51 protein-coding genes, 1 pseudogene and 1 riboswitch (1 of these 53 only partly in view) are annotated in these 57,276 nt (G+C 69.1%); of the genes and pseudogenes, 35 read left to right on the top strand and 17 right to left on the bottom strand.

Features of this window, described 5'->3' with window-relative positions:
* Window positions 1-325 precede the first annotated feature (325 nt).
* On the top strand, window positions 326-1,105 hold the full coding sequence (locus AC0Z36_RS17565; protein WP_485463855.1) for an enoyl-CoA hydratase/isomerase family protein: 780 nt from the start codon (window positions 326-328) through the stop codon (window positions 1,103-1,105).
* Between the two features lie 20 nt (window positions 1,106-1,125).
* Here the strand turns inward: AC0Z36_RS17565 and AC0Z36_RS17570 are convergent, their stop codons facing one another.
* From AC0Z36_RS17570 to gcvT, 6 genes are all read right to left on the bottom strand, one after another.
* Entirely contained in the window at window positions 1,126-1,590 is a 465-nt protein-coding gene (locus AC0Z36_RS17570) for a type II toxin-antitoxin system Phd/YefM family antitoxin (RefSeq protein ID WP_485463856.1), read from the bottom strand.
* A 122-nt stretch (window positions 1,591-1,712) separates the two neighbouring features.
* The gene (locus AC0Z36_RS17575; protein ID WP_485463857.1) at window positions 1,713-2,111 is read right to left on the bottom strand and encodes a type II toxin-antitoxin system death-on-curing family toxin; all 399 of its coding nucleotides are present in this window, start codon (window positions 2,109-2,111) and stop codon (window positions 1,713-1,715) included.
* On the bottom strand, window positions 2,093-2,293 hold the full coding sequence (locus tag AC0Z36_RS17580) for a ribbon-helix-helix protein, CopG family (RefSeq protein ID WP_485463858.1): 201 nt from the start codon (window positions 2,291-2,293) through the stop codon (window positions 2,093-2,095). Before AC0Z36_RS17580 ends, AC0Z36_RS17575 begins: the two co-directional genes overlap by 19 nt.
* 111 nt (window positions 2,294-2,404) lie before the next feature.
* A complete protein-coding gene (gene glyA, locus AC0Z36_RS17585; RefSeq protein WP_485463859.1) occupies window positions 2,405-3,673 on the bottom strand; it encodes a serine hydroxymethyltransferase in 1,269 nt (422 codons plus the stop codon).
* A gap of 116 nt (window positions 3,674-3,789) precedes the next feature.
* Entirely contained in the window at window positions 3,790-4,167 is a 378-nt protein-coding gene (gene gcvH, locus AC0Z36_RS17590) for a glycine cleavage system protein GcvH (protein WP_485463860.1), read from the bottom strand.
* A 68-nt stretch (window positions 4,168-4,235) separates the two neighbouring features.
* A complete protein-coding gene (gene gcvT / locus AC0Z36_RS17595) occupies window positions 4,236-5,348 on the bottom strand; it encodes a glycine cleavage system aminomethyltransferase GcvT (protein WP_485463861.1) in 1,113 nt (370 codons plus the stop codon).
* Between the two features lie 209 nt (window positions 5,349-5,557).
* Window positions 5,558-5,660: riboswitch (glycine riboswitch) on the bottom strand.
* 481 nt (window positions 5,661-6,141) lie between these two features.
* On the opposite strand from gcvT, the gene AC0Z36_RS17600 reads away from it, so the two are divergent.
* Complete coding sequence (locus tag AC0Z36_RS17600; protein ID WP_485463862.1) at window positions 6,142-6,759, top strand: AAA family ATPase; 618 nt, start codon at window positions 6,142-6,144, stop codon at window positions 6,757-6,759.
* 39 nt (window positions 6,760-6,798) lie between these two features.
* Entirely contained in the window at window positions 6,799-7,515 is a 717-nt protein-coding gene (locus AC0Z36_RS17605) for an enhanced serine sensitivity protein SseB (protein ID WP_485463863.1), read from the top strand.
* 47 nt (window positions 7,516-7,562) lie between these two features.
* Here AC0Z36_RS17605 and AC0Z36_RS17610 read toward each other — a convergent pair whose 3' ends face one another.
* The 5 genes from AC0Z36_RS17610 to AC0Z36_RS17630 form a co-directional block, all read right to left on the bottom strand.
* Window positions 7,563-9,638, bottom strand: a complete 2,076-nt coding sequence (locus tag AC0Z36_RS17610) for a flavin monoamine oxidase family protein (RefSeq protein ID WP_485463864.1) — start codon at window positions 9,636-9,638, stop codon at window positions 7,563-7,565.
* Between the two features lie 97 nt (window positions 9,639-9,735).
* Window positions 9,736-10,533: a bestrophin-like domain gene (locus AC0Z36_RS17615; protein WP_485463865.1), complete on the bottom strand. Its 798-nt coding sequence runs from the start codon at window positions 10,531-10,533 to the stop codon at window positions 9,736-9,738.
* Between the two features lie 82 nt (window positions 10,534-10,615).
* Window positions 10,616-11,443, bottom strand: a complete 828-nt coding sequence (locus AC0Z36_RS17620) for a hypothetical protein (protein WP_485463866.1) — start codon at window positions 11,441-11,443, stop codon at window positions 10,616-10,618.
* A gap of 177 nt (window positions 11,444-11,620) precedes the next feature.
* Complete coding sequence (locus AC0Z36_RS17625) at window positions 11,621-12,607, bottom strand: hypothetical protein (protein ID WP_485463867.1); 987 nt, start codon at window positions 12,605-12,607, stop codon at window positions 11,621-11,623.
* 220 nt (window positions 12,608-12,827) lie between these two features.
* Window positions 12,828-14,354 carry a DUF885 family protein gene (locus AC0Z36_RS17630; RefSeq protein WP_485463868.1) on the bottom strand — a complete coding sequence of 509 codons (1,527 nt, stop codon included), beginning with the start codon at window positions 14,352-14,354 and terminating at the stop codon, window positions 12,828-12,830.
* Window positions 14,355-14,604: 250 nt separating this feature from the next.
* Between AC0Z36_RS17630 and AC0Z36_RS17635 the strand changes: the two genes are divergently transcribed.
* The 11 genes from AC0Z36_RS17635 (at window position 14,605) to AC0Z36_RS17685 (ending at window position 26,578) form a co-directional block, all read left to right on the top strand.
* Window positions 14,605-15,600, top strand: a complete 996-nt coding sequence (locus tag AC0Z36_RS17635) for an ABC transporter permease (RefSeq protein WP_485463869.1) — start codon at window positions 14,605-14,607, stop codon at window positions 15,598-15,600.
* A gap of 58 nt (window positions 15,601-15,658) precedes the next feature.
* Window positions 15,659-17,425, top strand: a complete 1,767-nt coding sequence (locus tag AC0Z36_RS17640) for an ABC transporter substrate-binding protein (RefSeq protein ID WP_485463870.1) — start codon at window positions 15,659-15,661, stop codon at window positions 17,423-17,425.
* Between the two features lie 72 nt (window positions 17,426-17,497).
* Window positions 17,498-18,508 (top strand): ABC transporter permease, encoded by a 1,011-nt coding sequence (locus AC0Z36_RS17645; RefSeq protein ID WP_485463871.1) that lies wholly within the window; start codon window positions 17,498-17,500, stop codon window positions 18,506-18,508.
* The gene (locus AC0Z36_RS17650) at window positions 18,505-19,698 is read left to right on the top strand and encodes an ABC transporter ATP-binding protein (RefSeq protein WP_485463872.1); all 1,194 of its coding nucleotides are present in this window, start codon (window positions 18,505-18,507) and stop codon (window positions 19,696-19,698) included. The genes AC0Z36_RS17645 and AC0Z36_RS17650 overlap by 4 nt, the downstream gene beginning before the upstream one ends.
* A gap of 40 nt (window positions 19,699-19,738) precedes the next feature.
* A complete protein-coding gene (locus tag AC0Z36_RS17655) occupies window positions 19,739-20,860 on the top strand; it encodes an ABC transporter ATP-binding protein (RefSeq protein WP_485463873.1) in 1,122 nt (373 codons plus the stop codon).
* A 36-nt stretch (window positions 20,861-20,896) separates the two neighbouring features.
* Window positions 20,897-21,610: a trimeric intracellular cation channel family protein gene (locus AC0Z36_RS17660; RefSeq protein WP_485463874.1), complete on the top strand. Its 714-nt coding sequence runs from the start codon at window positions 20,897-20,899 to the stop codon at window positions 21,608-21,610.
* A gap of 40 nt (window positions 21,611-21,650) precedes the next feature.
* Window positions 21,651-21,863: a hypothetical protein gene (locus AC0Z36_RS17665; protein ID WP_485463875.1), complete on the top strand. Its 213-nt coding sequence runs from the start codon at window positions 21,651-21,653 to the stop codon at window positions 21,861-21,863.
* A 14-nt stretch (window positions 21,864-21,877) separates the two neighbouring features.
* Window positions 21,878-23,065, top strand: a complete 1,188-nt coding sequence (locus AC0Z36_RS17670) for a cysteine desulfurase family protein (protein WP_485463876.1) — start codon at window positions 21,878-21,880, stop codon at window positions 23,063-23,065.
* Window positions 23,066-23,233: 168 nt separating this feature from the next.
* A complete protein-coding gene (mnmA, locus tag AC0Z36_RS17675) occupies window positions 23,234-24,334 on the top strand; it encodes a tRNA 2-thiouridine(34) synthase MnmA (RefSeq protein WP_485463877.1) in 1,101 nt (366 codons plus the stop codon).
* Window positions 24,335-24,694: 360 nt separating this feature from the next.
* A complete protein-coding gene (locus AC0Z36_RS17680; RefSeq protein WP_485463878.1) occupies window positions 24,695-25,615 on the top strand; it encodes a hypothetical protein in 921 nt (306 codons plus the stop codon).
* Between the two features lie 216 nt (window positions 25,616-25,831).
* Window positions 25,832-26,578, top strand: coding sequence for a hypothetical protein (locus tag AC0Z36_RS17685; protein WP_485463879.1), 747 nt, complete (start codon window positions 25,832-25,834; stop codon window positions 26,576-26,578).
* 65 nt (window positions 26,579-26,643) lie between these two features.
* On the opposite strand, the gene AC0Z36_RS17690 is transcribed toward AC0Z36_RS17685, so the two are convergent.
* Window positions 26,644-26,850, bottom strand: a complete 207-nt coding sequence (locus AC0Z36_RS17690) for a PspC domain-containing protein (RefSeq protein ID WP_485463880.1) — start codon at window positions 26,848-26,850, stop codon at window positions 26,644-26,646.
* 273 nt (window positions 26,851-27,123) lie between these two features.
* Between AC0Z36_RS17690 and AC0Z36_RS17695 the strand changes: the two genes are divergently transcribed.
* From AC0Z36_RS17695 to gatB, 9 genes are all read left to right on the top strand, one after another.
* Window positions 27,124-28,257 carry a methionine synthase gene (locus tag AC0Z36_RS17695; protein WP_485463881.1) on the top strand — a complete coding sequence of 378 codons (1,134 nt, stop codon included), beginning with the start codon at window positions 27,124-27,126 and terminating at the stop codon, window positions 28,255-28,257.
* A gap of 104 nt (window positions 28,258-28,361) precedes the next feature.
* On the top strand, window positions 28,362-30,656 hold the full coding sequence (gene ligA / locus AC0Z36_RS17700) for an NAD-dependent DNA ligase LigA (RefSeq protein ID WP_485463882.1): 2,295 nt from the start codon (window positions 28,362-28,364) through the stop codon (window positions 30,654-30,656).
* Window positions 30,657-30,991: 335 nt separating this feature from the next.
* Complete coding sequence (locus AC0Z36_RS17705) at window positions 30,992-33,154, top strand: putative bifunctional diguanylate cyclase/phosphodiesterase (RefSeq protein WP_485463883.1); 2,163 nt, start codon at window positions 30,992-30,994, stop codon at window positions 33,152-33,154.
* Window positions 33,155-33,296: 142 nt separating this feature from the next.
* Window positions 33,297-33,593, top strand: a complete 297-nt coding sequence (gatC, locus tag AC0Z36_RS17710) for an Asp-tRNA(Asn)/Glu-tRNA(Gln) amidotransferase subunit GatC (protein WP_485463884.1) — start codon at window positions 33,297-33,299, stop codon at window positions 33,591-33,593.
* A 5-nt stretch (window positions 33,594-33,598) separates the two neighbouring features.
* A complete protein-coding gene (gene gatA / locus AC0Z36_RS17715; RefSeq protein WP_485463885.1) occupies window positions 33,599-35,110 on the top strand; it encodes an Asp-tRNA(Asn)/Glu-tRNA(Gln) amidotransferase subunit GatA in 1,512 nt (503 codons plus the stop codon).
* A 32-nt stretch (window positions 35,111-35,142) separates the two neighbouring features.
* Window positions 35,143-35,379 (top strand): hypothetical protein, encoded by a 237-nt coding sequence (locus tag AC0Z36_RS17720; protein ID WP_485463886.1) that lies wholly within the window; start codon window positions 35,143-35,145, stop codon window positions 35,377-35,379.
* Between the two features lie 75 nt (window positions 35,380-35,454).
* Window positions 35,455-36,792 carry an AAA family ATPase gene (locus AC0Z36_RS17725; protein WP_485463887.1) on the top strand — a complete coding sequence of 446 codons (1,338 nt, stop codon included), beginning with the start codon at window positions 35,455-35,457 and terminating at the stop codon, window positions 36,790-36,792.
* Window positions 36,792-37,241 (top strand): hypothetical protein, encoded by a 450-nt coding sequence (locus AC0Z36_RS17730; RefSeq protein ID WP_485463888.1) that lies wholly within the window; start codon window positions 36,792-36,794, stop codon window positions 37,239-37,241. Before AC0Z36_RS17725 ends, AC0Z36_RS17730 begins: the two co-directional genes overlap by 1 nt.
* Window positions 37,238-38,734: an Asp-tRNA(Asn)/Glu-tRNA(Gln) amidotransferase subunit GatB gene (gatB, locus tag AC0Z36_RS17735; protein ID WP_485463889.1), complete on the top strand. Its 1,497-nt coding sequence runs from the start codon at window positions 37,238-37,240 to the stop codon at window positions 38,732-38,734. Before AC0Z36_RS17730 ends, gatB begins: the two co-directional genes overlap by 4 nt.
* A 135-nt stretch (window positions 38,735-38,869) precedes the next feature.
* On the opposite strand, the pseudogene AC0Z36_RS17740 reads toward gatB, so the two are convergent.
* Window positions 38,870-39,088: pseudogene (locus tag AC0Z36_RS17740) on the bottom strand (ATP-binding protein); the annotation flags it as partial.
* Between the two features lie 914 nt (window positions 39,089-40,002).
* On the opposite strand from AC0Z36_RS17740, the gene AC0Z36_RS17745 reads away from it, so the two are divergent.
* From AC0Z36_RS17745 to AC0Z36_RS17780, 8 genes are all read left to right on the top strand, one after another.
* Window positions 40,003-40,404: a hypothetical protein gene (locus tag AC0Z36_RS17745; protein ID WP_485463890.1), complete on the top strand. Its 402-nt coding sequence runs from the start codon at window positions 40,003-40,005 to the stop codon at window positions 40,402-40,404.
* Between the two features lie 203 nt (window positions 40,405-40,607).
* Window positions 40,608-41,174 carry an agmatine deiminase family protein gene (locus tag AC0Z36_RS17750; protein WP_485463891.1) on the top strand — a complete coding sequence of 189 codons (567 nt, stop codon included), beginning with the start codon at window positions 40,608-40,610 and terminating at the stop codon, window positions 41,172-41,174.
* Between the two features lie 173 nt (window positions 41,175-41,347).
* Complete coding sequence (locus tag AC0Z36_RS17755) at window positions 41,348-42,361, top strand: agmatine deiminase family protein (protein ID WP_485463892.1); 1,014 nt, start codon at window positions 41,348-41,350, stop codon at window positions 42,359-42,361.
* 137 nt (window positions 42,362-42,498) lie between these two features.
* Window positions 42,499-44,160 carry an ABC transporter substrate-binding protein gene (locus AC0Z36_RS17760; protein ID WP_485463893.1) on the top strand — a complete coding sequence of 554 codons (1,662 nt, stop codon included), beginning with the start codon at window positions 42,499-42,501 and terminating at the stop codon, window positions 44,158-44,160.
* A complete protein-coding gene (locus AC0Z36_RS17765; protein ID WP_485463894.1) occupies window positions 44,157-45,119 on the top strand; it encodes an ABC transporter permease in 963 nt (320 codons plus the stop codon). The genes AC0Z36_RS17760 and AC0Z36_RS17765 overlap by 4 nt, the downstream gene beginning before the upstream one ends.
* Entirely contained in the window at window positions 45,116-45,970 is an 855-nt protein-coding gene (locus AC0Z36_RS17770) for an ABC transporter permease (protein ID WP_485463895.1), read from the top strand. The genes AC0Z36_RS17765 and AC0Z36_RS17770 overlap by 4 nt, the downstream gene beginning before the upstream one ends.
* Complete coding sequence (locus AC0Z36_RS17775; protein WP_485463896.1) at window positions 45,967-46,944, top strand: ABC transporter ATP-binding protein; 978 nt, start codon at window positions 45,967-45,969, stop codon at window positions 46,942-46,944. Before AC0Z36_RS17770 ends, AC0Z36_RS17775 begins: the two co-directional genes overlap by 4 nt.
* Window positions 46,937-47,782: an ABC transporter ATP-binding protein gene (locus tag AC0Z36_RS17780; protein ID WP_485463897.1), complete on the top strand. Its 846-nt coding sequence runs from the start codon at window positions 46,937-46,939 to the stop codon at window positions 47,780-47,782. The genes AC0Z36_RS17775 and AC0Z36_RS17780 overlap by 8 nt, the downstream gene beginning before the upstream one ends.
* 194 nt (window positions 47,783-47,976) lie before the next feature.
* Here the strand turns inward: AC0Z36_RS17780 and AC0Z36_RS17785 are convergent, their stop codons facing one another.
* Window positions 47,977-49,005 (bottom strand): nitrilase-related carbon-nitrogen hydrolase, encoded by a 1,029-nt coding sequence (locus AC0Z36_RS17785; RefSeq protein ID WP_485463898.1) that lies wholly within the window; start codon window positions 49,003-49,005, stop codon window positions 47,977-47,979.
* Window positions 49,006-49,547: 542 nt separating this feature from the next.
* Between AC0Z36_RS17785 and AC0Z36_RS17790 the strand changes: the two genes are divergently transcribed.
* A complete protein-coding gene (locus AC0Z36_RS17790; protein WP_485463899.1) occupies window positions 49,548-50,162 on the top strand; it encodes a TetR/AcrR family transcriptional regulator in 615 nt (204 codons plus the stop codon).
* Window positions 50,163-50,327: 165 nt separating this feature from the next.
* Here AC0Z36_RS17790 and AC0Z36_RS17795 read toward each other — a convergent pair whose 3' ends face one another.
* From AC0Z36_RS17795 to AC0Z36_RS17805, 3 genes are read right to left on the bottom strand one after another with little or no spacing between them, the layout of a single operon-like run.
* Window positions 50,328-51,242 carry a hypothetical protein gene (locus AC0Z36_RS17795; RefSeq protein ID WP_485463900.1) on the bottom strand — a complete coding sequence of 305 codons (915 nt, stop codon included), beginning with the start codon at window positions 51,240-51,242 and terminating at the stop codon, window positions 50,328-50,330.
* On the bottom strand, window positions 51,239-52,078 hold the full coding sequence (locus AC0Z36_RS17800; protein WP_485463901.1) for a hypothetical protein: 840 nt from the start codon (window positions 52,076-52,078) through the stop codon (window positions 51,239-51,241). Before AC0Z36_RS17800 ends, AC0Z36_RS17795 begins: the two co-directional genes overlap by 4 nt.
* Entirely contained in the window at window positions 52,075-52,944 is an 870-nt protein-coding gene (locus AC0Z36_RS17805; RefSeq protein WP_485463902.1) for a hypothetical protein, read from the bottom strand. The genes AC0Z36_RS17800 and AC0Z36_RS17805 overlap by 4 nt, the downstream gene beginning before the upstream one ends.
* A gap of 319 nt (window positions 52,945-53,263) precedes the next feature.
* On the opposite strand from AC0Z36_RS17805, the gene AC0Z36_RS17810 reads away from it, so the two are divergent.
* From AC0Z36_RS17810 to AC0Z36_RS17820, 3 genes are all read left to right on the top strand, one after another.
* Window positions 53,264-53,455: a hypothetical protein gene (locus AC0Z36_RS17810; RefSeq protein ID WP_485463903.1), complete on the top strand. Its 192-nt coding sequence runs from the start codon at window positions 53,264-53,266 to the stop codon at window positions 53,453-53,455.
* Between the two features lie 333 nt (window positions 53,456-53,788).
* Window positions 53,789-56,728 carry a helix-turn-helix transcriptional regulator gene (locus AC0Z36_RS17815; RefSeq protein WP_485463904.1) on the top strand — a complete coding sequence of 980 codons (2,940 nt, stop codon included), beginning with the start codon at window positions 53,789-53,791 and terminating at the stop codon, window positions 56,726-56,728.
* A gap of 167 nt (window positions 56,729-56,895) precedes the next feature.
* A protein-coding gene (locus AC0Z36_RS17820) for a L,D-transpeptidase family protein (RefSeq protein ID WP_485463905.1) crosses the window boundary here: on the top strand, window positions 56,896-57,276 show its 5' portion. The gene runs 540 nt beyond the window's last position; the window shows 381 of its 921 coding nt (coding positions 1-381); it begins with the start codon at window positions 56,896-56,898; its stop codon lies beyond the right edge, outside the window.

The following is a 57,276-nucleotide window of genomic DNA, read 5'->3' on the forward strand; positions in this document are numbered from 1 at the left end:
CTCACATCCCCGTCGCTTCGCTCCGGGGCTGTTCGGCGCCCGCGCGTCGCCCGGTCAGGCCGCGCCCTCCGGGCGCGCTCGGGACGCTGCGCGCCCTCGCCTCGCGGGGGTGGGGCTCGGGACGCTGCGGGCCTTCGCCTTGCGGGGGTGGGGCTCGGGACGCTGCGGGCCTTCGCCTTGCGGGGGTGGGGCTCGGGGCGCTGCGCGCCCGTTGCTTCGTTAGGGGGTGTCCCACGCCACGGCGGTGGGGCACCCTCCTTCTGTCTTCCGTACGCCGGAACATAAGGTCGGCTTCAGGTCTGTCGCTGAACTGAAGGAGCTGGTCATGGGCGAGTTCGTAAACCTTGAAGTAACCGACGGCATCGGCACCATCCGGCTGGAACGGCCGCCGGTGAACGCGCTGAACGCGCAGGTCCAGGAGGAGATCCGGGCCGCCGCGCACGAGGCCGCAGCCCGCACGGACGTCCGGGCGGTCGTCTTCTACGGCGGCGAGAAGTTCTTCGCGGCCGGTGCGGACATCAAGGAGATGGCCGACATGTCGTACACCGACATGGCCAGCCGGAGCGCGGACCTGCAGTCCTCGCTCACCGCCGTCGCGAGCATCCCCAAGCCGGTCATCGCGGCGATCACCGGCGCGGCGCTGGGCGGCGGCTGTGAGCTGGCGCTGTGCGCCGACTTCCGCGTCGCGGCGGAGAACGCGAAGCTCGGCCAGCCGGAGATCCTGCTCGGTATCATCCCCGGCGCGGGCGGCACCCAGCGGCTGCCCCGGCTGATCGGCCCGGCCAAGGCCAAAGACCTCATCTACTCGGGGCGCATCGTGCGCGCCGACGAGGCGCTGGCCATCGGCCTGGTCGACAAGGTCGCCCCGGCGGGCGACGTGTACAAGGTCGCGCTGGAGTGGGCGGCGACCTTCGTGAACGGCCCCGCGTACGCGTACCGCGCCGCGAAGGAGGCCGTCGACCGGGGACTGGAGACCGACCTGGCCACCGGCCTGGAGATCGAACGCCTGCAGTTCACCGCGCTGTTCGCGACGGAAGACCGTACGGTCGGCATGAAGTCGTTCATCGAGAGCGGCCCTGGCAAGGCCGAGTTCACCGGGCGCTGAGAGCCTCGCGTACGGGGTAGTCAGCTGAAGGGCGGGAAGGCCGACGCCCCGTACGCGATCTGAGGGGTCGCCGGCCCGCTTCCAGTGCGTAGGTCAGGCCGGAGCTGAGGTTTTGATCCCGACTGCTTCGGCTGCCCGGCCAGCCAGGCGCGGAGCGCGGCGGTCCCGGCTTCGGTGTGGGCCAGCTTCACGACCGCGCAACTGTCGAGGTAGATCACATCCGCTCCCCGCGCTGTTCGTTGAGGATGTCGGTGGCGTCGTAGACGCCGGTGTACGGCGCCGGTTCGGGAAGTGGGCCAGTCCTCAGCCGGCACCGCGGCACCTTCCGCCAGCAGACGGGCGAGTATGCCGGTCGGCGGCTGCTCCGGGACCAGCCGGAGGACCGGCCCGCCGTGGTCGGTGACGATGATGGTCTCGCCGGCGCGCGCCCGGGCGACGATGCGTGACGTGTGGTGGGAGAGCTCCCACAGTCCGATGGTCTCCATGGCGCGGTGTTGCCACTTTTTGTCACCACGGAGACGGGTGGATTCACGGTTGCGCGCTGAGGCCGACGCGCATGGAACAGCCCCACACCGGAAACGCGGTGCGGGGCTGTTTTCGTCCGGAGTCAGGACGAATTCGACCACGACTCCAGGACTGCGGCGATCTCAGGGATCTCCAGTTCGCCGATTGCGACACTGAGGACGAACTTACCGACCGTCTCGGTGTCGGGCAGGCCCAGCGGGACTTTGTTCATCCGGTACATGGTGAAGGTCGCGCCCCAGGCGGTGCGCTTGTCGCCGTCGATGAACCCGCGGTTGCGGGCGATCGAACGGAGCAGGGCGGCGGCCTTCTGATGGAAGCTGGGGTAAGCGTCCTGGCCGAACACGGAGATCTGCGGCGAACCGAGTGCGGATTCGAGCATGCCGTAGTCGCGGACCAGTGCTTCGGTCGTACCGACGATCTTCTTGTGGAGATGGAGGAGTTCAGGCAGGTTGAGGTAGTAGATCACTTGTCCTCGAGCCACTTGAAGATGTCCTCGTTCTCCTTGAGGGTCTGCGCTACGGCATCCTCGAAGATCCGTGTGCGTTCGGTGAGGTACACGTGGACGGCCTCCTTGACGATCTCCTGCTTGGAGCGGTTTTCCGCTTTCGCTCGCTCGCTGAGCAGTTTGTCGTCGGTCTCATCGAGTCGCAGAGTCATCGCCATAGATAGACGGTATCGCGTGATACCGATAGATACCAGCTGGTTTCGGCGGGCGATGCGAACGCGGAACGGCCCCGCCGCGATCACTCGCGACGGGGCCGTTCCGGTCAGGTCTTAGAGACCCGGGTACAGCGGGTACTTCTCGGCGAGCTTGACCACACGCGCCTGGAGGGCGGTGCGGACCGTGTCGTCGTAGGACGGCTTCAGGGCCTCGACGAGGATGTCGGCGACCTCCGTGAAGTCCGCCGCCTGGAAGCCGCGGGTGGCCAGCGCGGGGGTGCCGATGCGCAGGCCCGAGGTCTTCATCGGGGGCAGCGGGTCGTTCGGGACCGCGTTGCGGTTGACCGTGATGCCGACCTCGTGCAGGCGGTCCTCGGCCTCGCGGCCGTTGAGGTGGTTCGCCACCAGGTCCACGAGGACCAGGTGCACGTCCGTACCGCCGGACAGGACCTTGATCCCGGCGGTGGTCGCGTCGTCGGCGAGCAGGCGCTCGGCGAGGATCTTCGCGCCTTCGAGCGTACGGACCTGGCGGTCCTTGAACTCGTCGGTCGCGGCGGCCTTGAAGGACACCGCCTTCGCGGCGATCACGTGCTCCAGCGGGCCGCCCTGGAGACCGGGGAAGACCGCCGAGTTGATCTTCTTCATCAGCGCGGGGTCGTTCGACAGGACCGCACCGCCGCGCGGACCGCCGAGGGTCTTGTGCGTGGTGGTGGTCACGACGTGCGCGTGCGGCACCGGCGACGGGTGCAGACCGGCGGCCACCAGGCCGGCGAAGTGCGCCATGTCGACCCACAGGTATGCGCCGATGGAGTCGGCGATCCGGCGGAACTCGGCGAAGTCCAGGTGCCGCGGGTAGGCGGACCAGCCCGCGACGATCATCTTCGGCTGGTGCTCCTTGGCCAGGCGCTCGACCTCGGCCATGTCGACCAGGCCGGACTCGTCGACCTTGTACGACACGAAGTTGTACTCACGGCCGGAGAAGTTCAGCTTCATGCCGTGCGTCAGGTGGCCGCCGTTGGCCAGGTCGAGACCGAGGATGGTGTCCCCGTGCTCCACCAGCGCGAAGTAGACCGCGGCGTTGGCCTGCGCGCCCGAGTGCGGCTGCACGTTGGCGGCTGCGGCGCCGAACAGCTCCTTGAGCCGGTCGATCGCCAGCGTCTCGACGACGTCGACGAACTCGCAGCCGCCGTAGTAGCGGCGGCCCGGGTAGCCCTCCGCGTACTTGTTGGTCAGCACCGAACCCTGTGCCTCAAGAACCGCCACGGGGGCGAAGTTCTCGGAGGCGATCATCTCCAGGGTGTTCTGCTGGCGGCGCAGTTCCTGGTTGACGGCGGCGTTGACCTCAGGGTCGAACTCGGCCAGTGACTGGTCCAGGATCGTCACGGAGCAGCTCCTCTACGGTGTCTACCCGGGGGATAACCCCCGGACCCCCAGCCGAAAACCCGGTGGCCCGGCTGGAAATGGCGGTCTTCACGCGTTGAAACGCAGCAAAGGGTGGGTCAGGCGCCGGCGAAAGCGGCGTACTCATCGGCGGTGAGGAGGTCCGCGGGCTCGCCGTCGACCTTCACTTTGAACAGCCAGCCGCCCTCGAAGGCCGCCGAGTTGACCAGGGCCGGGTCCTCCACGACGGCGTCGTTGACCGCGACGACCTCACCGGTGACCGGGGAGTAGATGTCGCTGACCGACTTCGTCGACTCCAGTTCACCGCAGGTCTCGCCCGCGGTGACGGCCTGGCCGACCTCGGGGAGCTGCACGAAGACCACGTCACCGAGCGCCTCGGCGGCGTGGGCGGTGATGCCGACAGTGGACACACCGTCCTGTGCCGCGGAGAGCCACTCGTGCTCCTTGGTGTAGCTCAGCTGCTGGGGGTTGCTCATGACTGGGATTCTCCCGGATCGAAAGGGGTGCTTGTGTACGGGGTTCAGATGCCGGACGCGGGTGTGCGTCAGGCGCGCTTGTAGAACGGCAGCGCCACAACCTCGGCCGGCTCGGCCTTGCCGCGGATGTCGATCGCCAGCCGCGTGCCGGGTTCGGCCCGGTCCAGCGGCACGTACGCCATCGCGATGGGGTGGCCCAGCGTCGGCGACGGAGCACCGGAGGTGACCTCGCCGATCTTCTCGCCGGTGCCGGGGTCGACCACCGGGAAGCCGTGCCGCGGGATGCGCCGACCGGCCGGCTTCAGCCCGACCAGGGTGCTGCGGGGGCCCTCTTCAGCGCGGGCGGCCAGCGCCGCGCGGCCGATGAAGTCCTCCTCCTTGTCGAGGCGGACGACCCGGCCCAGGTTGGCCTCGTACGGCGTCAGGCCGGTGGACAGTTCGTTCCCGTACAGCGGCATCCCCGCCTCCAGGCGCAGGGTGTCGCGGCAGGACAGGCCGCACGGGATCAGGCCGAGCCCGGCACCCGCCTCCTCCAGGGAGGTCCACAGCGAGACCGCGGCGTCCGGCGTGACGAACAACTCGAAGCCGTCCTCGCCGGTGTAGCCGGTGCGGGCCAGGAACACCTCGTGGCCGGCGACCTTCGCCCGGTCGATCGCGTAGTACTTCACCGCGTCGAGGTCCAGGTCGGTGAGCCCGCGCAGGATCTTCACCGCGTTCGGGCCCTGGACAGCGAGTAGCGCGTACGACTCGGACTCGTCGGTGACGGTCACGTCGAAGCCCGCGGCCCGGGTGATCAGCTCACGGGCGACGACCGCCGCGTTGGACGCGTTCGCGACCACCAGGAACTCGGTCTCGGCGAGCCGGTAGACGATCAGGTCGTCCAGGATTCCGCCGTTGACGTCACAGATCATCGAGTAGCGGGCGCGGTCCACGCCGATCTTCGAGATGAAGCCGACCAGCGCGTGGTCGAGGGCGCGGGCGGCTTCCGGACCGCGCAGGGTGATCTCACCCATATGGGTGAGGTCGAACAGACCGGCGGCTTCGCGTACGGCGTTGTGCTCGGCGCTCTCGCTGCCGTACCGCAGCGGCATCCTCCAGCCCGCGAAGTCGGTCATGGTGGCGCCGCGCGCGTCATGGACGGCGTCCAGCGGCGTGCGGCGTTCAACGGGGACGGTGCTCATGGGCGTGGATCTCCTCACGGAGCAGCGGAGCAGGTGCGGACACAAGGCAGGCCCGGCCGCACCAACACGGTCGATGCCCTCCCCCTCTGTCATGGACCTGAGAGCTTCACCAACGCTGCCATGGGCAGACGCGGCTTGCACCGTGGGTGAGACCGGACTCCTGCGCACAGCGGCGCACGGAAGGGCTCCGGCCTGCTTTCCAGAGATGCCTCACCCGGGCGGTACAGGGGGCCTGAGAGTTTCCGGGGAGGATTTGCTCCTTCGGCGACCACCTCGGAAACATCTCCGAAGGGTCTCTCCCGCGCGGGGTCGACGGCCAATATGCGGTTGTTGGGCGAATGCTACTCAGATCCGCGGCGGTGTCCGGCATCAGCCCGAAGTGGAGCTTGCGGAGCGTAGGGCAGATGTAAGAGGACACCGCTTGGGACAGCACAGATCCGCGGCGGTGTCCGGCATCAGCCCGAAGTGGAGCTTGCGGAGCGTAGGGCAGATGTAAGAGGACACTGCTTGGCACAGCACAGATCTGCTGCGGTGTCCGGCATCAGCCCGAAGTGGAGCTTGCGGAGCGTAGGGCAGATGTAAGAGGACACTGCTTGGCACAGCACAGTATCGGTCCACCACCGTTGTCGTACGGGGAGTGGGTATTCGAGGGAAGACCGGCAGTTGTGGGGGCCCCGCACGGTGCAGGATGGCCGCAATGAAGGAGAGGGCCATGTCGAGTCCGGTGGGGGACTGCGCTGTTGGGGACCGGGTCGCACCGGTGGTTCCATCCGGGGAGCCCCAGGTGGTGCGCGTGCCCGCGCCGCGTAGGCACCGGAAGTCGGTGTTGCGCCCGTCCGGCGTCCACGACCTGCGGCGGCGTACCTGTCGCGCACTCGTCTATCCGCGGGGTTCGGTCGTCCTGGTCACCGGGCTGCCCGGGGCCGGCAAGAGCACGCTGCTCGACCGCGCGGTGCGCCCCGGGCCCGCACTGCTCGACGCGGAACGGCTGAGCTTCGTCTGGCGGACCCGCCTCGGCCCGCTGCCGTACGGCCTGTACCGGCCGCTGGTCCGGGTCCAGCACTACGTCAGGGTGGTCGCCGCGGTGTGCGGCGACGGGCCGGTGGTGCTGCACGACAGTGGGCGCAACGCGTGGCTGCGCCTGGTTGTCGCGTGGGCCGCCCGGGCCCGTGGCAAAAGCTTTCACCTCCTTCTCCTTGAGGTCACCGGGGAGCAGGCGCTGGACGGTCAGCGGAAGCGGCGGCGGGGGGTCACGGCCCCGGTGTTCGACCGGCACGTGCAGACCTGGAACCGACTGCGGGCGGACATCGGTGGAGGCGTCACCGGGGCCGCGTCGTGTGTGCTCCTGGACCGGGGCGCGGCGTCCAGGATCGGGCGGATCTCATTCGCTGAAACCCACGGTTTAGAGTGACCCGGACCCGCCGGCCCGTACTTCCGAGGAGCTCCGCCCATGGTCTTCCCGACCAACACCGTCGAGTACGCACTCCTCGCGGCGGCGCGGGACCCCGGCCGCACCGGTGAGTTGATCGAGGCACTGGGTGACGGGCAGGTGTGGGTGCCGCTGCCGGCCGGGGGCGGTCCGGACAGCCGGGACCTGACCCTGCCGACCACCGAGATCGACGGGGGCGTGTACGTCCCGGTCTTCACCTCGGAGGAACAGCTGTTCATGATCGCCGGGCAGATGTCCTACACGGTCGCCCCGGTGCGGGAGTTCGCCCGGGGCCTGCCGCCTGAGGTCGGGATCGCGGTCAATCCGGGCGGTGAGATCGGCATCCCGATCCCCGCCGCGGGGGTCCTGGAACTCGCGAAGATTCCCAACGCCGGGGCGATGGGCGCCCGCGTACGGCTGCGCGAACCCGAGCCGCACGAGGAGTCTGTGGCGCTGCTGCGGGCGGCCGTCGAGGAGTTCGCCGCGACCCCTGTGGTGCTCAGCGCGCGCCGCGCGCTCGGCACGGTCGAGACCGACACCCCCGCGCTGTTCCTGGGCATCGAACTGGACCGCTGGGAGGAGCAGGACCGGGCCGCCGCGATGCACGCCCTGGAGCGGGCGCTCAGCCGCGGCGGCTGCCAGTGGCCGGTGACGATGGTGCTGCTCGACGTGGCCCAGGACCCGGTGGGGGACTGGATGCTGGGCTACGTCGCGCCGTTCTACACGCGGAATTTCTGAACCGGGTCCGGAATCAGGTTCCGGACAGGAGTTGAGGCAGCCGGGCCCTACTTCGCGGTGTGCACCTCAAGGGCCGCGCGCACCGCTGACTCCAGCGCGCCCTCGATCCACGCGGACTTCAGCGACGTGTGGTCCCCGGCGAAGTGCAGCGGGCCCTCCGGGGTGGCCATCGCCGGGAACAACCGGACCACCTGACCCGGCGTGAACACCGCGGCCTCCCCGCACGCGTAGCGGTTGCGCACCCAGCTCTGGGTCGCGCCGTGGCCGGTGTAGAACGCCTCGACGCGCTCCCCGTAGACCTCCTGAAGGCCGTTCATGGCGTACGCGTACCGGTCGTCGTCGTCCAGACTGTCCCAGCGCACGGCGTCGTCCGCCCAGGTGTAGGCGGCCAGTACGATGCCGCCCTTGCTGCCAGGGACCGGGTGCGACGGGTTGTACATGAACCGGTTGGCGTGGTCGGTGACCGAGCCGCCGCCGAAGGTGTGGTTCGCCTCCTGCTTGCCGTACTTCGCGTACAGGCCCGGCTTGACCGCGTTCAGCTCGCGCTTCCAGTCCTCCTCGGTGAACTCCCACCAGCGGCGCGAGAATTCGAGCAGCACCTTGGTCGCCGCGTCGTAGTGGACCTCGATGACCGCGCGGCGCTTGCGGTAGGACATCGCAGGCTGTGTCTGCACGTGCCGCAGCGCGGAGATCGGCACGGTGACGATGGCGATGTCGGCGGTGAACTCCTCGCCGGGCGGCGTCGGCCGGCCCGCGTGGGAGTCGTTGCCGCCCTCCTCGCTGACCGCGTACGCCCATACCCGCGCGCCACCACCCTTGAGGTGCGCGGTGTCGCCGAGCTTCGGATCGTGGAACTCGAGCCGGGTGACCCGGCGGTTCTGCCGGATCTCCCCCTTCATGTTCTCGTAGAGCGCGTACGGGAGTTCAGCCGTGCCGCCGGCCAGCTCCCAGTAGGTCGCCTTCGGGTTGATGTCCGTGTGGCTGAGGAAGCTGTGCAGGAACGCGAGCGGCAGCCGGCTGGTGAGGTTCTCGACGGTCCCCATCGCCTCGATCAGCGCCGGTTCCAGGCCGACGTGGTCGGCCAGGTAGGTGAACAGGGACATGTCGTCGTACTCGTCGATCAGGTGCGCCCAGCCCTCGATGAGCTGCGGCAGCGGGAGCGGCACCCGGCTGCCGTCGGGCAGCTTCCGGGTGATCTTGTCGTAGGCGGGCGTGAGGGCGTCGGCGTACGCCTGAGCCATCGTCATGCCCAGGTGCTTCGCCGGGACGCCGAAGGAGGCGTTGACCGCCGCCGGGTTCTTCGCGTAGTCGGCGCGCCGGACGCGCATTCCGTTGACCGAGATCCAGGTGTGGGCTGCCCTGTCCGGTGCGATGTAACCGCTGTTCTCCGGGCCGCGCTTCCAGACTTCGCCGCCGTACGAGCGGTAGACCACAGCGGGTGCCTGGGCATCCGGCTTGCCGGTGCCGGGGACTGTGTCGACCAGGTAGAACGGCTGGCGCTTGATCTTGAGCTTGTCGGCCAGGGCGAGGACCAGCGGGTGGAAGTCCGGCAGCCGCATCGCGCCGGCTTCGGCGTACTGCTTCGGGTCCTGGAACGGGCTTGCGGAGTCCTGGCCGCCGGGCTTGGCGCGGAAGGTCTTGACCCGGCCGCCGATCCGGTTGGCGTTGGCCTCCAGGATGGTGACCTTGTGTCCGGCCTGCTTGAGCAGTTGGCCGGCGACCAGGCCAGCCATCCCGGCGCCGATGATCAGGACCTTCTTCGGCTTGGCCGCCGTACGGGGAAGACCGCTGTCGATCAGGATCTTGAGGTAGTCGAGCTTGAGGTCGCGCCCGTCCTTGTCGACCAGGAGGAGACTGCGGGCCACGTCCAGGCAGGTCTGCCAGCGGTCGGGGTCGACGCTAGGGGCAACCGGGCCCGTCGGGGCTTGTGGGAGTGCCTGGCCGGGGCTCGACAGCCCGGCGGCGTACGCGCCGTCGACGGCCAGCAGGGGCGCGGCGGCGGCCACGGCGCCGGTGGCCGCCGCGGTGGTGAGGAAGGCCCGCCGGGAGGCACCGGGGACGTCGTCCCGGAGATCGTCGGAGGGCAGGTGCTCGCTGGGGGAATCAGCGCGGTTGATCGACATGTGATCACGATCAATCGGGGCGGCCAGATGGCCGGACCACCACAGCGGACGGTCCTGCACGTTCACCCAGCCGGGCGTACGGACGACACCCCCATCGTCAAGTTGTCCCGGAAAGGTTCAGCTGGCTGTACCGCTGCAGCACCGCGCGGAAGGCGTCCGGGTCCACGGTCAGCGGCGGGGTGAACGGGTCGCGCATCATCAGCACGAGGTACATGCCCATGGCGATGATCGCCCCGGCGCAGCCGAGGACGGCGATGTTGCGCGCGTTCGCGGTCATCCCGACCAGTGGCGGATACGCCAGCACCAGGAGCCCGGCGGTCACCATGATCTTGGTCAGCAACGGCGGCGGTGTGGAGTCCAGGTCTGCGATCCGGGCGTAGCGCTTGAGGTAGACCTCGTCCAGCGCTCTGCGGGTGTCGTCGAGGGCGGCGCGCACCGGCGCGGGCATGTGGGTGGGGTCGGTCAGCGCCCGGTTGTTGACCTGCACGAGGTCCTCGCGGATCTGGTCGAGCCGCTCCCACGCCAGGGCGGACGCGCGGTGCCTGGCCATGTCGTCCCACTCGGCGTCGATCACGGTGTGGGTGTACTTGACCAGGCCGGTACGGATCGCGTCCCGGTCGGCGGTCTCCAGACCGCCGGACCGCTGGTAGGCCTTGGCCAACTCCCTTGACTCGTCGTGCGAATGCGCGCGCAGTGTCGCCTGCATCTGCCAGGAGCCGACGATCAGGAAGCCCGTCACGAGCATGAACGCGGACAGCAGCACGCTGCCGGCGAAGCCGAGCGCCTGGCCGTTGAAGTCGCCGGAACGACTGCGTGCGGTACGGCCGATGAAGGCCGCCAGGGTTGCCGCGGTGGCGGCGCCGGCGGCAGCGCAGAGCAGCCAGGGGATCAGCAAGATGGGCTCCGTAAGTGCGGGTGGATCCGTCGTGCGGTGATGGTTTTCAACTGGCCGCCGGCTGGCCGGGGCGCAGTACGGGTCAGGACCGTTTACTCGGGGACGACTGGTGGGTGGTGGCGACCAGGACGGCGGGCAGCATGATCACGATCAGCGCCATCGTCAGGTAGTCCCACGGACTGGGCCCCAGGTCGCGGGGCAGCGGATCATCGTCGGGGCCGGTGGGTGCGGCGAGTCCGGCGACCTGTGCGGGGACAGGCGCCGGGGGCTGGACGGTGGTGGGAGGCGCGGCCTCGGCAGGGCTGACGGCGGGTGTCTGGAACGCGCCGCCGGGCCGGGTGGCGAACTTGTCGGCCGGGGCCGGGGCAGGCGCCCGGGCCGGCGCGGGGGCCGGGACGGCGGTCAGCGGTCGCACGGCGGCCCGGGGCCGGGGCAGCGGTGCCGCGGCCACCGGCTTGGGTTTCTCCACCTCGGGCAGCCCGTCGTAGCCGATCCACACCACCGTCTTCGCGTCCATCCCGTACGGCCGCGCCTGCGCGGTGACGGTGACCAGGTCGTGGTGCCGGCCCGGGCTGGGAGGGAAGGTGGCGACGCAGACGGAGGTGCCCTGCCCGGGGACCCCCGCCGGACAGTCGACCGCACCTGCCGGGGTCTGCGGGTCGTTGACGGACAGTCGCGCGACGGGGTATTCAGCCGGGTTCGTGATGCGGTACGTACGCTTGACCGTTTCCTCGGCGGGGATTTGGACAGCCGGATCACTGCTGCCGTTTGTGGTCACCTCGACCTTGAGAATGTCCTGCCCGCCGCCGTCCCGGGGTGCGGCGGAGGCGGCGACCGGCGCGCTGCCGGTGACGACCAGAAGGCAGGCGGCGGCGCGCAGCAGGATCGGAGTCAGGCGCCGCGGAAGCATGAACTCAATACTTGGGGAGAACGGCGGGATATCGTCTGATTTGGCTCCGGCGGGCCGCCGGGTTCACCCGTTCGGCTGGTCGACCGACGGGGGGCTCAAATCCGTACGCCTTGATTTCCCTCCGTGGTGGCACCGTCGGGCGCACCCGTCCGGATTATCGGGCCCGCCTTGATGCGATTAATTCGTCCGGCCCCGCCAGGAGCGGCCGCTGACAGCCAGGGCCACGGGCACCGCGAGTGCCAGGAGACCGAACAGCAGGTAGTCGTGGACCGGCAGTCCGTTGTCGTCCGCGACGTCGCCGCGCAGCGCGCTCTTACGCACCGGACCGGAGCCTTGGTAGTCGGCCGTGATGTCGGCGGTCACCTGCCGGGGCGGCAGTTGTGCGCCGTGCGCGTCCACCGCGTGGTCGTCGACCGTTCCGTACGCTCTGGACACTCCGTGCTGGACCCCGGCCCTGGCTGGGAACCGGACGCTCAGGTCGAGGGACTGGCCGGGTTCCAGGACCACCGGCAACGGACGGGCGGACGTGGGCGCGATCCCCCTGCTCGCGGGATCCGCCGGGTCGGCGGCCAGCAGGGTGTCGGTGACCCCGGTGACCGACACGGGCGCACTGCCGGTCACGGTCACCCGGTAGGTGGCGGTGAGCGGTGTGCCCGGCGGTACGGACTCCGGGGCCGCGTCCGTCGTCCAGGTCCGCTTGATCATCAGACCGCCGGACATCCCCTCGTAGCCGGTGCCGACCGCCGTCACCGGATCGGCCCCGCGCCGTCCGGCACTGCCCGTGACGGTCACCGTGCCCGGCTGCGGGCCGGCGTCGGCCGGGAAGTCCACCAGGCAGCTGACACTGCCGAGGCCGGGGACCTTGTCGGGGCACTGCACCGGACGGCCCGCGGTCTGCGGGTCCTGGACGGTCAGTGCGCTGACGGGGTATTCCGCCCGGTTGGTGACCCGGTACGTCCGCCGGATCTGTTCGCCGGTCCTGACCCGGACTTTCGAGCCGTCGTGGCCGTCCGTGCCGACGGTCACCTGGAGGGCGTCCCGGCCGCTGTCGCCGCGGGGCGGGGCGGCCGCGCCGTCCGCGAGCGCCGGGGCCAGGACGGCGGGAAGGGCCAGCAGGAGCGCGGTGCCGACGCGGGGTGCCCATGACCGAGACCGAAGGAACATAACTGCAGTATTGGTATTAATTACGGTAAACAGCCGAACCGGGCGCCGGGGCGCGGGAGCGTCACCCGTGCGGCGCAGGAAAGGGGCCCCGGGCTGCGGAGCGCGGAGCTTTCCGGGGCCCCGGGCTGCGGAGCGCGGAGCTTTCCGGGGCCCCGGGCCGCGGAGCACGGAGCTGTCGGAAGGGGCCCCGGGCCGCGGAGCACGGAGCCCCGTCCCTGGCTCAGCCGCGCTCGACCGCCGTGCCCACCAAGCCCAGCGGCGGGCAGCCCAGGTCCATCAGCGCGGCGTGGAACCGCTGCGTCGACCAGCTGGAACCCCACTCCCGTTTGGCCTGCTCCCGCAGGTCACGCAGGGCGAGCTTGCCCCAGGTGTACCGCCCGTACGTCGGGTCGAACGTGCCGCGCCGCGCCTCTGAGGCCGCGCCCGCCCGTTCCATCAGCGCGTCGGCCATGAACCGCCGGGTCGCCTCCGCGACGTCCATCGCCCCGGTGTGCAGCCCGATCGCACAGGCGAGCCGGGTCACCCTGATCAGCGCCTCCAGGCACACGCCGACCGCGAACCGCGGGTCGGCGGCCCGGAAACCCTCCTCCACGCAGACCTCCTCGACGTGGTGCGCCCAGCCTTCGGCGAACGTCATCGAATGGAGGATCCGGCGTACGGGGGTGGGGGCCCGGCGCAGCGAGCGGCTGTGCGCGAAGTGTCCGGGGGCGACCTCGTGCACGGTGATCGCCGGGAGCGTGGTGCGGCTGAAAACCGTCAGCCACTCCTCGGCCTCCGCGGGCGTCAGGTCGGGTCCGGGCGGGGTGACCCAGTACCAGGACGGGGCGTCCGGCTCCTGCGGGGCGGACCAGGCCATCATCGCGGCGGACCAGGCCATCGACCCGGGGGCCGGGCCCACGAGGCATTCGCCGTCGAGGTGCGGGGAGAGTTTCTTCGTACGGGAGAACTCGATGGCTTCGGCGGTCTGCCGGCGGGCTTCCGCCAGGACCCCGTCCGCGTCCGGGTGGTCGGCGAGGAGCTCGGGCACCAGTTCGGCGGGGGAGCGCGACGGGTCCACCGCGCGGCAGGAGTCGGCCAGCAGGTCGCGGAGGCGGTCCCGTTCGGCGTCGGTGGCCAGGGCGAGCTTCCCGAGGTCGACCTCCAGGGCCTCCGGCACGCCCATCAGCCGGGCCAGCCCGGTGGCGCCCAGGGACGCGTCGGGGTCGCCGTGCTCCGCGGCGTGTTCGAGGTGGGACACCAGCCGGGCTAGGGCGGCCAGGGCGCGGTTCCCGGTCTCCCCGTCTGCGGCGAGCACTGCGGCGGCCTGCCCGCGGGCCGCTTCCAGGAGGGCCTGCGCGGTCGGGGCGTTGACCCGGTCCAGGGTGGAGACCGCGATGTCCACGGCCTCGGGCCACTGCTCAAGCTGCCGGTGCCGGGCTTTCATCCGGTCGGCCTCGGGCGCGTACTCCCGTATGTAGGGCGACAGTTCGAGGTTTCCCAGGTGGCGCAGCGGGTCGCTCCGGTGCAGTTCGAGTTCTCCGTACTCGACAGTCAGGGAATCCTCGAAGGCCGTGAGGTGCCGCTCGTCGTGCGGGTCCGCAAGGGGTTCCGTTGATTCCCGGGCGGCACGCAACCGGGCCAGGCCGGAGCGCACGCCTCCAGCGGACAGGTCCTGGATCCGGCCGTCGTACTCGTGGAGTCCGGCGCTCTCCCGGACCTGTGCCACGGACAGATCGCACACGGCGCGCAGCCGGTTGTTGAGAGTCATGCCCACGAAGCTAACCGACCGGCCAACCGGACGCACGGGAAAAACCGGCCCGCGCGGGGGCGTTGCGCATCGCTGCCATGACATCCCAATCACAGTTCCGCAAAGACATGTCTGGACCTCTGGTGGTGGCGCCTATGAGCCATGAACAGTCACCTGTGCGGAATCAGGGGCATCACCCGTCGATTCCGCGCTCTCGTACGTTCACGGCGCTACCTGTCCATGCCCGACCGGCAAGCAGGAGGTCCCCGGAATGACGACTCCGATCGAGACGACCGGTGCGCAGCTGAAGGCTGAACCAGAGGCCGTCGCTGAGGTGTCGGGCGCCCGGATCGAAGGCCGGTCACTCGGCCGGATCGCCTGGACTCGCCTCAAGCGCGACAAAGTCGCCCTGGGCGGTGGGGTGTTCATCGTCCTGATGGTGCTTGTCGCGGTGTTCGCACCGCTGATCACCTCAGTCGTCGGCGGTCCGCCGAACGACTACCACCAGGAGCTCATCGACCCGATCCTGACGTCTCCGGCCAAGGCGTACGGCGGGGTCAGCCTCGACCACCCGTTCGGCGTCGAGCCGGTCAACGGCCGGGACATCTTCTCCCGCATCTGTTACGGCGCGCGGATCTCCCTGCTGATCGCGTTCGCCGCCACGATCCTGTCGGTGACCATCGGCACCACGCTCGGCATGGCCGCCGGCTACTTCGGCGGCTGGGTGGACTCCGTCATCTCCCGGCTCATGGACATGTTTCTGGCGTTCCCGCTGCTGCTCTTCGCGATCGCCCTGGGCAGCGTGCTCCAGGGCGAGGCGTTCGGGATGCGCGGGGACACGCTCAAAGTCGTTCTGTTGATCTTCATCATCGGATTCTTCAACTGGCCCTACATCGCCCGGATCGTCCGCGGCCAGACGCTGTCGCTGCGCGAACGGGAATTCGTCGACGCGGCCCGCAGCCTGGGCGCCCCCAGCTCGCACATCATCTTCCGCGAGCTGCTGCCCAACCTGGTCGCGCCGATCCTCGTCTACTCCACCCTGCTGATCCCCACCAACATCCTGTTCGAGGCCGCGCTGTCGTTCCTCGGGGTGGGTGTCCAGCCGCCGACCGCGACGTGGGGCGGCATGCTGTCGCAGGCCATCGCCCGGTACCGGGACGACCCGATGTTCCTCATCGTCCCCGGCACCGTGATCTTCCTGACCGTACTGGCGTTCAACCTCCTCGGTGACGGGCTGAGGGACGCGCTCGATCCACGCACTCGCTGACGTTCACGCACTCGTTGACATCCGTTCTCCCGTTGACATCGGTTTTGAGGAGCGTTCGATGCGAATTCGGATCCGAATACTGGCACGAAGGCGGACACAGGCGCTGGTCGCGCTCGGTGCCGCCGCGGCGCTGGGCATGACCGCGTGCGGGGGTGACAGCGGGAAGAAGACGTACAAGCCCGACGACCGCGGGCTGACCCAGGTGGTCAACCCGTCCGACCAGCGGGGCGGGACGCTCAAGCTGGTCAACTCCGACAAGACCGACTCGCTCGACCCCGGCGACACTTACTACGGCTACTCGTGGAACTACGACCGGCTCCTGTTCCGGGCGCTCACCACGTTCAAGCCGGTCCCGGGCACCGCCTCCAACGAAGTCGTGGCCGACCTCGCGGAGGACATCGGCAAGAGCGACGACGGCGGCCGGACCTGGAAGTTCAAACTCCGCCCCGGCATCAAGTTCGAGGACGGCTCGCCCGTCACCTCCAAGGACGTGAAGTACGCGGTCGAGCGGACCTTCGACCAGAGTGTGCTGTCCCAGGGACCGGCCTACTTCAAGACCCTCCTCGACCCGAAGTACCCCGGCCCGTACAAGGACCCGGCGCCCGACAAGCTGGGCCTCACCGCGATCGAGACGCCGGACGACCTGTCGATCATCTTCAAACTCAACCAGCCGTTCGCCGACTTCAACCACCTGGCGACGCTGCCGCAGACCGCACCGGTCCCGCAGAAGAAGGACACCGGCAAGGAGTACATCAAGCACCCGGTCGCCACCGGCCCGTACATGGTCGAAGGCAACTACGAGCCCGGTAAGCAGATGAACCTGGTCCGCAACCCCGCGTGGGACCCGAAGAGCGACCCGATCCGCAAGGCACTGCCCGACCGGATCGAACTCCTGGAGAAGCAGGAACCGAACGACATCGACAACCGGATCCTCGCCGGCACAGCCGACTTCGACATCGAAGGCCTCGGCCTCCAGGCACAGGCGCAGTCCCGGGTCCTGCAGGACAAGAAGCTCGCCGCCAACACCGACAACCCGGTCGCCGGCTCGCTGGCGTACATCGCGATCGCCACCACGGTCCCGCCGTTCGACAACGTGCACTGCCGGCGCGCCGTGCAGTACGCGATCGACAAGTCCGCGATGCAGCTCGCCTGGGGCGGCCCGACCGGCGGCGCCATCGCCACCAACGCGATGCCGCCGATCTTCCCGTCCTCCAAGGCCTCAGACCCCTACCCGCAGGCCAAGGGGAACAAGGGCGACGTCGCAAAGGCCAAGGACGAACTGAAGCAGTGCGGGCAGGAGAAGGGCTTCTCCACCAAGCTGACGGCCCGGAACAACCGGCCCAAGGAGGTCGCCGCCGCGACCGCCCTGCAGCAGGCGCTGAAGAAGATCAACGTCAACGTCGAGATCCAGCAGTTCCCCTCCGGTGACTACTTCGGCCAGTTCGCCGGCGTGCCGGACTGGGTCCACCAGAACAAGGTCGGCCTGATGATGATGCGCTGGGGCCCGGACTTCCCGACCCAGTACGGATTCTTCCAGCAGATCGTCGACGGCCGCGCGATCAAGCCGTCCGGCGGCACGAACCTGCCGGAGCTGAACGACCCCGAGATCAACAAGCTGATCGACACCGCGAGTTCGACGCTCGACCCGGTGCAGCAGGCGCAGTACTGGGTGCAGATCGACCAGAAGGTCATGGACAGCGCCGTCATGGTGCCGTTCATCTGGGAGAAGCAACTGCTCTACCGCGGGCCCCAGTTGACCAACGTGTTCACCACACCCGCCTACACGGGCCAGTTCGACTACTCCCAGATCGGCGTCAAACGCTGATTCCGTACGCAACGAAGAGCTGAGGTTCGGGAGGGGCCGCGAAACGACCCCTCCCGCACTGGGAGGGCCGTTGTGCTCTGGTACCTGCTCCGCCGCCTCGCCGCCGCGGTCGCGCTCATGCTGGTCGTCACACTGACGGTCTTCGCCATCTTCTTCCTGGTTCCGAGACTGGCCGGGGCCGACACCGACAAGCTCGCCATCCGCTACGTCGGCAAGGCCCCCACGCCCGAGGCCGTCGCCGAGGTCAAGAAGGGGCTCGGCCTCGACAAGCCCCTGGTCGTCCAGTACGGACGGTTCGTCAAGGGTGTGGTGGCCGGCGCCGACTACGACACCGGCGTGCGGACCGTGCACTGCGACCGGCCGTGCATGGGTTATTCGTTCCGCAACCACCTGGAGGTGTGGCCCCGGGTGAAGGACCGTATCCCGGTGACCTTCTCCCTCGCGGTCGGCGCGTCGGTGATCTGGCTGGTCTCCGGAGTCGGCATCGGGGTGCTGTCCGCGCTGCGCCGCGGCAGCGTACTGGACCGAATGTCGATGAGCGTCGCGCTCGCCGGAGTCTCCCTGCCGATCTTCTTCACCGGCTCGCTGGCGCTCCTGCTGTTCAGCTACAAGATCCCCATATTCGAGAACGTGCACTACGTGGCGTTCACCGACAATCCGGCGTCGTGGGCGTGGAACCTCGTGCTGCCCTGGCTGAGCCTGGCGTTCCTCTACGCGGCGCTGTACGCCCGGCTGACCCGTGCCGGGATGCTCGAAACCATGAACGAGGACTACATCCGTACGGCCAGGGCCAAAGGCCTGCGCGAACGCGACGTCGTGGTCAAACACGGGCTGCGGGCCGCCCTCACCCCGATCCTCACCATCTTCGGGATGGACTTCGGCCTGCTCATCGGCGGCGCGGTGCTGACCGAGAAGACCTTCTCGCTGCCGGGGCTCGGCAAGTTCGCCGTCGACGCCATCGAGCAGCAGGACCTGCCGGAGATCCTCGGTGTCACGCTTGTGGTGGCGCTGTTCGTGGTCGTCGCCAACCTAGTCGTGGACCTGTTGTACGCCGTCGTCGACCCCAGGGTGAAGATCAGATGACGACTGAAGACCGGAAGACTGAAGACCGGAAGACTGATGACCAGACGGCTGGCGGCCGGCTGACGGCCGGCGACCGGAAGACCGCCGACGCCGGGACCTCCCGGACGCGGTTCTCCCGCCGGACCCGCAAGGGCCGGCCGGTCGAACTCCCGCCCGCCGGACCGCCGTCCGGCCACTTCCTCGAAGTACGGGACCTCGCCGTGCACTTCCCGACCGACGACGGTCTCGTCCGCAGCGTCGACGGGGTCTCCTTCGCACTCGAACGCGGACGCACCCTCGGCATCGTCGGTGAATCCGGCTCCGGGAAGTCCGTCACCTCACTTGCGGTCATGGGCCTGCACGCCGGGACCAACGCGCGCATCAGCGGCGAGATATGGCTCGACGGCACCGAACTGGTGCGCGCCCCGAAGGAGTCCGTACGGAAGATGCGCGGGCGGACGATGGCCATGATCTTCCAGGACCCGCTGTCCTCGATGCACCCGTATTACACCGTCGGCCACCAGATCATCGAGGCCTACCGCATCCACAACGAAGTGACGAAGAAGCAGGCCCACACACACGCCGTGGACCTGCTCGGCCGCGTCGGCATCCCCAAACCGGCCGAACGTGTCAACGACTTCCCGCACCAGTTCAGCGGCGGCATGCGGCAGCGCGCGATGATCGCCATGGCACTGTCGTGCGACCCGCAGCTGCTCATCGCCGACGAACCCACCACGGCCCTGGACGTCACCGTGCAGGCGCAGATCCTCGACCTGATCCGCGACCTGCAACAGGAGTTCGGCTCCGCGGTCATCATGATCACCCACGACCTCGGGGTGGTCGCCGAACTCGCCGACGACGTCCTGGTCATGTACGCCGGGAAACCCATCGAACACGGCACCGCGGACACCGTTTTCACCGAACCGCGGCACCCGTACACCTGGGGTCTGCTCGGTTCCCTCACCCGCCTCGACCGCGAACGCACCGACCGGCTGCTGCCCATCACCGGCAGCCCGCCCAGCCTCATCCAGGTGCCCGGCGGGTGCGCGTTCCACCCGCGCTGCCCGTACGCCGACCTGAACGGCGGACGCGAACGCACCGAAGTCCCGCCGCTGGCCGAGATCGCCGACGGCCACCGCACCGCCTGCCACCTCGACCCGGCCGACCGGGCCCGGATCTGGAACGAAGACGTGCGACCGCGTATCGCGTAAGCGACTCAGCAGCGACTCAGTAGCAGCTCAGAGGAGCGACGTGACCACAGTTGACCTGTCCAAAGGGGACGCGCCCGGGGCTGATCCGGCCGGGGCGGACGCGTTCGAAAACGAAGCACCCCTGCTGCGCGTACGCGGCCTGCGCAAACACTTCCCGATCCGGACGGGCTTCGGGCGGTCCGGCTCGGTCAAGGCCGTGGACGGCCTCGACTTCGACATCCGGCCCGGCGAGACACTCGGCCTGGTCGGCGAGTCCGGCTGCGGGAAGTCCACCACGGGCCGCCTGGTCACCCGGCTCCTCGACCCGACGTCGGGCAGCGTCGAATTCGACGGTACGGACATCTCGACACTGAGCCAGCGCCGACTGCGACCGCTGCGCCGTGACTTCCAGATGATCTTCCAGGACCCGTACTCGTCACTGAACCCGAGGCACACCGTCGGCACCATCGTCGGCCAGCCCTTCCGGCTCCAGAAGGTCACCCCCGACGCCGGGGTCAAGCAGACCGTCCAGGACCTGCTCGAACTGGTCGGGCTCAGCCCCGAGCACTACAACCGCTACCCGCACGAGTTCTCCGGCGGCCAGCGACAGCGCATCGGCATCGCCAGGGCCCTGGCGCTGCGCCCGCGCCTGATCGTCGCCGACGAGCCCGTCTCGGCGCTCGACGTGTCGATCCAGGCGCAGGTGGTCAACCTGCTCGACGACCTGCAGGACGATTTCGGGCTGACCTACCTGGTGATCGCCCACGACCTGTCCGTCGTCCGGCACATCAGCGACCGGGTCGCGGTGATGTACCTGGGGAAGATCGTCGAACTGGCCGACCGGGAGGCGCTGTACAAGGCGCCGATGCACCCGTACACGGTCGCCCTGATGTCGGCGGTGCCCGTCCCCGACCCGAAGCGGCGCACCGAGCGCACCGGGCGGATCCTGCTCACCGGCGACGTCCCCTCACCACTCGACCCGCCGCCGGCCTGCCGGTTCCATACCCGCTGCTGGAAGGCGCAGGAGGTGTGCCGGACGATGGAGCCGCCGTTGGAGAAGCTGGCCCCCGGACACCAGGTGGCCTGCCATTTTCCGGAGAACGTCGCCGTCGCACCCGGGAAATCCGTACACTCTTCGACCGCTCCGGAAGGTGATGGCAGCGCAATCTCACCCGACCAGTGACCGAGCCTCCAACAGGTGTGGTGTAAAACACGCCTTATGTCACAGGCTGTCCAAACCGTCCAGTCCGTCCTCGCGGCCGCACCCGCAGCCCCGCCGGAGGTCTTCCACCACAACCTCCAGCAGATCCTCGACCTGACGGGCGTCTTCGTCTTCGGCGTCTCCGGCGCGCTCCTGGCCGTACGGAAGAACTTCGACCTCGTCGGCATCGTGCTGCTCGCCGAAGTCACCGCACTGGGCGGCGGAGTGATCCGCGACCTGATCATCGGTGCGTCGCCGCCGGCGGCGTTCACCGACCTCGGGCTGTTCCTGACTCCGATCATCGCGGCGGTCCTGGTGTTCTTCCTGCACCCCCAGGTGGAACGGATCGCTATGACCATCGACGTCCTGGACGCGGTGGGACTCGGCCTGTTCTCCGTCACCGGCACGGCCAAGGCCCTCGCGTGGGGCCTGGAACCGGTTCCGGCCACATTCCTGGGCATCACCACGGCGGTCGGCGGCGGCGTCCTGCGCGACGTCCTGGCCCGTGAAGTGCCCGTGGTGCTGCGCTGGGACAAGGAGATCTACACCTTCCCGGCGCTGCTCGGGGCGTCGCTCACCGCAGTCCTGATCAGGACCGACCACTTCACGCCGGTCACCGGGACGCTGTCCGTGACCCTGGCGTTCGGGCTGCGTGTCGTCGCACTCCGCCGCGGCTGGCGCGCGCCCCGCGCCTGGCGCCGTGACTCGACCGCCTCCGGAGGCGAGTACTGAAAGCGTGCCCTTCGGGCCGTCTCGCGCGTTGGTCAGAGGCGTGTGGGAGATCCAGCAACCTCTGACGTACAAACGCCGCCCGGACGCACCGGAGGCGGACGTTCTGTCCGCCCGCCTGGCCAGGAACATGTGGTGGCCGACCGTCCTGGCCGTACGGCTGACCGCCGAGCGGCTGCTGCCCGGCGGCCCGCGCTACGGCCGGATCAACCGCAAAGCACTACGGGTGCCCAGGGCCCGGACCCCGGCGGATTAGACTCGTGTCTCGCCATGGCTTACTTCGATCACGCTGCCACCACCCCGATGCGGCCCGAGGCGATCTCGGTCATGACCGGGCACCTCGCCGACATCGGCAATCCGTCATCCCTGCACGCCCCCGGGCGGCGGGCCAGACGCGTCGTCGAGGAGTCCCGTGAGGCACTCGCGGACGCGCTCGGCGCCCGGCCCAGCGAGATCGTCTTCACCGGCGGCGGCACCGAGGCCGACAACCTCGCCGTCAAGGGGATCTTCTGGGCCCGGCGCGACGCCGACCCGGCCCGCCGACGCGTGCTGTGCGGCCGGGTCGAGCACCACGCCGTGCTCGACCCCGTCGAGTGGCTGGGCCGCCACGAGGGCGCGGTCGTGGAGTGGCTCGACGTGGACGGCCACGGCCGCGTCACGCCGGAGTCCCTCCGTACGGCCATCGAACGCGACCCCGGCTCCGTCGCCCTGGTGACGGTCATGTGGGCCAACAACGAGGTCGGCACGGTCCAGGACGTCCGTGAGCTGGTCGACATCGCGCACGAGTACGACATCCCGTTCCACTCCGACGCGGTGCAGGCCGTCGGCCAGGTTCCCGTGGACTTCACCGCGTCCGGCCTGGACGCGATGACCGTGACCGCGCACAAGTGCGGCGGCCCGGTCGGTGTCGGCGCGCTGCTGCTCAGCCGGTCCATCACCCCCGTGCCGATCCTGCACGGCGGCGGCCAGGAGCGCGATGTGCGCTCCGGGACCCTCGACGTGCCGGCGATCGCTTCCTTCGCCGCCGCGATTGAGATCGCCGTACGGGAACAGCCGCAGTTCGCCGCATATGTCGGAGGGCTCCGGGACAACCTGGTCGAACGGATGCGACTGGCCGTGCCCGAGGCCCGCCTCAACGGCGACCCGTGCCTGGACGCGACCCACCGGCTGCCCGGCAACGCGCACTTCTCGTTCCCCGGCTGCGAGGGCGACTCGCTGCTGCTCCTGCTGGACGCCAAGGGCATCGCGTGCTCGACCGGGTCGGCGTGCTCCGCCGGCGTAGCCCAGCCGTCGCATGTGCTCCTCGCACTGGGCGCCGACGAGGACCACGCCCGCGGGTCGCTGCGGTTCAGCCTGGGGCACACCAGCACCGCCGCTGAGGTGGACGAGCTGATCGACGTGATCGTGCCGGTGGTGGACCGGGCGCGCAGCGCGGGCCTGGCGGCGCAGCGGCGCTGAAACGGTGCTGGAGTGCTGGGGTGCTGGGGTACCGCTGGAGTCCCGGCGTTCTTGATCCGGTGACGCGGTATCGCGGATCGCGCGACACCGCGTCACCGGATCAAGAAAAGGCGGGTGTGCGGGCTGCCGGGAAAACCGCTCGCGGGCACCACGTACCCTGGACACATCATGACTGAGCAGACCCCGATCAAGCCCCTGCGCGTACTCGCCGCCATGTCCGGCGGTGTCGACTCCGCCGTCGCCGCCGCCCGCGCGCACGCCGCCGGGCACGAGGTCACCGGTGTTCACCTGGCCCTGTCGGCGAACCCGAAGTCCTTCCGGACCGGGGCCCGGGGCTGCTGCACCCTGGAGGACTCCCGCGACGCCCGCCGGGCCGCCGACGTCATCGGCATCCCGTTCTACGTGTGGGACATGGCCGAGCGGTTCCGCGAGGACGTCGTCGAGGACTTCTTCAACGAGTACGAAGCGGGGCGTACCCCCAACCCGTGCCTGCGCTGCAACGAGAAGATCAAGTTCGCCGCGCTGCTTGACAAGGCGCTCGCGCTGGGCTTCGACGCGGTGTGCACCGGCCACTACGCGCAGATCGTGGAGCGGCCGGACGGCACCCGCGAGATGCACCGCTCGGTGGACCCCGCCAAAGACCAGTCGTACGTCCTGGGTGTGCTCGACGAGGACCAGCTCGCGCACGCGCTGTTCCCCCTCGGCGGCGACACCAAGGGTGACGTCCGCGTCGAGGCCGCGGAGCGCGGCCTCGCCGTCGCCAAGAAGCCCGACAGCCACGACATCTGCTTCATCGCCGACGGCGACACCCAGGGCTTTCTCGCGACGCGACTGGGCAGCCGGCCCGGTGACATCGTCGACCGCGAGGGGACCAAGCTCGGCGAGCACGACGGCGCGTACGGATACACCGTCGGTCAGCGCAAGGGCCTGCGCATCGGGATCCCGGCCGACGACGGCAAGCCGCGCTACGTCCTGGACATCTCCCCGGTGGACAACAGGGTCGTGGTCGGGCCCGCGGAAGCGCTGGACGTGCACGCGCTGACCGGCATCAAGCCGCGCTGGTGCGGCCCCGCGCCGACCGGTGTCCTCGAGTGCACCGTGCAGTTGCGGGCCCACGGGGAGGAGCACCCCGCCGTCGCCGAGATCGTCGGCGACGAGGTGCTCGTCAAGCTCGGCGTCCCGGCCCGGGGCATCGCGCCCGGACAGGCCGTGGTGCTGTACGACGGGCCGCGGGTCATCGGCTCGGCGACCATCAACGCGACTTCCTGACCCCCGGCGGTTCCCGGTCGGGCGAACCCGGGCGATTCGGGCTGCCAGTGCTTCGTCATCGCCGTGTCAACGCTTCAGCGAAACCTTTTTCCACAGTCGCTCCACCGTGATCGACACCCCTTGAGCGCCTGCTGACACCCCTTCAGGCCCCCCGTCGCGCCCCAAGCGCCGTTGTGCCCACGAACGTTGATGCTCACATAAATGTCAACACTCGTTACTGGCTGGGTAGGAGAACTCTGCGCATCGACTTTCTGGCCAGCGTTCCCCGCGCCGGCCCGGTCGAACGCGGCACGCCCCGGGCCATTGCACCCCGTCGACCCGGGACGATCGAAACCGCTCGGGGGTACGGGAGGGGACACGATGGCCGCCATCGTGCTGGTGCACGGGATCGCGCAGGAGTACAAGACCGCCGGACTGCTCGAAGAGGACTGGCTGCGCCCGCTGGCCCGCGGAGTGCAGGCCGCAGGCTATCCGGAGATCGCCGACCGGATCTGGAAGTACCGCCACACCCGTCGTGGGGTCGACGCCAAGATGGCCTTCTACGGTGATCTGCTGCGCCGTCACCCCGCCCACGGGGGTGGAGAAGAGGGCGACGCCCAACACGAGGTCGCCGACCGGCTCGGCCGCGAGTGGCTCGAGCGCGCCGCCCACCGCAGCTCCGCACCGCCGGAGCGACAGCGGGCGACCCGGGAGATCGCCCGCCTGGAGGGCGGCCCGGACGCCACCGGGCGCACCGTCGTACTCTCACCCACCTGCGGCCTTTCGGGGTTGCGCTGGTTCGCCGCCGACGGCCCCGGCTCCGCGGGCACTTTTGTCAACAAGGCACTGTCACAGATCACCCGCTATCTGACGGACGAGGGGACGCGGGAGTCGGTCCTGGAGCGGGTCGGCAGTGAGATCGGCTTCGACACCAGAGTGGTCATCGGCCACTCGCTCGGCGCCCTGGTCGCGTACGAACTCGCGCACCGGCTGCGCAGGCCGCTGCCGCTGCTGATCACCGTCGGCTCTCCGCTCGGCCCGGACACCGTCGTCGACTCGTGGCTGCGGCCGCAGCCACCGCAGGCGCCGATGTACGTCGAACGCTGGGTCAACCTCGCCGACCGCGACGACCTGGTCGCGGCGGAGCCCACCTTGGGGCGGATGTTCCCGCTGCCCCGCAACGGCGGGCCCGAACTGCGGACGGGCTACACCATGGAGCACGGGGCCGAACCGCACAGCGCGGCGTTCTACCTGATGCGCCGTGAGCTGGGGCGCGCGGTGGGGCAGGCGTACACGAACTGACCGGCCGCAGTGGGCGGTGCGCTGTCAACGTGAGATCTCGGAGGGCGTGTCGGGTGTGACGCAGCCGACACGCCCCTTTGGGTGTCTGCTTTCCCTGTTGTGGTGATTTGTTCATCCCTGCTCTTCTAAATGACTGGTGTTTCTGTCCTCAAGGTTGGGTAAAGTTGCCGATCTGTCTGATTGTCAGCAGAACTTTCCTGTGGGGGAAAATCCATAGTGCGTGCATTCCGTGGTCGCCTGCTCGGCGCCGCTGTCATCGTTCCTGTCCTGCTGTCCGCTGCCGCTTGTGGTGGAGACGACAAGAAGAAGGACACGGCTTCTGCCGTTCCTTCCGCGCCGGCGGCTTCGGCACCGCAGGCTGCGGCGGGTGGGGCGTCGACCGCGCCTACGACGGCCGCCGCCGCTCCGGTCGCGGCCAAGGCGCTCACCGCCGCTCAGCTGAAGGCGGCGCTGCTGACAGCCGATGAGGCCGGCGTGCCGCTGGCGGCGACGGCAGCGAAGTCCGCGCCGACTCCGAAGGCCGATCCCGCTTCCTGCCAGCCGATCGCCACGCTGCTCGCCGTTGCCACCGACCCGGTGAACACCGGCATGGTCGTCCAGGCCGCGACGAGCGACCTGTCGAACATCCTGGCCGTCAGCCTGATCGCACCGAAGGGCGGCGATGCCGCCGCGGCGCTTTCCACCTCCGCTGAAGCCGTGAAGTCCTGCACGGAGTTCAAGGGTGCGACCGCGGATGGCGAAGTGACCTTCAAAGTCGCCAAGGCGGACTTCCCGGAGCTTGGGGACGGCACCCTCGCGCTGAAGTACACCACCACGATGGACGGCGAAAGCTACCCGGGCGTCTACGTGACCGTCCGCGTCGGTGGCACACTTGCGCAGTTCGGGACGCTCAGTGACAAGGCGCCCGACACCGAGCTCGTCAAGAAGCAGGTCGAGAAGCTCAAGGCCGCCGCCAAGGGCTGAAAACCGGAAAGGCGTGTCGCGTACGGATTTACCGTACGCGACACGCCTTTTCCTGGTGCCCGTGATTACTTTTCCTGCGGCAGCACCAACCACAGGCCGAGGTAGATCAGGAACTGCGGGCCCGGGAGCAGACAGGAGACCAGGAAAGCGATCCGGACCGTACGCGCCGACCAGCCGTAGCGGCGGCCGATGCCCGCGCACACACCGGCGATCAGGCGACCGTGCCGGGGGCGAGTGAGGGTGCTGGTGCGGGACGGGGCGTAGGCGCTCATGGCAGTGGCTCCCTTTGTCTGATGGATCTGCGTCTGGACCTGTGTCGTCGAGCTGCGATTGGACCTGTGTCGTCGAGCTGCGATATCGATCTGTGTGACCAGTCGGCCGCTCCGGGTAATTCCACGGTAGGCAGGCGGATCGGACATTACGTCCGCCTGGAGGGTGGTCCGCCGCTCATGCCCCGGGAGTAGGGGACACCCCCTGGTCCCAGGGTGGGGCTGCCGCCAGGAGACAAGGTGGGCCCTGGTCCACCGGTCAGTACGCTCGACACTGTGACCAGCAGCGCAGAGCCCCAGAAGACCGTCTATCCGTGGCCCGTCGGCAGTGCGACGGGTGTCGGTTCCATGCCGGGTGAGGACGTACGGGAAGCAGTCAAGGCCGTGAAGGACCTGGTTCCCGTGCCGTTCCTGCCGGAGCTGCCGCAGCGCGGTGTGGGCGCGGACATGATCGGGCGGACGGCGGGACTGCTCGTCGACCTGTACGCCGAGGTGCAGCCCTCCGGCTGGCGGTTCGTCGACCGGCCGGGGCGGGACACCCGCCGGGCCGTCTCGTGGCTGGCGCAGGACCTGGACGTCCTGGAGGAGTTCACCCAGGGCTACGAGGGCCCGTTGAAGATCCAGGCGACCGGACCGTGGACCCTCGCGGCGACGATCGAGCTGCTGTACGGGGACAAGGCCCTCGCCGACCCGGGGGCCAGCCGGGACCTCGCGGACTCGCTGGCCGAAGGACTGAAGCACCACGTCGCGGAGGTCCGGCGGCGCATCCCGGGCGCGCAGCTCCTGCTGCAGCTCGACGAACCCGCGCTGCCCGCCGTGCTGGCCGGCGCGGTGCCGACCGCGAGCGGCTTCAGCCGGCTCCGGGTGATCGACATCGCGGTGGCACGGGAGCGGCTGCGCACGGTCATCGACGCCGTGGGAGTACCTGTGGCCGTCCATTGCTGCGCACCCGATGTTCCGGTGCAGCTTCTGCGCGAAGCTGGTGCCTCGGCGGTCTCCCTGGACGCGACCTTCCTGATAGGACGCGCTGAGGAGGCCTTCGCCGAAGCAGTCGAATCCGGCACGGGCTTCATGTTCGGCATCGTCCCCTCGACGGGAGCCGCCGCGGCAGGGAGTTCCGGGGCAGGGGGTTCCGGAGCAGGGGGCCCCTCGGCCGGGGGTCCCTCGTTGGGCGCAAGGGCGGGCGGCGGAAGTGGAACAGTGTCGGAGCCGACCGGTAGCGTCAAGAACCTGGTGGACGGCGTGCTGGCGCTGGGGCACCGCCTCGGCTTCCGTCCACAGCGGCTGACGGAGGCGATCGCGGTGACACCGACCTGCGGACTGGCCGGGGCCTCCCCGGCGTACGCCCGCAGCGCGCTCAAGCAGAGCGCCGCCGTCGCCCAGGCGCTGAACGAGGAAGCAAACAGTTGAGCGCATTCACAGTCGTGTTCAACGCCGTGTTCAAAGTCGTGTTCAAAGTCGTGTTCGAAGACGTGGCCTGACCCCCGGGCCGGTTGACGCTGGAGGTTCACAACGTGGCTGGTCCGACGAGTGGTGCAGGTCTGACGGGTGTCGGGGATATCCCCGCCGAAGTGCGCGAGAAGTGGCGCGTGCTGGCACAGGACATCGAGGACCACCGGTTCCGGTACTACGTCAAGGACCTGCCGAGCATCAGCGACGGCGAGTTCGACAAGCTCATGCGCGAGCTTGAGGCGGTCGAGGAGGAGTACGGGGCCCTGCGCACGCCGGACTCCCCGACGCAGAAGGTCGGCGGCTCGTACGACACCACGTTCGAGAAGGTCGAGCACGTCGAGCGCATGCTCAGCCTCGACAAAGCCTTCGACCCGGACGAACTGCGCGAGTGGGACGAGCGGGTGCGCCGGGAGATCGGCGAGGAGTTCCACTACCTGTGCGAGCTGAAGGTCGACGGCCTCGCGGTCAACCTGCTGTACGAGGACGGGCGGCTCGTCCGGGCCGCCACCCGTGGCGACGACGGGCGGGTCGGCGAGGACATCACCGCGAACGTCCGGACCATCGCCGAGATCCCCGACGAGCTGCGCGACGACGGCGGGCACGACATCCCGTCGCTTGTGGAGGTCCGCGGCGAGGTGTTCTTCCCGATGGAGAAGTTCGCCGAGCTCAACGCCGGCCTGGTCGCCGCGCGCGCCGCGACCGAAGAGGAGAACGTCGGGCTCAAGGCCAAGGACCTGCGCACGCGGGCCCTGCCCCAGCAGCCGTTCGCCAACCCGCGCAACGCCGCCGCGGGCAGCCTGCGGCAGAAGGACCCGCGGATCACCGCGACCCGGCCGCTGCACATGGTCGTGCACGGCATCGGCGCGCGCCGCGGCTTCGACATCGACTGCCAGTCGCACGCCTACGACAAACTGCGGGCCTGGGGCCTGCCGACCGCCAAGCACAACAAGACGGTCAAGACGCTCGCCGAAGTCGAGGAGTTCATCGCGGAGTTCGGCGCGAACCGGCACTCGGTCGAACACGAGATCGACGGCATCGTAGTCAAGGTCGACGAGATCCCCCTCCAGGGGCGGCTCGGTTCGACTTCCCGCGCGCCCCGCTGGGCGATCGCCTGGAAGTACCCCCCGGAGGAGGTCAACACCAAGCTCCTGGACATCGTCGTCGGCGTCGGCCGGACCGGGCGGGTGACCCCGTACGCGGTGATGGAACCGGTGACCGTAGCCGGCTCGGTGGTCGAACGGGCGACCCTGCACAACCAGGACGTGGTCAAGGCCAAGGGTGTGCTCATCGGCGACACGGTGGTGCTGCGCAAGGCCGGTGACGTGATCCCGGAGATCCTCGGCCCGGTGGTCGACCTGCGGGACGGCTCCGAACGCGAGTTCGTCATGCCGGCGAACTGCCCGGACTGCGGCACGGAACTGCGGGCGATGAAGGAGGCCGACGTCGACCTGCGCTGCCCCAACGCCCGCTACTGCCCCGCACAGCTGCGCGAGCGGCTGTTCTTCCTGGCCGGACGCAAGGCCTTCGACATCGAAGGGATCGGCTACGTCGGGGCCACCGCGCTGACCCAGCCGCTGGAACCGGCCACCCCGCCGATGGCCGACGAGGGCGGCCTGTTCACTCTGACGGCCGAACAGCTCCTCCCCATCAAGGTGATCGTCCGGGAGCAGGATTCCGGTCTTCCTAAGATCGACCCGAAGACCGGCGAAGAGAAAATCGTCACTTTCTTCGCAAACAAGGATGGGAAGCCGAAGAAGCTCGTTGAGACACTTCTCGCCAATCTCGAAAAGGCGAAACGACAGCCGCTTTTCCGGGTGATCACAGCACTCTCGATCAGGCACGTGAGCGACAGCACGGCCCGCGAGATCGCCCGGCACTTCCGGGACCTCGACCGACTGTTCGCCGCCACCGAGGAGGAGATCGCCGCGGTCGACGGTGTCGGCCCGATCGTCGCGAAGTCCATCGTCGAGTGGTACGCCGAAGACTGGCACCGGGTGATCGTCGAGAAGTGGCGGGTCGCCGGGGTGCGGTTCGTCGACGAGGGGGCGGAAGACGGCCCCGGGCCGCTCACCGGGCTGACCGTGGTGGTCACCGGCACCCTGGCGAACCACACCAGGGACGGTTCCAAGGAAGCGCTCCTCCAACTCGGCGCGAAGGTCACCGGATCGGTGTCGAAGAAGACCGACTTCGTCGTGGTGGGCGGGAACCCCGGCTCCAAGGCGGACAAGGCGCTCTCCCTCGGGCTGCCCGTCCTCGACGACGAAGGGTTCTCCGTACTCCTCGAAAAGGGGCCGGAAGCGGCCCGCGAATGGGTCGCCGAACAGGCTGCGCGGGAGGCCGCACAAATCGCCGAATAGGACTGATTTGCCCGAGGTGGACGGGACTCCCGAATGTCGCTGACTATCCGTCAGCGTGTTGTCGCCCTCAGCCCTAACGGAATGGCCCGTTCCGTTTCAAAGTGGCCGGGATGATTCCCCGGCCCGTCCACCGGGCCTTACCCTGGCGGGACCCGTCGTGTTCACGTGTCCGAACGACACCGGACCGCGGCGGGTCCGGCCCGTCCCGTGCGCGTCCGGGCACCCCTGCCCGCCACCGGACGATTTCCACTGTTCGGGGAAGCGCCGCCCCCGGACAGCGACAGCTGCCAGGGGGTAAACGGATGCGCCGTATCGGCAGGACGGACCTGTCGCGTGTGGCACGTCCACAGGCTTTCGTCTGGCACACCGTCGGTGTTGCTGTCGTCGGCGGGCTGCTCCTCGTGTGCACCCTCGTCCGCACGTTCGTCACCGAAGGAATGCCGAAGGCCGACGAGACCGGCCCCTGGCTGATCCTCGGCATGTGCGTCGTCGAAGGGCTGCACATCGGCCTGACCAAACGTGGCATTTACGTCCCGGGTGCCACCCCCACCGTGGCCCTGTGCTTTGCGCTCACCCTCGTGCACGGCTGGCCGGTGGGGGCCCTGTGGCAGGCGCTCGCGGTCACCATCACCGGCGTGCTGCGCCGCGAGGCGTGGTGGCGGATCTGCTTCATAGTCGGCAACTACGCCCTGGCGTACTTCGCCGCCGGGACGGCCCTGCTCGCCTTCGGCATCGCCCCGGGCCCGCACACCTCCCGCGCGCTGGGCGTGGCCGACCTGCCGGCCGTCGTCGTCGCGGGGGTCGTCCTGGTCGCCGTCACCCAGAGTTCAGGATGGATGGTCCGGGCCAGCTGGCGGGGCGTGCGGATGCGGACGATCGTCCGCCGCGAGATGCGCTCCCGCCTGGTGTCGCAAGGGGCGTTCCTCGCCTTCGCCCCACTGATCGCCGTCGTCTGCCACGACCACCCCTGGATGCTGCCGCTGTTCGTGGTCCCCCTGCACGCGGCGCACCGCAGCATCCTGTCGGTCATCGACCAGGAGCAGCAGTCCAGGCACGACCCGCTGACCAAACTGCCCAACCGTCGGCTGCTCACCGAGCGGGCCGAGCAGGCGCTGGGCGAGGCGTCCGCACAGGGCGGCCAGGTCGCCCTGGTCGTCCTGGACCTGCACCGGTTCCACCAGGTCAACGACACCCTCGGCCATCTCGCCGGGGACCGGCTGCTGAAACAGGTGGGCGCGCGGCTGTGCAGGCTGGCCCCGCCCGGGGCGACGGTCGCCCGGCTCGGCGCGGACGAGTTCGCCGTACTCCTGACCGGCCCTTCGCCCGAGGAACGGTCCGGAGTCGAATGGCTGGGTGTCTTCCGCAACGCCACGGGGGGCCGGGCCAACGTCGACGCCGACACCGCGTGCGTCCAGGACGCGGCGGTGCGGGTGGCCCAGACGATGGTGGACGCCCTCGCGGAGCCCTTCGAACTCGACGAACTGGTGCTGGACACCGAAGCCTGCGCGGGCCTGGCGGTGTTCCCCGACCACGCCCACGATGTGCCGTCCCTGCTCCAGCACGCCGATGTGGCGATGTACCTCGCCAAACGCTCCGCGCGGGGCGTCGAGGTGTACGAGACCGCCAGGGACGACAACACGAAGGAACGGCTGCTGCTGCTCGGCGACCTGCGCCGGGCGCTGGACGCCGGGCAGGTCGAACTGCACTACCAGCCGAAGGTGGCCTTCACCGACGGCCGGGTGGACGGCTGCGAGGCGCTCGTGCGTTGGCGGCACCCCGAACGCGGCTACGTCTCACCTGAGGAGTTCGTCCAGCTCGCCGAACAGACCGGACTGATGCCCCGGCTGACCGGCTACGTCATCGACCTGGCGCTGGCCCAGATGGGCCGCTGGCGCCAGGAGGGCCTGGACGTGCCCGTCGCGGTCAACATCTCCGCCCGGGACATCCACGCCCCCGCGTTCGCCACCACCATCGCCGCCCGCCTCGCCAGGCACGGCGTGCCGGCCCAGTCGCTGTCCCTGGAGATCACCGAACGGGTCCTGCTCGAGGAACCGAACAGGGCGGCGGAGGTCCTCGCCGCGCTGCGCGTCCTGGGCGTGCGGCTGTCCCTGGACGACTTCGGGACCGGCTACTCGTCGCTGGTGCACCTGCGGCACATCCCGGTGAGCGAGATCAAGATCGACCGGTCCTTCGTGGCCCGTCTGGTGCACGACACCGAAGACGAGGCGATCGTACGGTCGACAATCGACCTGGCCCATTCGCTGGGCCTGCGGGTGGTCGCCGAAGGTGTCGAGGACCGCGTCACGTACGAACGCCTGCGCGACATGGGGTGCGACACCGCCCAGGGCTGGCTGGTGTCAAAGGCGCTGCCGGGCGACGAGGCCACGGCCTGGCTGCTGCGCCACCGGGTGGGCGAGGTGCGCGGCCCGGCGGCCCGCTGCGCCGCCCGCGGGCCCCACCCCGAAAGCCACGCGAGTGCTCCGCAGACCAGCCCATAGGATGGGGACAACCACCTACTCCCCGCAAGGGGGCCGGACGGAGTCCGGCCGCGTAGCGAAGGCGACGGTCGAAGCGGTTCGTGCGGAACGGACGAATCGCGTAGGACGGGCTTCGCGAAGCAATTGAGCAAAGGAACGCTGCATGCCTGGCATCACGCGCGAGGAGGTCGCCCACCTCGCCCGGCTGTCGCGGCTGGAGCTGGCCCCCGAGGAACTCGACCACCTCGCCGGACAGCTCGACGCCATCATCAACGCGGTCGCCCGCGTGAGTGAGGTCGCCGAAGCCGATGTACCGCCGACGTCGCACCCCCTGCCGCTGACCAACGTGATGCGGCCGGACGTGATCCGCCCGGGGCTGACCCCGGAGCAGGCCCTGTCCGGTGCGCCGGCTGTCGAGGACCAGCGTTTCCGCGTACCGCGGATCCTGGGGGAGGACTAACACCCATGACTTCTGCTTCGAATGAAACACAGATCATCCGGATGACCGCAGCGGACACCGCTGCGAAGATCGCCTCAGGTGACGTCTCCGCGGTCGAGGTCGCCCAGGCGCACCTGGACCGCATCGACGCGGTGGACAAGAAGGTCAACGCCTTCCTGCACGTCGACACCGAGGGTGCGCTCGCCACCGCGAAGCGCGTCGACGCCAAGCGCGCTAAGGGGGAGGCGCTCGGCCCGCTGGCCGGTGTCCCGCTCGCGCTCAAGGACGTCTTCACGATGAAGGGCGTCCCCACCACCTGCGGATCGAAGATCCTCGAGGGGTGGAAGCCGCCGTACGACGCGACGCTGACCGCCCGCCTCAAGCAGGCCGACCTCGTCATCCTCGGCAAGACCAACATGGACGAGTTCGCCATGGGGTCGTCCACCGAGAACAGCGCGTACGGCCCGACGGGCAACCCGTGGGACCTCACCCGCATCCCCGGCGGCTCCGGCGGCGGTTCGGCCGCCGCGCTCGCCGCCTACGAGGCGCCCCTGGCGATCGGCACCGACACCGGCGGCTCCATCCGCCAGCCGGCGTCCGTCACCGGCACCGTCGGCGTCAAGCCGACGTACGGCGCGGTCTCCCGCTACGGCCTGATCGCCTTCTCGTCCTCCCTCGACCAGGGCGGCCCCTGCGCCCGTACGGTCCTGGACGCGGCCCTGCTGCACGAGGCCATCGCCGGCTACGACCCGATGGACTCCACGTCCATCAACGCGCCGGTCCCGGCGGTCGTCGAGGCGGCCCGCAACGGCAACGTCCGCGGCCTGCGCATCGGCATCGTCAAGGAGTTCGGCGGCGAGGGCTACCAGGCCGGAGTCATGGAGCGGTTCAACGACTCCGTGGAACTGCTGCGTGGACTCGGCGCGGAGATCGTCGAGGTCTCCTGCCCGAACTTCACGTACGCCCTGCCCGCGTACTACCTCATCGCCCCGTCCGAGGCCTCGTCCAACCTGGCCCGCTTCGACGCGATGCGCTTCGGCCTGCGTGTCGGCGACGACGGCGAGAACTCGGCCGAGCAGGTCATGTCGCTCACCCGCGAGGCCGGTTTCGGCCCCGAGGTCAAGCGCCGCATCATGCTCGGCACGTACGCCCTCTCCTCGGGCTACTACGACGCCTACTACGGCTCTGCGCAGAAGGTCCGCACGCTCATCACGCGCGACTTCGACGCAGCCTTCGGCCAGGTGGACGTGCTCATCTCGCCCACCACACCCACCACGGCGTTCCCGATCGGCGAGCGCGCCGACGACCCGATGGCGATGTACCTCGCGGACCTGTGCACCATCCCGTCGAACCTGTCGGGCAACGCGGCCATGTCGCTGCCCTGCGGTCTCGCACCGGAGGACGGCCTGCCCGTGGGCCTGCAGATCATCGCCCCGGCGATGGCCGACGACCGGCTGTACAAGGTCGGCGCGGCCGTCGAGGCCGGCTTCCTCGACCGGTGGGGCGCACCGCTGCTCGACCAGGCACCGGCCCTCTGACGTTCGTAGAATTCGTTAAAGGAGACAGCGCGATGGCCAAGAAGAAGAAGAAGACGCCCAAGAGCACGGCCGGCAAGTTCCTCGGCCTGGGCATGCAGTTGTTCGGCGCGTACGGCGCGATGAAGCAGATCAAGGAGGCCCGCGGCAAGGGCGACCACCTTGAGCTGGTCGACGCGGTGATCTCCGGCGTCGCGGTGGTCACCGGCTTCGCGCTGCTGATCAGGTCGCTCAAGGAAGAGCAGAACGAGCTGCTGGAGATCGACGCGTAGTGGCTGCGGCCGGGCCGTCCCTGTCTTGTCGACGGGGACGGCCTGCGGGTATCCGTTTCGGAAGGAGGTGCGGTTGTGATCACACGGATTGAGATCGACGGGTACAAGTCGTTCGATGACTTCGCGTTGGACCTGCGTCCGTTTACTGCGGTGATCGGGGCGAACGCGGGCGGTAAATCCAATCTTGTAGACGCAATCCGCTTCTTGGCCGAATTGGGAAACGGAAACCTCTTTGCGGCTGCTGCGTCGGGACGTGGACGGATCAGCTGGCTTTTCCGGCAACACGGTGACGGAAGTCAAGTTGAGCAGATGCGGTTCGCTGCCGAATATCTCGCAGACGCACGTGGATCCGGCGATGTGAACAGCCTGGATCCAGGTCATCCGAGCCGGTGGCGGTACGAGATCGTGGTGGGTCGCAGTGCACGAGGACTGACCATTCTTGAGGAATCGCTGATCCCGATTCCTTCATCCCGAGATTCGTGGTTTGACCTCGTTCAGGCGGACTCTAAGTGGCGTGCGGCCGTTGTCGCTCCATGGACGGGCGAAGAACAGAACGAGGAGGATGCCGGGACGGGCACGCCGGAGCAGCGTTCGGAACCGGTCGTCAAGCACTTCCGCCACGGCGGCTTTCGGCGGATCTCAGAATCTGACGAGCCGTTGCTGGGTGTGGGTTCCTCTGCGAATCAACTTCCTTTCTGCATGACGAAGGTCCTGCAGCTCAACGAAGACGCGCTCCGCCGTCCCTCGGACATCAACAGCTTTGGAATTCTGGGGTCCGACGGTTCGGATCTTCCCGGCTTCCTGGCCTACCTGGCGGACACGGGACGCCGGGTAGGTGACGGGCGTCAGGTCGGTGCAGCCGTGTTCGCCGGAATCCGTGCGGACTTGATACGCCTGGTGGACGGCCTGACTTCGGTCGAGGTGGTCAACGACGAGGAACGTGGTGACCGGTGGATCAGATTCACAGCGCGGGATGAACCACCGTTTCCCGCGGACGTGGCTTCAGGTGGCACTTTGCGGGCGCTCGCCCTTGTAGCGGCACTCCGGGAACCCAAACAGCTCGGATCGCTCATCATCGAAGAACCCGAGAACGGCCTCTACCCGGAGCGCCTGCGGGATCTCCTCGCCATGATGCGTGCCGCCGCAACCGATCCGGCCGAAGACGGGCCGGAAGAACCGCTCCGGCAGATTCTGATCACCAGTCACTCCCCAGTGGTGCTCGATTCCGTACCGCCGCAGGAGATCGTCTTCCTGGACGCCGTATCCCGGGTCAAGGGAAAACACGCTGACCGGGTGACCCGGGCACGCCGAATCCTCGCTCCTGGCGAGCGTCCGGCACCGGGTGAAAGCGGACGCGTGGTGTCGCCGTCCGAGCTGGAACGGTTCCGGGTCGGCCGAAGGTATTCGGACTGATGCGCTCCCTGGTGGGTGCCTTCGTTTGCGAAGGTCCGTCCGACGAGTGGTTCCTCGCTCCGCTCCTGGAACGGGCGGTCCAGGCACTGTGTCTCGACTCATTCGACTCATTCGACTCATTCGACACTGAGTTCGAGGTGACACTTGTCTGCTGGGCCGTGGATTGTCAGCGGCCTAAGGAGACCGAAGCGTGGATGCTTTGTGATCCGAAGGCCTTCGCCCGTCTGAAAACCTGTGATCCCGATTTATTACCGCCTCATGTGAAGCAGGTCGAGCGCCTCCCCGATGCAAAGAAGTCTTTGTCATTGGTCACGGGATGCAACGCTTCGCAAGCATTGTTTGAACGTATCGGCGCCGATATCGACCTGAAGTGTTTGGGCCAGGTTCCTGAATATCAGAACTGGCTTGTCGCCCTGACCCGAGTATTGAAGGAGTTGCACTTCCTGTGAGCATCGATGGTCTGGTGTCCTACGAGGACGCCCTGGAGAAGTACGCCCCCGTCATGGGCCTTGAGGTCCACGTCGAACTGGGCACCAACACCAAGATGTTCTGCGGCTGCGCCACCGAGTTCGGTGCCGCGCCCAACAGTCAGGTCTGCCCGGTCTGTCTGGGCATGCCCGGCGCGCTGCCGGTGGTCAACGAGATCGGCGTCGAGTCGGCCATCCGCATCGGCCTCGCACTGAACTGCGAGATCGCCGAGTGGTGCCGCTTCGCCCGGAAGAACTACTTCTACCCGGACATGCCGAAGAACTTCCAGACCTCGCAGTACGACGAGCCCATCGCCTTCAACGGCTACCTCGACGTCGAGGTCGAGGGTGTGACGTACCGCATCGAGATCGAGCGCGCGCACATGGAGGAGGACACCGGCAAGTCCTCCCACATGGGCGGCGCGACGGGTCGCATCCACGGTGCCGACTACTCGCTGCTCGACTACAACCGCTCCGGCATCCCGCTGATCGAGATCGTCACCAAGATGATCGAGGTCCCCGGGCATCTCGCCGCCGCAGTCGCGAAGGCCTACGTCGCTGAACTCCGCGACCTCATCCGCGCGTTGGGTGTCTCCGAAGCACGCATGGAACTCGGCCAGATGCGCTGCGACGTCAACCTCTCGCTCAAGCCCAAGGGCCAGCAGAAGCCCGGCACGCGGTCTGAGACGAAGAACGTCAACTCCCTGCGCTCGGTCGAACGCGCCGCGCGCTACGAGATCATGCGGCACGCCACCGTCCTCGACGACGGCGGCACGATCCTCCAGGAGACCCGGCACTTCCACGAGACGGACGGCAGCACCAGCGCCGGCCGGATCAAGGAGGAGGCCGAGGACTACCGGTACTTCCCGGAGCCCGACCTGGTCCCCATCGCGCCGTCCCGCGAGTACGTCGAAGAGCTGCGCGCCACGCTCCCGGAGCTCCCGAAGCTGCGCCGGGCCCGCCTGATGGCGGACTGGAGCATCAGCACGTTCGACATGCAGTCGATCGTCAACGCCGGTGCGCTGGACTCGATCATCGCGACGATCGACGAGGGCGCCGACTCCGAAGCCGCCCGCAAGTGGTGGCTCGGCGAGCTGGCCCGCAACGCGAACGAGAAGGATGTGGAAATCTCCGAACTCCCCATCACTCCGGCGCAGGTGGCGCGGGTCGCGGCGATGGTCAAGTCCAAGGAGCTGAACGACAAGCTGGCCCGCCAGGTCATCGACGGCGTGCTCGCCGGCGAGGGCTCGCCGGACGAGGTCGTCGAGAAGCGCGGCCTGAAGGTCGTCTCCGACGACGGCCCGCTGCTCGTCGCGATCGAGGAGGCGATGGCTTCCCAGCCGGCCGCCGTCGAGAAGATCAAGGCCGGCAACCTCGGCCCGGTCGGCGCGCTGATCGGCCAGGTCATGAAGGCGACCCGCGGCCAGGCGGACGCGGCGCGGGTGCGTGAGCTGATCCTCGAACGGCTTGCCTGAGAGGACCGTGGGCTCAGCCTCGAACGGCTTGCCTGAGAGGACCGTGGGCTCAGCCTCGAACGGCTTGCCTGAGAGGACCGTGGGCTCAGCTTGGAGAAGCTGGGCGCCTGGGCCCTGCGGTCCAGGCAGAAGACGAGTGCCCTGGTGCGGATTGGAGAACAGCAGGGCCCGGCGGAACCTGCGGTCGTCCCGGACGGCGAGTTCCTCAGACAGCACCAGGTCGAGCAAATCCAGATAGCCGAGCTTGCCCTCCTCGGCCCGGTGGGCGAACTCGCCCGGCCCCCCCCCGGCCAGGTGGGGCAGCCCGCGCCTGGTGGCCGTGGTGCGGATCCGGTCGCCGATCAGCTCACTCAACGTGGGTCCTCAGCTTTCAGGGCGGGCGGTGAAGGGACGGGTTCGGGTGAGTTCGTCATAGACCGACAACGGGCGCCGGCCCACTGCGACCCGGGCGGCTGCCACCCGGTTGAGCACGGCTTTGCGAGGCCCGGCCTCCGGTCCGAGAGGTTCCTGGTGACGGGGCGGGGTGAACTTCCTCGCCGCCGGTGGTGGTCCGTCGGCCTCTGCCGTCGGGCGACCCGCTCCAGTGACGCTCGTCGACGACGCGGGCACCGCGTCCCACCGTCCGGGGGTGGCCGGGGCTTCGACGAGCTCAGCGATGCCAACGAAACGAGTCTTCATCCGGTCATGATCACGCATGCCCGACCCGAAGCGTCCGGGCAGTGATCTGCGTCACCTCGACGGTCCCGGCGCATCACCACACTCGGCATGTCGACCGTCCGGCCGCCCGACCTTCGACTGGAGCGCCCATGACCGACCCGACCGCCGGTATCACCGCGGCCCGGTAGGCCCACGGCCTTGCGCGCTGTCAGAAGGTGACCGTTGCGCTCTCCCAGGCGGTTGCCGCAGGGGAGGAGATCGGCATGTCCGCCATCGCCCGGCGGACCGACGTCGACCGGACCCTCTTCTACCGACACCGGGATCTGCACGCCGCTGTATTGGCGCGAGCAGCTGACACGCCTCAACGCACCCGGCCAGCAGTCTGGAGAACGGTGAGCAACACCTGTTGCCGTCACCTTCTCGGCTATGACCTGCGCAAACAATGCCCAACGGAGTTCGTACCCCCGGAGCATTCCAGGTATTTGAAGTTCCGCCGGATTCGCGCGGACCGTTTTTGGCCACCGCCGACGGGCCGTGTCCGGGGAGCCGCGCATCCGGACGCAGACAGACACCCGGAGACGTAACGTGCCGTCAGCCGAGCTGCGGGGGACATGACATGTCCGACACGCAAGGGGTCGCGCACACCGCACCGACCGCGACACCGCCCGAAGTACGGCCGGACGGTTCCGGCAGTCCGGCAGCGGCCCGGCCGTGCGTACGTCTCCTTCGGGATCGAAGGGTACGGCAGTTGGCGGGTCGACGTCTGTGACGAAGCGGGGCACGAGGTCGCGCAGGCGGGCTACGACGCTGAGGTGTTCCCGGTCGACCTGGCGTATTTTCCGGTCAGCGAGTCGGCGGCCGTGGTCGGCCTGCGGCAGGCGTTGCGCGATGCCTTCCCGACGGCCGAAGTCGTCTGGCTGCCCGGGGTGACGCACACCCTGCCCCGCCGCCCACAAGCCCCGTGTCACCCACCACCACACCCACCCGAATTTCCGGCGAACGTTCCATACTAAATATCTTGACTGAGTCTTCAGTCAATGTCACGCTGAGGGAAACACCCCGCGCCGAATCACCTCCCTGCGTCGACCACACAGCGGGTGGTGACCGCCGACCACCCGGGGGACCCCATCGTCCGATCGTTCGGACCCGGATCCCCGCAGCCCCTCGTCCAGTGTCGCGGTCACGGCAAAGCGACGCCCGATCCGGAGAGTCAGACATGCGCGACACATTCGGCGACGCGACTCCGCACCCCTCCGACCCCGCAACCCCTGGGCCGGCTCGCCGAACTGTCCTGGGGGCGGGCGTCCTTGGCGTCGCAGCCCTGGGCTCACAGCTCGCCGCCGCACCGTCGGCCGTTGCGGGCACCTCCGCCCTCGCCGCCGGCAGCTTCCGGGTCCCGGCTGACGACGTCCCGCACCTTCGGACCTGGATGGCCTGGCCGGCCAGCGAGCCCATCTGGGGATCGGACCTGCGCGGCGTACAGGACGACGTCGCGCTGATCGCCCGGACCGTCGCCCGCTTCGAGCCGGTCGTGATGTGCGCGCCGGACGCGATCCCGGCGGCCACCGCGCGGACCCGATGCGGCTCGACGGTGACAGTGATCGACTCGATCCCGGTCAACGACCTGTGGACCCGCGACACCGCCGCGGTGCTGGCAGCCCACGGCGCGCAGGGCCTCGCCGGTGCCTTTCCCGGCCGCACGGTCGTCCAGCTCGACATCGACCGCATCGCGGTCGGCGGTGGCGGAATCCACTGCTCGACGATGCAGGAACCGCGCCTCTAGTGCCGTGGCCGGGACCGCTGGCCCGTTCCCGGCCACGGCACGAGCCGCCCACCCGCCGGGCCCCGAACGGTCGGGGCCCGGCCCGGCGGGGCATACCCGAACCACCCTCCCCGTACGACCCGTCACATCGTCGCGTCGTCACCTCAGAGTCACCATCATGAAGAGAGAGCACCATGAGTTTCCGGATGCCGGCCGAGTGGACCACGCACGAAGGCTGCTTGATGGCCTGGCCGACCCGACCCGACTTGTGGGACGCCGTCTTCGAAGAGGCCAAGCGTGAGTACGCGGGCGTGGCCCGAGCCATCTCCGAGTTCGAGCCGGTGACCATGGTAGCCAACCCGGGCCAGGGCGACGAGGCCCGCGCGCTGTGCGGGGACGGTGTCGGGGTGGTCGAACTGCCCATCGACGACGCCTGGTTCCGCGACTCGGGACCGATCTTCGTCCTTGACGAGGACGGCAACCGCGCCGGTGTGGACTTCCGCTTCAACGCGTGGGGCGGCAAACACCACCCCTACGACGCCGACGACCGGATCAGCGCGCTGCTCCTGGAACGTTCCGGCGACCGGCGGATCGCCTCCGAGATGGTCCTCGAAGGCGGCGCGATCACCGTCGACGGCGAGGGCACGCTGATCACCACCGAGCAGTGCCTGCTGCACCCCAACCGCAACCCGGGCCTGACCCGCGAACAGATCGAGGCCGAGCTCAAGGCCAAGCTCGGCGTCACCAAGGTGATCTGGCTGCCGTACGGCGGTCTGGAGGACATCGAAACCGACGGCCACGTCGACGGCGTCTGCGCGTTCGCCGCGCCGGGCAAGGTCGTCATCCAACTGCCCGGCGACCCCGAGCACCCGGACTACGCCCGCGCCCGCGCGAACCGGGCCGTCCTGGAGGCCACGACCGACGCACGCGGTCGCACCCTGGAGATCGTCGAGCTCCCGCAGACCGTGACCGTCGAACTCGACGGCGAGGAGGTCGAGGTCGGCTACCTCAACTACTACATCGCCAATGGTGGCGTGGTCGTCCCGGTCGCCGACCTGCCGCAGGACGCCGCCGCGTTGGAGTTGATCGCCTCGGCGTACCCCGACCGCAAGGTGGTAGGCGTCCGCGCCCGCGTGATCGCGTACGGCGGCGGCGGCGTGCACTGCATCACCCAGCAGATTCCGCAGGTCCCGGCCGCCGGTTCCTGACCGGATCCGCATCGCCCCCACGGCGCCGACCGCACCGGCGCCGTGGGGTTCACGGGTCCGTGCCCCGGCCGGCAACCGCCCGCGACACCGGGCCCGTCCGGTGCCCTCACCCCACCGTGACCAGAAAGGAACCGCTGATGCCCACCGCCGCACCCCGCGCCCTCCGCGCCGCCCGGCCGCTGCGCAGGATCGCCGCGCCCGCGGCCGTCCTCGCGGCGCTCACACTGGTCGCCGCCTGCTCGGGGCCGCCCCGGCTCGACGCCGCGAGCCGGGCGGGCGACTACCAGTTGTCGGCGAACACCCCGCCCGCCAAGGCCGGGATCGATTCGTTCACGTGGTCGCTGTACGCCGAACCGTTGACGCTGGACTACATCTCCGCGTTCGACTATCCGCAGAACACGGTGTTGGCCAACGTCTGCGAAAGCCTGATGCGGTGGACCCCGCAACTGACGAAGGAACCGGGCCTGGCTGAGCGCGAGAGCAATCCCGACCCGACCACGTGGGTCTACGACCTGCGGCCGGGCGTACGTTTCCACGACGGCAACGTGATGACGGCCGAAGACGTCGTCTTCAGCCTGACCCGCCAGCTGGACCCCGAACTGGCGTCCTCGTGGGAGAGTGCGTTCCGGCACGTCGACTCGGTGACCGCGACCGGACCGCTCCAGGTCACCGTCAAGCTCAAGCAGCCTGACGCCCAGTTCCCGCAGTACATGGCCACGGCCGCGGGCGTCGTGGTCAGCGCCAAGACGGTCGAGGCGGCCGGTGACAGCTACGGGGTCACCGGAAACCTGGGCTGCACCGGGCCGTTCGAGCTTGGCAAGTGGGACAAGGGCCAGTACCTGCAACTCGATCGCTTCGACGACTACTGGGGCACCAAGGCCAAGGCGAAGCACGTGAAGTTCCTTTTCCTCGTCGACTCCTCCGCGCGCACCAACGCGATGTTGCGCGGCGAGGTCGACGGCAGCTTCCTGGTCCCGACCGAGAGCTACCGGCGGCTGCGCGACAGCGGCGTTGGGAAGCTGTACTTCGGCGAGGGCCTGAGCACCGTCAACGTGAACGTGACCAACATGAAGGGCACGCTCGGCGACGTGCGGGTGCGCCGCGCGCTGTCCATGGCGCTGGACCGACCGGGCTTCGTGAACACGGCCCTTGCCGGCAGCGGCACGGCCACCAACTCGCTGACCCCGCGCGCCGCGTGGGATGCCGCGCCCGAGGCCGTGCGCAAGGCCGCGCTCGACGACCTCGGGCCCGGTACGCAGAACCTGGAGGAGGCGAAGCGACTGATCCGCGAGGCCGGGGCCGAGGGTGCCACGGTCACCGTCGCCACCAGCCCAGTCGGCCTCGACGTCGCCCTCCTGGCCAGTGCGGTCCAGGCCGCCGGGTCGAGGATCGGGTTGAACGTCAAGCTCAAGACGATCGCCCCGGACGCCTTCTCTGCATTGTTCACCGACCCGTCCGCGCGTGCGGGGATCGACATGTTCCCAGAGACCTTCTACCTGTCCATGAAGGACCCCTTCGACCTGCTGGCCGATTTCGAGACCGGCGAATACCAGAACTTCGCGGAATACAGCGACCCCGAATACGACGAACTGGTCAGCCGTGCCACCACCACCTACGACCCGGCTGAGCGCTTCGCCATCGTGGCGCAACTCCAACGCAAGGCAACCGATGACGTGTTGTGGATGCCGGTCGCGGAGTGGCCGAGCACGGTGTTCCTGAACAAGCGCATCACCGGGGCACCGACCAGCATCGCGTACATGTACTACCCGTGGGCCGCCGATGTGGGAGCGGCACAGTGAACTTCGCGAGATTCGCCCTCCACCGGCTGGTCGAGATGGCACTGACCCTGTTCGCCGCGTCGTTTTTGGTGTTCGGCGCGATGTACCTGGCGCCCGGCAACCCGGCGAGCTTCCTGCTCTCGGGCCGCTCCGCCTCACCGGCCGCGCTGGAGGCCATCAACCACCACTACCACCTCGACGACCCCTTCTTCGAGCAGTACACCCGCTGGCTCGGCCAGATCCTGCACGGCGACTTCGGGCGCTCGGTGCAATACCGGGTCGAAGTCTCCGAGTTGCTGTGCAACCGGCTCCCCATCACGCTGCTCCTGGTGCTGATGGCCCTGGTCCTGGTGATCTTCTTCGGACTGCTGCTCGGCTGGATCGGCGCGGTGCGCGGCGGCGCGGTCGACTCGACCCTCCTGGTCGGCACCACCTTCGCCGTCGGCACGCCGTCCTTCGTCGCGGCGATCCTGCTCCAGGGGCTGTTCTCGGTGAAGTTGGGGTGGTTCCCCAGCAGCGGGAGCGGCAGCGGCGAGGGCCTCGGGCAGATGGTGTGGCACCTGACGCTGCCCGCCGTCGCGCTCGCCCTGTACCTGGTGGGCATGCTCGCCCGGGTCACCCGCAGCGCGATGTTGGAGGCCCTCGACGGCGAACACGTCGTCGTGGCACGTAGTCGCGGCCTGTCCGAACAAGCCGTCATCCGCAGGCACGTCTTCCGCAACGCGCTCGGCATCGTACTGACCACCGGCGGCTTGATCGTCTCCACGCTGCTGGTGTGCACCGTCCTGGTGGAGTCCGCGTTCAGCGTCGGCGGCATCGGCCAGCTCCTCGAACTGGCCGGAACTACCAAGGACTTCCCTGTCGTTCAGGCGATATCCCTCATCATCATCGGCCTGTTCATGACCGTGAACCTCATCGTCGACCTGATCCTGCCGCTGGTCGACCCCCGGATCACCCTCGGAACGAGGGCGACCGTATGACCATGACCATCGTGCGCCGACCAGGCCTGGCCCGGATCCGCGCCGTCCGCGCCCCGCTCTACCTGATCAGCCTCGGCTTCGTCGGTGTGATCCTCGTCCTGGCGGTGCTCGCGCCGTGGATCGCACCGTACGACGTCAACGAGATCGACCTGGGCAACGCCCTCGCCGGGCCCTCCGGGGACCACTTCCTGGGCGTCGACTCCGCCGGACGCGACACGTTCTCCCGCCTGATCGTCGGGGCCCGCGCCTCGCTCCTGGGACCGCTCGGCGTCGTCGTCTTCTCCACTCTCGCGGGCGTCGCCGTCGGCGTCACCGCCGCGTGGCGCGGCGGGTGGCTCGACTCACTGCTCTCCCGAAGCGCCGAACTCGCCCTCGCCTTCCCCGGCTTGCTGCTGGCCATCCTGTTCGTCGCGGTCGCCGGCGAGGGTCTGATGCCGCCGGTGGTCGCGCTGTCGATCGCGTACTTCCCCTATGCCAGCCGGTTGACCCGCTCGCTGGTGATGGCCGAACGCAAGCGGCCGTACGTCTCCGCCTACCAGGTGCAGGGCCATTCCGGATTCCAGGTCTGCGTACGGCACGTAATCCCCAACATCGCGCCGGTCGTGCTGGCCCAGTCCACCGTGAACTTCGGTTACGCGCTGATCGACCTGGCCGGGTTGTCCTTCCTGGGCATGGGCGTCCCCGCCCTTACCCCGGACTGGGGCCGAATGGTCTTCGACGGCAAGTCCGCGATCATGAGTGGCTATCCGCTCTCCGCGATCCTCCCGTGCGTCGCAATCATGCTGACCGTCGTCGCCGTCAACGTCATCGGCGAACGTTGGGCCGACCGAGTCGCCAGGAGGGACCGATGAACATCCTCGAAATCGAGGCGCTGCGGCTGAGCCTGCCCGGCACCGCGCGCCCTGTCCTGGACGGCGTCGACCTGACCGTCGGCCGCCGCGAGACCGTCGCACTGGTCGGCGAGTCCGGCTCCGGCAAGACGCTGACCTCGCGCACCGTGCTCGGACTGCTGCCGCGCGGCGCCCTCACCGAGGGCGCGGTGCGCGTGGGCGGCGAGGACGTGCTGACCATGACCTCGCGTCAGGTACGCGAACTGCGAACCCGCACCGCCGCGATGATCTTCCAGGACCCGCGCGCGGCAATCAACCCGCTGCGCCGGATCGGCGACTTCCTTACCGAGAGCGTGCGCTTGAACAAGGTCCTGAACCGCGCCGACGCCGACGCACGCGCGGTCGAACTCCTGGAGGCGGTCGGCCTCACCGGCGCGACGCTACGTCTGTACCCGGGGCAGCTCTCCGGCGGCATGCTCCAGCGGGTGATGATCGCGGCGTCTCTGATGGGCGGCCCCGCGCTGCTGCTCGCGGACGAGCCGACCACTGCGCTCGACGTAACCACGCAGGCCGAGGTGGTCGCGCTGCTCGCAGATCTGCGCGAACGCTTCGACACCGGGATGTTGTTCGTCACCCACGACCTCGGCTTGGCGGCGGCGATCAGCGACCGTGTGTACGTGATGTACGCCGGTCGGATCGTCGAGACCGGTCCGGCCGAGGCCCTGTTCGCCCGACCACGCCACCCCTATACCGCCGCCCTGCTCGGTTCGATGCCGAGTCTGGACGCACCGCTGGGCAGATTGGCCGCGATCGAGGGCCAACCGCCGGACACGCGCGTGGAACTGACGGGTTGTCCGTTCGCGCCCAGGTGCGCGTTCGCCACCGACATTTGCACCGAGCAGCGCCCGCCGCAGCTGCCGGTCCGCGACGAGCCGACCCACCTGACCGCGTGCCAGCACAGCGACCGGCTCGAAGGAACAACCGTCGATGCCTGAGAATCTGCTCGAAGTCAGCGGTCTGTGTCGCTCGTTCGCGGCCGTGCGCGCGGTGGACGACGTCTCGTTCACGCTGCCGCCGGGCGGCTCGCTCGGCATCGTCGGCGAGTCCGGCTCCGGCAAGACCACCACCGCCCGGATCATCGTGGGCCTGGAGCGCGCCGACTGCGGGAGCGTGCGGGTGCGTGGCCGCGACCAGAACGACCGTGCGCGCGGTCGCGCCGGGCGGCTGACGCAGGCCCGCGAGATCCAGATGGTCTTCCAGGACCCCTACCTGTCGCTCGATCCGCGCACGAGTGTCGAGGCGGTGCTGCGCGAGACGCTGCGCCTGCACTTCCCCGACATCGACCATTCCAAGCGTATCGGCGAACTCCTCGACCAGGTCGGTCTCGCCGGGCGTGCCGCCGAGGCGCTGCCGAGGCAGCTGTCCGGGGGGCAGCGCCAACGGGTGGCGATCGCCCGCGCGTTGGCGGTCGAACCGTCGGTGCTCGTGCTCGACGAGGCGGTCGCCGCGCTGGACGTGTCGGTACAGGCGCAGATCCTCAACCTGCTGGCCGACATTCGTGAGAGCACCGGGATCGCATATCTGTTCATCACGCACGACCTGGCCGTGGTGCGCTGTGTCACCGACGACGTCATCGTGATGCGGGCCGGGCGGGTGGTGGAATCCGGGGGGACGGCCGAGGTGCTGGGCAATCCGGAACACGCCTACACCAAGCTGCTGTTGGCGTCGGTGCCCCGGCCGGGCTGGGATCCGCGCGGGATCGGCGACGCACGGCGGGCGTTGGTGGCGGCGGACCGTGAACCGTCTCCGTCGTTGCCTGTAACGGTGTCCTGAGGAACATCGTGCCGAGGGCGTGGGAGTGGTCGACGACGACTGCCCCCACGCTCTCGGCCGTTCGCGTTCCGGCTCGCGGGACGGGAGTGTGCGCGCACGCGGAAGGGGCGGGCCCGAAGGCCCGCCCCTGGCAGCGCGCGTCCGGTCAGCCGTCGCGATCGTTCGGTTCAGTGCGATGGTTCGGTTCGATGCGGTCAGCGTGCGGCGGGCAGCGGCCGCACCAGCGGCCCCGCTCCGTAGAGTTCCGGGCGACGGGTGCTCATCAGCCCGAACTGGAGCCAGTCGCGCCGCTGGTCCAGGTCGAGGTCGGCGACCAGGACGGCGGGCCTGTCACGTGGGGCGCGCACGAGCACCCTGCCGTACGGGTCGGAGATGAATGACGAGCCGTAGAAGGTCATGTCGCCCTCCTCGTCGACGCGGTTCGGGACGACCATGAACAGCGCGCCGGTGATGCCGTTGGCGGTGATCACATGCTCCCAGATGGGCTGCGAGTCGAAGTCGGGGAGGCCGACCTCGGAGCCGATCGCGGTGGGGAAGACGAGTATATCGGCGCCCTCGACCGAGTAGGTCCGGGACAGTTCGGGGAACCACTCGTCCCAGCAGGTGGGGAAGCCGAAGCCGACACCCTCGATGGTGGCCACCGGGGTCCCGGTGTCGCCGGGGCGGAAGCACAGGTCTTCGCGGTAACCCTCGAACGCCGGGATGTGCAGCTTGCGGGTCCGCGCGACCTGCCCGCCGTCGGGCGCGGCGCAGATCGCGGTGTTCCAGCCGAGACCGTCGGCGGTCGGCTCGGCGGACCGCTCGTACAGCGAAGCGTGCACGAAGACGTCGTGCTCGGCGGCGAGTTCGCGGGCGAGCGTCGCGGTGGGGCCGTCCGCAGGGTCCTCCTGCCAACGCCCCGAAGCGGCCACCAGCTTGTCGTCGGCGGCGAAGTACGGGCTGAGGGTCAGCTCCGGCAGGCAGACCACTCGCGCGCCCTGCACGGCGGCGAGTCGTACCCCGGCGCGCAGCGCGGCCAGGTGCTCGTCCGGGTCCTTGTGCCACCGCATCTGCACGAGCGCGACCCGCAACGACCCGCGCGCCGAGGGCTCGGAGCGCAGCGGCGACCCGAGCGACGCGCCGAGGGAAGTGATCAGTTCATACTGCTCGGCACGTTCGGACCGCCCGGCGCCTGCGTACTGCTCGGCACCATGGACGTCGGGTGCCTTCGACACGTTCTCCACGACGTTCTCCTCTTCTGCGACGAGTGTCGCGGTTGGCCCACATTCTCATCTTGACTGAACATTCAGTCAAGATGGCGACGATCGCGCTCGGTGGTGCCATTCGGTGTCCCGGATACGCACGCGCCGTCCGCGAACAGCGCGCCCACCGGGATCAGTAGAACGACGCGGGCACATCCGGGCGTCAGTGCCGGCGCCCTTCGCCCCCGTCCTGTACCGCTCGAAAGGTCATCGTTGCAACCGTGGTCGCAGCGCGTTCGTCGAGTTCGGCTGCGCAGCGCAGGCCGCGGGCGCGGTACGGGTGCGACTCGCCCCGCGCCGTTGGGCGGCCTTGCGGGTGTGGGCGCACTGGACGTCGTCCATGGTGTCGATCGCGCGGTGCCAGGTGGCTCACGCCTGTTCGATGCCGCCCTGTAGACAAGGGCGTCACGGTGAATTTCCCTGAGGCGTGCATGGCGTGGAGCGTCACGACGGGGTCCGACATCGCTGGCGGGGCGAGGCGGATGGTGTCCGTGGTGTGGGACCTGCCACTAGGGTGTCCGTCTGTGTCCGACCGTCGCACCACAATCATGGAAGCCGCCGCGCGTCTTGTCGCCCGACGGGGGGTTCGCGGGCTCCGCGTCGAGGAGTTGGCAGCCGAGGCCGGGGTGTCGACGGGGCTCATCTACTACCACTTCAAGGATCGAACCGGCGTGTTGCGGGCGACCCTGGGGTTCATCAACGACCGGGCTGATCGCTACACCACCGAGCGGGACGCGGGTGCAGCCCCGCTGGATCCCCGGGCGGAGTTGGAGCAAAGTCTGCTATTGGAGCTCCAAGATATTCCGATGGTACGGGAGAACAGCACCGCGTGGGGGGAACTACGCGCGAGCGCGGTCTTCGACGAGTCGTTGCGCGAGGACCTGGCCATGGCAAACCAGAAGTGGGCGCAGGAAGTGTCCGAGCTGATCGCCGATGTGGTGCCGGGTACGCCGTCGGCGGCGGCGTTGGGCGCGGCGGAGCGACTGACGGCGTTGCTGGAGGGCCTCAGCGGGCGTTGGCTCGGCGGGACATATTCGGTTGAGCGGGCGCGCGAGTTGTTGGTCGGGGGGATCGCGTCCGAGGTGGATCGGCTCCGGGTGCGATCGAGTCCGGGTGCGATCGGGTCCGACCGGGCTTAGGGCCGACCCGGTCGAGGGACCTGTAATCACGCGGTACAGGCCGACATCAGCCGGACTGAAGGGCGGCGTGACCAGGGAGGACGCGGCATCGGGTGTCATTCCTCGGCACCATCGGGGCTCGCACGCTGAGGGTTTTCAAATCCGTACCAGGGCACTTCTTGGTGTTCAGGAGAGCAACTGGGCCTGGAGCGCGACTGTCTGCTCGAACGGCGCGAGTGGCACCTTCGGTGGCGCCTGCACCACGATCGTCGCCACTGTGTCCCCGAACCGGAGGTAGCATCCCCGGGCGACCAGGCCCTGCGGGTCCGGGTTGGTACCGGAGAACAGCTTCGGGTCGTCCATTTTCAGATTCCCGACAAGGTCCGTGAACCGGTCGGATGCGTACTCGTCGGCGTCCGCCAGCGCGGCGGGTCTGCGCATCGCGGCTTTGGTCCCCAGCCTGGTCAACGGAGTGCTGGTGTAACCGTCCATGGCGCCGTTGACGTAGCCGGTGGCCAGCGCGCTGCTGTCGAACTGCAACAGGTAGATCTCCGTACGGGCGCCGTCGCGGGTCCGCCACGCCTGTGCGGCGATGTGCCGGACGCCTGTGTCGGCGAGGAGACCGGCCTCCTTCTGCGGATGCAGGAAGACCTTCGTGTAGGTCTCGGTCGGCAGCCAGCCGCCGGTTCCGGGGAACGCCGGGTCCGGTACGGCTCCGGCCGGCGCAGGCAGCAGGAGCGCGCGCAGATCGACTGAGTGGCCGGTGAGGTAGCGGTAGCGCTCGCTCTCCGTACCGTAGTCCGGCGGCAGCGAACCGTACGGCAACGGTGGTTTGGCGAGGGCGGGGAAGGCGTAGCGCCCGTCGTCCGGGGTGCCGAGTCCGGGCATCTTGTTCCGTGCCGGGAGCGTGGTCGCGTACGCGGTCGCCCCCGTCACCGCGGCACACACAAGCAGTGCGGAGGTCCAGCGCAGTGCGGTGCGGCGGCGGGCCCGGCGGTCGACCGGTGCCAGCGGCACCAGCGGGGCCTGCGGCACGGGAATGTCGTCGGCATCGAGCAGGACGACCTCGGTGAGGTCCTCGGGATCAGTGGTCTGGTTCATGCGTGCGCCCCGTCCTTGACCGAGAGCCGTGCCAGTTGGCCGGCGAAGAGTTCGACGACCACTGATTCGGTGATCGGGGCGGCGCCCATGGCATCCACTCGGACATGGATGTCGCCGATTGAGGCCACGCACGACATGTCGTCCAATCCCGACTTGTCCTCGTCGGGGAAGCGGTAACAAGCAGCTCCCGGGTAGGGCTTCAGCGGGGTCTCGCCGGCCGACGACAGTTTCATGTTCTTGAACGCACCGTTCAGGTGTTCCACAGCCGTTGCGGCGGCTTCCGGCTCCATCCGCATCAGCACGGTCTCCATTTCCACCGTGCCGGTGAGGCTGCGGTAGGTGCGGATCGCGCCGTCGCTGAGGCCGACGTAGGTGAAGGCCTTCCGCAGGTCGGGCGGTGTCTCCTTCAATCCTGCGGCTTTGGCCGCCAATCGCAGTGCGTGGTTGCTCTCGTCGACCAGTTGGTCCTTCGTCAGTTCAGCGTCGTTGCCGTGGAGTTGGTCATCTTCCCCGGCGGTCAGGGACGCGCTGCGGGGAACAAGCAGATCGCGCAGGTTGCCGGAGTGTGTCCCGTCAAGCCGCAGGCCGAATGGGCCTGGGGCCTTGGGTGCGGGCGAGAACGAAGGTACGGGCCGGGGCGTGTTCGCGGCCACTGGGCCGTCGCTGTGCCGGGACCGGTACTGGCCGGCCGCGGTGCCCGCCGCGCCCAGGATGAGGGCGGTGGCGACAGCGGCGGCGAGCCACTGCCACTTCGCCGACTTCTCCCGGCGCGGGGCGGAATCTCCAGTCGGGGGAAGCGCTGCGGGTTCGGCCGCGGCGGATTTCTCGACGGTCACAGCCGACCTGCCTGACGGGTGCTCAAGTCCAGAGCTTTCTGGAAATCGATCGGTTTGTCGCTGTTGAACCAGATCACTAGCGTCGCGTCGGCACGCCAAGCGATGGCAAGGGCGACGTACCCGGGGGTTTTGTCGTTCTTCGAGGAGAGGACGGGGTTTTCCCACACCGTCAACTGTCCCGAGCCTGTTCCCGGGATGGGTTTGACCGAGTTCGGCGAGTCGAATTTCACCGTGAGGTCGTTCCGGTGCCGCGCGGAGGCCCCACTGCCACCAGAGATGAACTGGATGAGTCTGATGTCCACAGAGACACCTGCGTCGTTCCAGGCGCGTTCCGCACCGCGCCGGAACCCGTCGCGTTGGAGGAACTTGAGAGCCTCGGCCGGTTTCTCGTAGTTGAAAGCCGTCTCCTCAAGGCTTGACCAGCCTTCGACATCCGGCGGGATGTCCCAGTCCGTCGCCCCCTCTGGCTTGGGCAGCAGCATTTCCCGCAGGTCGCCGTCCCGGCGCACTTTCGCGTCTTCGGCGGCAGTGAGCGCCAGCTGTTTCGCCGCCGGGTCCGCCACCGGATACTCCGGCGGCGCAGCCATCAGCGGCGGTGCGGGCACCTCCGCCCGAACCACCTGGACCCGGTAGCCGATCCCCGCTCCGGCCGCGACGCCGATCAGGACCGCCCACACCAGCAGCGGCCCGGTGAACACCCGGCGCCGCTTGGCTGCGGGTTCGACAACAAGAAGTGGATTTTCGGGCATACCGGACTGATCCGGTACGTCATCGCCCGCTGACTCAGGCATGCGTACTCCGCGGAGGAAGAAAGGCAGAAAGGCGCGTGACGGAATCGCGACCGGGAACCCCATCCCGTGCGCCACGCGCTTGAGCCTGTGCATTTTCGGCGACCCGAACCCCCTGCGAACAGGGGTTCGCCAGGTGACCCGGCGCACAGCGATCTTGGTTCTGGAGCTGTCTGGAGCTGTCCGGAGCTGCCGGGGGAACGTTGACGGTCAGTCAGGTTGTGTCCGGGACCACATGCCTAGGCATCTCCGGGGGCGACTTAGGCCCGTCCTAGGCAGCCGGGCCCGCGGAGATAGGGCACCTGCCCCATGCCACACGCCCCACTGGGCCGCGAAGCTTCAGTCATCAGCCGGAGACGCCGGCGGACGAAAAGCCGAAACGCGCAAGGAGCACCAAATGTACGAGTTTGAAATCTTCCAGAACCGCCAGAACGAGCTCATCGCCAAGGCCGAGCGGCAGCGGATCGTCGAGCAGGTCCGGCGGGACCGCAAGGCACTGCGCAAGGCCCGTCGGGCAGACAGCCGGGTAAGCCACGCCGGGATTCTTCCCGGCGGACAGTCCGAGCCCGAGCACCGTCTCGCCGCCTGACGCCCGCCGATGACCGGCAGCCCGACGGTCACCCGCCCGACGGCCACGTTCCCTGAGGCCGCCCGCCCGCTGACCGTCTGTACGAAGGCCCTCGCCGGACCCGGCCGGGGCCTTCGCCATTGAGCCGGCCCCGGCCGCGGCTTCCGCTCCGCCTTGAGCAGTTGCCTGCACCGTTGTGACCGCGTGCGCCCGCTGCCACGCACGCTCCCGCTCCCGCTTCGGCTTCCGCATGAGTTGAGACCTTCGCCTCATACGCTCTGACCTGCATGTTCTTGATCTCTTCTCACGAAATGGCCACGCGCGATGACACTCGGACATGTCATGCTCGGTCCTGTGCCCAGTCCTTTGGTGAGTCCCGTCTTCGTCGGCCGTTCCGAAGAGCTGTCCCGCCTGGACCGGGGCCTGCGCGAAGCCGGTGAAGGCACACCGCGGGTCGTCCTGTTCGGCGGTGAGGCCGGAATCGGCAAAACCCGGATGCTGAACGAGTTCCTGGACCGCGCCACCGAAGCCGGCGCGGTCACCGTCATCGGTTCCTGCTTGGAACTCGGCGCGGAATCACTGCCGTTCGCCCCGGTCTCCGCCGCTTTGCGCGGATTGTTCCGCGAGTTGGGTGACGAACTGGTCCAGGCGGTCGCCGGGCGTGAGCGCGACCTCGCATGGCTGCTGCCGGACCTCGCCCCCGGGCACCTGCCCGCCGGTGATGTCGACCGGGTCCGCCTTTTTGAGCTGACGCTCCGTCTTCTGGAGAACATCAGTGCGGACCGTACGATCGTCATCGCTTTTGAGGATCTGCACTGGTCCGACTCCTCGACCAGGGAACTGCTCGCCTTCTGGATCAGGCTGCTGCGTACGGGCCGCATCCTGATCGTCGGCACCTACCGGGCCGACGCGGTGGACCGGCGGCACCCCCTGCGACTGTTCCTGGCGGAGATGGAACGCCTGGCGCCCAAGGTCGTCCGGCGGGAGATGACCCGGCTGACCCGCGACCAGGTGGGCGAGCAGTTGTGCGGCATCCTCGGCGCGGACCCGGGCCGCCGCCTGGTCAAGCAGATCTTCCTCAAGTCCGAGGGCAACGCGTTCTTTGTCGAGGAACTGTCTTGCGGTATCAACTCGGGTCGCCTCGCCGGGCTGTCCGACACGTTGCGCGACCTGCTGCTCATCCGCGTTGAGGAACTGCCCGAGGACACCCAGCGGATAGCCCGGCTGATATCCGTGAGCGGGGAGTACGCCGACCACCAACTGCTCGCTGTGGTCGCCGGGTTCGACGACGAACGCCTGGACACGGCACTGCGGGCGGGGCTGTCCAAACATGTTTTCACCACCGTCGAGGACGGCGGCTACCGCTTCCGGCACGCGCTGGTCCGCGAAGTCGTCCGCGACGACCTGCTGCCCGGGGAGCGGGCGCGGCTCAACGCGCGGCTCGCCGAAGCACTGGAGCAGAACCCCCAACTGGTCGACGCCTGCGAGTACGACGCCCGGCTCGCCGCGCACTGGTACCACGCCGGGCGGCCCGAACACGCGCTGCCCGTTGTGCTGCGGGCCGCGAAGGGCGCCCAGTGCAGGTATGCCTACCGGGGTCAGGTCAACCTGCTCGGCCGGGCCCTCGACCTGTGGGAGCAGGCGGCCGATCCGGAGGCGCTGACCGGCACGACCCAGCTGGTGATCCTGCGCCAGGCGGTCTCCGCGGCCATTTCCTGCGGCATGCCGAAGCGGGCCATCGCGCTGATCCGCCAGGGCCTCGACGTGGTCGATCCGGACAGTGATCCGCGTACGGCCGCGTGGTTGTGGGCTGAGAAGGCCCGGAACCTCCGCAACCTGTGCCGCTCCAACGGGCTGTCCGAACTGCTCAAGGCCAAGGCCCTGCTCGACGGCCTGCCGCCGTCGGTCGAACAGGCCCGGGTGCTGTCGCAGATCAGCACCGTGGAGATGCTCGACGGCCAGGCCGGGGCGGCGGTGCCCGGCGCGCGGGCCGCGCTCTTGGTGGCCTGCGCGGTCGGCAGCAAGGCCGTCCAGGCGGAGGTCCGCAAGACGCTGGGGTGCCTTCTGGTGAACGCCGGTCAACTGGACGAGGGCCTGGGCGAGATGGCGCGGGCGGAGGCACTGGCGGCCGAAGCCGGTGAACCGGGCGTCCTGTGCATGGTCCTGGGCAACAAAGCCTCCCTGTACCAAGGCGTGGGCCGACACCGCGAGGCGGTCGAGGTCGCGCGCGAGGGGATCAGGGTCGGCGACGAACACGGGCTGACCCACGGGGTCGGCGCGTTCATCGTCGGCAACCTCGCCGAATCGCTGAGCTCCCTCGGCGAGTGGGACGTAGTGCAGGTGTTGGTGGACCGCACCCTGGACCTCGACCCGTCCCCGGCGATCGTCCGCTCCCTCGACCGTACGCTCGTCACCCTGGAACTGGGCAGAGGGCAACTGGAGCGCGCGGAGCAGCGGATGGAACGCATCCGTGAGAACGTCGGAACCCGCTACAGCGAGACGCAGTACACCATCCCCGTCGCGGAGTCTGAGATCGTGTTGGCCACCGCCCAGGGGCGGTTCCGCCAGGCGCGCGAGGTGCTGGACGTCGCACTCACGGTCGGTTTCGACGACGGATACCAGCGCTATGGTCTGCCGCTGCTGATCGCGGCCGCCCGGATGGAGGCCCAGGTGGCCGCGCTCGACCCGAACCCGCGGGAGGCCGAGCTGCGCACCCGGCGGGACTGCCTCGCCCGGATCCGCGCAGCCGTCGCGGCGCTCGCGGTGGCGTGTCCGCTGGACGAGGCGCTGGTGCTGACACTCGCCGCCGAACTGGCCCGCGCCGAGGGGACGGTGACCGTCGAGACGTGGTCTGCCGTTGTGGCGGCCTGGCAGCTGGTCGAGCAGCCGTACGTCCGGGCTCAGGTGCGGCTCCACTACGCGGAGGCGCTGCTGCTCGAAGGCCGCCGGGAGGAGGCCGCGACGGCGCTGGCCGAAGCGCGCGAGACGGCCGTACGCCTGGACGCGGCCCCGCTGCTCGCAGACCTGGACCGGCTGGGCCGCCGGGCCAGGCTCACTGCCGTTCCGGACGCCGCCGGACCGCCCGCGCACAATCTGACGCCGCGTGAGAACGATGTACTCCGGCTCCTCGCCGAAGGCCGGTCCAACCGGCAGATCGCCGAGGAGCTGTACATCTCCACCAAGACGGCGAGCGTGCATGTCTCGAACATCCTGGCCAAGCTGGAGGTCTCGGGCCGGGGTGAGGCGGCGGCCCTGGCCCACCGGCTCGGGCTGGTGGCGGCGTTGGCCTCCTGAAGAAACTTCCGCCACAGGTGTAACTCTTGTCCCGCGGCCGGAGTCGTTAAGAGGGGGCTCCGGGGGTTTCGTGCTGCGGTGCGGAGAAAATCGCACAAATACCTGGTGGTCCGCAGGCCGTACCGATGGTGCGGCGCTACCGCAGCGCGCTGAACAGGACTCTCTTCATGAATCGTCGTAACCGGATCAGGGCCGCTGTGGCGACCACCGTCGCGGCAGTCGGCGTGGCGGTCGTCCTCGCCGTACTGCTCCCCGGCGGCTCCGGCAGCACGGGCAACGTCGCGGTGGTCAGTCCCGCACCGGTCACGGTCGTACCGGTCGAAGCGTTGTCGCAGCCCCCGGCCGCGGCGGCGACCCCGTCGGTCCCCGGCAAAGCTTCCGAGCCGCCTGCCCCGGTGACGGGCAGCCCGCACCCGAGCCCGGCGGCCTCCTCATCGAAACCCACCGCTTCCACGACGCCGTCGCCGTCCACGTCGGCAGCCGCCGAAACCCCCGACTGGGGCGTGCCCGTCCGGGTCGGCAACGCCCGTCAGGTCATCACGGTCAAG

This window comes from Kitasatospora sp. UYEF31, from assembly GCF_057291755.1.

What these genes read in the sequence shown, in the direction of transcription:
- AC0Z36_RS17565 (WP_485463855.1), top strand. Translation starts at nt 326, where the DNA reads ATGGGCGAGTTCGTAAACCTTGAAGTAACCGACGGCATCGGCACCATC.
- AC0Z36_RS17570 (WP_485463856.1), bottom strand. Translation starts at nt 1,590, where the DNA reads ATGGAGACCATCGGACTGTGGGAGCTCTCCCACCACACGTCACGCATC.
- AC0Z36_RS17580 (WP_485463858.1), bottom strand. Translation starts at nt 2,293, where the DNA reads ATGGCGATGACTCTGCGACTCGATGAGACCGACGACAAACTGCTCAGC.
- gcvH (WP_485463860.1), bottom strand. Translation starts at nt 4,167, where the DNA reads ATGAGCAACCCCCAGCAGCTGAGCTACACCAAGGAGCACGAGTGGCTC.
- gcvT (WP_485463861.1), bottom strand. Translation starts at nt 5,348, where the DNA reads ATGAGCACCGTCCCCGTTGAACGCCGCACGCCGCTGGACGCCGTCCAT.
- AC0Z36_RS17605 (WP_485463863.1), top strand. Translation starts at nt 6,799, where the DNA reads ATGGTCTTCCCGACCAACACCGTCGAGTACGCACTCCTCGCGGCGGCG.
- AC0Z36_RS17610 (WP_485463864.1), bottom strand. Translation starts at nt 9,638, where the DNA reads ATGTCGATCAACCGCGCTGATTCCCCCAGCGAGCACCTGCCCTCCGAC.
- AC0Z36_RS17620 (WP_485463866.1), bottom strand. Translation starts at nt 11,443, where the DNA reads ATGCTTCCGCGGCGCCTGACTCCGATCCTGCTGCGCGCCGCCGCCTGC.
- AC0Z36_RS17625 (WP_485463867.1), bottom strand. Translation starts at nt 12,607, where the DNA reads ATGTTCCTTCGGTCTCGGTCATGGGCACCCCGCGTCGGCACCGCGCTC.
- AC0Z36_RS17630 (WP_485463868.1), bottom strand. Translation starts at nt 14,354, where the DNA reads ATGACTCTCAACAACCGGCTGCGCGCCGTGTGCGATCTGTCCGTGGCA.
- AC0Z36_RS17635 (WP_485463869.1), top strand. Translation starts at nt 14,605, where the DNA reads ATGACGACTCCGATCGAGACGACCGGTGCGCAGCTGAAGGCTGAACCA.
- AC0Z36_RS17640 (WP_485463870.1), top strand. Translation starts at nt 15,659, where the DNA reads ATGCGAATTCGGATCCGAATACTGGCACGAAGGCGGACACAGGCGCTG.
- AC0Z36_RS17650 (WP_485463872.1), top strand. Translation starts at nt 18,505, where the DNA reads ATGACGACTGAAGACCGGAAGACTGAAGACCGGAAGACTGATGACCAG.
- AC0Z36_RS17660 (WP_485463874.1), top strand. Translation starts at nt 20,897, where the DNA reads ATGTCACAGGCTGTCCAAACCGTCCAGTCCGTCCTCGCGGCCGCACCC.
- AC0Z36_RS17670 (WP_485463876.1), top strand. Translation starts at nt 21,878, where the DNA reads ATGGCTTACTTCGATCACGCTGCCACCACCCCGATGCGGCCCGAGGCG.
- mnmA (WP_485463877.1), top strand. Translation starts at nt 23,234, where the DNA reads ATGACTGAGCAGACCCCGATCAAGCCCCTGCGCGTACTCGCCGCCATG.
- AC0Z36_RS17680 (WP_485463878.1), top strand. Translation starts at nt 24,695, where the DNA reads ATGGCCGCCATCGTGCTGGTGCACGGGATCGCGCAGGAGTACAAGACC.
- AC0Z36_RS17690 (WP_485463880.1), bottom strand. Translation starts at nt 26,850, where the DNA reads ATGAGCGCCTACGCCCCGTCCCGCACCAGCACCCTCACTCGCCCCCGG.
- gatC (WP_485463884.1), top strand. Translation starts at nt 33,297, where the DNA reads ATGCCTGGCATCACGCGCGAGGAGGTCGCCCACCTCGCCCGGCTGTCG.
- gatA (WP_485463885.1), top strand. Translation starts at nt 33,599, where the DNA reads ATGACTTCTGCTTCGAATGAAACACAGATCATCCGGATGACCGCAGCG.
- AC0Z36_RS17720 (WP_485463886.1), top strand. Translation starts at nt 35,143, where the DNA reads ATGGCCAAGAAGAAGAAGAAGACGCCCAAGAGCACGGCCGGCAAGTTC.
- AC0Z36_RS17730 (WP_485463888.1), top strand. Translation starts at nt 36,792, where the DNA reads ATGCGCTCCCTGGTGGGTGCCTTCGTTTGCGAAGGTCCGTCCGACGAG.
- AC0Z36_RS17745 (WP_485463890.1), top strand. Translation starts at nt 40,003, where the DNA reads ATGACATGTCCGACACGCAAGGGGTCGCGCACACCGCACCGACCGCGA.
- AC0Z36_RS17750 (WP_485463891.1), top strand. Translation starts at nt 40,608, where the DNA reads ATGCGCGACACATTCGGCGACGCGACTCCGCACCCCTCCGACCCCGCA.
- AC0Z36_RS17755 (WP_485463892.1), top strand. Translation starts at nt 41,348, where the DNA reads ATGAGTTTCCGGATGCCGGCCGAGTGGACCACGCACGAAGGCTGCTTG.
- AC0Z36_RS17760 (WP_485463893.1), top strand. Translation starts at nt 42,499, where the DNA reads ATGCCCACCGCCGCACCCCGCGCCCTCCGCGCCGCCCGGCCGCTGCGC.
- AC0Z36_RS17770 (WP_485463895.1), top strand. Translation starts at nt 45,116, where the DNA reads ATGACCATGACCATCGTGCGCCGACCAGGCCTGGCCCGGATCCGCGCC.
- AC0Z36_RS17775 (WP_485463896.1), top strand. Translation starts at nt 45,967, where the DNA reads ATGAACATCCTCGAAATCGAGGCGCTGCGGCTGAGCCTGCCCGGCACC.
- AC0Z36_RS17780 (WP_485463897.1), top strand. Translation starts at nt 46,937, where the DNA reads ATGCCTGAGAATCTGCTCGAAGTCAGCGGTCTGTGTCGCTCGTTCGCG.
- AC0Z36_RS17795 (WP_485463900.1), bottom strand. Translation starts at nt 51,242, where the DNA reads ATGAACCAGACCACTGATCCCGAGGACCTCACCGAGGTCGTCCTGCTC.
- AC0Z36_RS17810 (WP_485463903.1), top strand. Translation starts at nt 53,264, where the DNA reads ATGTACGAGTTTGAAATCTTCCAGAACCGCCAGAACGAGCTCATCGCC.